Origin of the sequence: Levilinea saccharolytica (genome assembly GCF_001306035.1) — a bacterium.
Taxonomy (GTDB): Bacteria; Chloroflexota; Anaerolineae; order Anaerolineales; family Anaerolineaceae; genus Levilinea; species Levilinea saccharolytica.
The window spans coordinates 1-55,165 of the sequence record NZ_LGCM01000043.1; the positions used below are offsets into that span (position 1 = coordinate 1).

Sequence of the window (55,165 nt, forward strand, 5' to 3'; positions counted from 1 at the left end):
GATCGTCGTGATCTGAGTATCTTTCAAATTGGATTGCGTTATATTGATCGTCAACTTCTCAACTCGCTTCCATTTCGGATTTTGCTATGTTCTTACTGTTGATTTTTCAAACTGTCAGGTGGCTAGTCTTCGATATACAGTTCGATTTTGTACTTCTTGCCGCCGATATCAAGACCGCCAGCGTCATTAATTTCCTGGACGGCCATTTCTGCGGCGTTTTTGCAGGAAGCGCCCACAGCGGGGATATCGCCGGTCAACTCGGCGATGACACCCACGCGGACCACATCACCGCCGCCTCCACCGGTGCAGGCGGTGAGCACCAGGCTCAGGGCTACAAGGCAAGCGAGCCAAAAAGCAACTTTTTTCATTGCATCCTCCTTAGATGTCTTAACCACGCACGGAAAGAATCGAAAGGTTTCGTTTGGACGATAGCTGCGGACCGTTCAGGGTGGGGGGATACCTCCTTACTCGTTCGAATAGGGGCATGGATGGAGGCAGCACAAAACGACCCAGACGCTCGCGCGGGCGAGCATTCGGATTGCATTGTACGGTTCCAGTCAACGTCCTGATGAGCCATAAGTCGATGACAACCCAATTGCTAAGGTAGGCTAAAAGACGTTTGCAAACCCTAATGGTTATTCACGATGAACGGTAAGGTGGTAAATTGGGGGATGCTGCTGCGAAAAGAATGTTTTGCCCCATTGGTATCTATCAACTATGATAGCAGGTTTGAAAGAAAAAACAAGCGAAAAACCAGGGGGAATTGTGAAACTCTTCACATTTACCCGCAGGAGACCGCGGGGAGAAAAAAACGGGCCGGTGGACACCCACCGGCCCGTTACATGCTGTCGAAATTAGCTCATCTCACGCACATCTACCACGCGTTCGATGATCGGTTCCATGGCTTTGACCAGGGCATCTTTGGAGACCCCGGCCACTTTGATGGTGACGGTGCGGTTGCCGGGGGTTTCACCCATGAAGGTTCCCAGGGCGATGATGTTTCCGTCCAGTTCGTCAATGGCTTTGGTCATATCGTGAAGTTTGCCAGGGGCTTCTTGTACCAGCGCGGTCAGGCGAATGCCGGGGGTGCGCGCGCCGAGCAGCTCTAAAAAGATTTTAAACAGGTCTGTTTCGGTGATGATCCCGATCACCTCGCCGTTGCGGCAGACGGGCAGGCCGCCGATCTTGTTATCCGACATGATACGAGCGGCTTCTTCGATGGGGGTGTCTTCGGCGACGGTGATGACACGGGTGGTCATGACCTTTTCGATGGTGATTTTGCTGAGGAGGTAGTTAATTTCCCAAACGCTCAGGCTGGTAGCATCTGACGGAGAGGCGTTCAGCAGGTCCGATTCGGTGACAATGCCGATCAGCTTTCCGCGCTCATCCACAACGGGGAGGCGGCGGAATTTATCTCGCTTCATCATAGCCAGGGCTTCCTGGATGGGAACATCTTTGGTGACGGTGATCACCAGTTTTTTCATTCGTTCGCCGACAAGCATGGGATGGATTCTCCTTTCAACAGTTCCAGACCTGGATTAGGAATCAATGCATTACGATATGATTTTACACAAGAATTGTCAGAATGTGATTAACCCTAATGGGTGATTGTGGACAAAATTAAGCATACTTGCTTTCATAAAAAAAGCAAGCCCCTTCCCGTTGGCATTTTTAACAGGAAGGTCACTGGGGCGGCTGGTGGGAAGGCTGGGGGGATACAGCCGGAGCAGAAGCGTTTTGGCGGCGAGGCTCGATGACCCAAAAGCGCAGTAAAACCCAACCGACCAACCCCATCAGAATGGAGATCCAAAAGACGGGCAGGTAGCCAAAGGAGAGCGCCAACCACCCGCCGAGGAGGGGGGCCAGCGCACTGGCGATGCCGGAGACGGTATTGCTGAGACCGATATAGGTGGGGCGCACGCCCGCTGCGCTGAATTCCAGGACAAACATCATGATCAGCAGGACGACGGCCTGGTTAACGCCGCGCAGCCCAAAGGCCAGCCACAGCCAGCCTGGGCCAGGAGCGAACAGGGTGATCAAGAATGACCCTGCCAGCGCCAGCACACCAATTTCCAAGATGATCTTGTACCCTTTGCGGTCAGCCAGGGGGCCAAACGCCAGATTGGCCAGGGACTGGCCGATGAGGATGGCAGAGGTCAAGGCGCCGGTCTGGCTGTCAGGCAGGTTCCAACGTTGGGCGGCGAAGACCGCCTGGTAGCCCCAGCCCATTGCGGCGGTGCTCATGACCACCTGAGTGATGAGGAAGGCGCGGAAATTACCGTCGCGGCGCAGCAGCGCGGGCAGGCTGCCCCAGAACTTGCGGTGTGAAACGGGTTCTTCGTTATGAATGAGGGGAACTTCGCGGGTTTGGGCGATGAACAGCCAGGAGATAAAGATGAAAACGCCCGCCAGAGCGAAGGAATACACGTAGCCGGTGGGGAACACGTACCGGCCCAGCAGCCAGGCGGCGAAGGCCGCCCCCACCACGCCGGTGGCTGTGCCGCCGAAATTGGTCAGGCCCATGTAGAACCCGCGGCGGCGCACGGGGATGACCTTGGCGATCATATCTTGCCAGGCGACCCCGATGAGACCGGCGCCCAGAGAGTGCCATGCGTAGAGCAGCAAAAAGACAGCCAGAGCCACCTTGGGCGCGCGCGGAACCAGCACGGCCATGGCGATGGGCAGCAGGAAGATGGGCAGACGTTCGCTGAACAAACCCACCTTAATCGGCAGGTCTTTCTTGATGGCTAATTGCTGTACCCAGTTGACGGTGAAAAGCTGGGGAAGGAGGAAGCCCGCCGAATTGATGACCGCGACCAGGCCGATGAGGAGGGGATTATCGGTGAGGCGGCTGACAAAGAGGGGCAGAATGACGCCTGAGGCGATAAAACTGGCGCCCAGCCAGAAGAATGTGCCGTCCAGCACACCGATGACAAAATTGTGGCGGTAGTTCTTCTCAACGGCGGCATGGTAGGCGGGGGATTCTTCGGTGAAGGGTTTCATAGGGCTCCTGAATGGGAGCAAGTATACCATGAGCGCTGCTATAGCAACATGGGCGCAGAAAAATGACAGGCGATGTTATGAATATGGTGTGGGGGGCTTGATGGTACAATACCTTGAATATTCGAAGCATGAGGTGAGGGACGTTGACTGAAGCGGAACTGCTGGCTTTGATTCCAGCTTATAACGAGAGCGAACGGATCGCCAGGGTGGTGCAGGGGGCGCAAGAACACGTGCGCGTGTGCGTGGTGGATGACGGTTCGCGCGACAACACCCAGGAGGTGGCCCGGCGCAGCGGGGCGGAGGTGCTGCGGCAGGAGCCCAACCAGGGCAAAGGCACGGCCTTGCGGACGGGGTTTGCCCATGCGCTGGCGGCTGGGGCGGCGGGGGTGATTACCCTGGACGCGGACGGCCAGCATGACCCGGCGGAGATCCCTTTGTTTGTAGAAAATTTCCGGCGCACGCAGGCCGAGCTGATCATCGGCTGCCGCGACTTCTCTAAAATGCCCCCCATCCGGCGCCTGGCCAACACGACTGGGCGTTGGCTGCTGAGCTGGGCGATGGGGCAGCGGGTGGAGGACAATCAATCGGGATACCGCCTGATTGGGCGCAGGCTGATGCAGGCGATGTTGGACAGCGATGAGCACGGTTTTGAATTTGAAGTGGAAATGGTCGCGCGCTGTATCCGCATGGGGTGGGGAGTGGAATGGGTGCCCATTTCTACGATTTACGCAGGGGAAAAGAGCCATATCAAGCCTTTGCCCCATGCCAAGAATTTCATGCGCGTGGTGATGAAGATCCGGAAAGAACGTACCCAAGGGGGGTAAAACCAAGGCAGCGGAGGGATGATGGAAGCGGAAGGCAGCCGGCAGCACCCCATATTTGACGGGGTGCAGATTGGAACGGGCACCTGGGCGTGGGGGGACCGCATGGTGTGGGGTTTTGGGCAGGGCTATCAGGAAAATGACCTGAAAGCGGTGTTCGAGGCCAGCATGAAGGCGGGGATTCACCTGTTTGACACGGCAGAAGTGTATGGGCAGGGCAAATCTGAAACGTATTTGGGGCAGTTTCTGCGCGAGGCCGAGCAGCCCGCGGCGGTGGCCACCAAATTTATGCCCTACCCGTGGCGGCTGAGCCGCGCCAGTTTGCTGCGCGCGCTGCGCGGCAGTTTGCGGCGGCTGGGTGTGGAGCAGGTGGCTCTGTATCAGATTCACATGCCGCTGCCGCCGGTGACGGTGGAATCGTGGATGGAGGCTATGTTGGAGGCAGTTCACGCCGGGTTAACCCAGGCGGTGGGCGTGTCCAATTACGACCGGCGGCAGACCCAGCGGGCGGTGGATATCCTGGCTCACCAGGGGGTGAGGCTGGCCTCGAATCAGGTGGAATATCATCTGCTGAACCGCAAAGTGGAAACCAGCGGCCTGCTGAAGCAGTGTTTGGAGAGCGGTGTCAAGGTGATTGCTTACAGTCCGCTGGCGATGGGGCTGCTGACCGGCAAATATGGGCCGGACCGGCTGCCTTCGGGCTTTCGGGGCGGGCGTACCAACCGGAAAACGCTGGCGGCTATCCAGCCGTTGATTGCCCTGCTGCGCCGCATAGGAGCAGACCATGCTGGCAAGACCCCGGCGCAGGTGGCGTTGAACTGGGTGATCTGCAAGGGGGCACTGCCCATCCCTGGGGCGAAAACCCTGGAACAATTGGAACAGAACGCTGGCGCCGTGGGTTGGACGCTGAGCGAGGCCGAGGTGGCGGAACTGGACGAAATGAGCGCGCGGGTGAGCGCGGCCTAGCTCTGTATGCAACTTTTTACGCCCCGAGGCGTATATCTTGTAGACCTTCAGATCGGAAACAACAGAGTCGATGAAGGCTGACTGCAAGTAAAAGGAGCATACACGATGAACGAAGTGAGTCACGCGCTGCGCCGGTCCCGCCGCAACCGCGTTTTGGCGGGGGTCTGCGGTGGTTTGGGTGAGTTTTTTGGGATCAGTGCTTTCTGGTTCCGCCTGGCTTTCTTGTTGGCCTTCCTGCCGGGTGGGGTGCCGGGGATTTTGTTATATGTTTTGGCCTGGGTGATCATCCCGGGCGGGTAAGCCCAGCATGATTTGGTAATGCGCACCTGGGGTTGTGACCTGCACAACCCCAGGTTTCTTGTTATAATCGGCTCTATGAGCGAAAAACAAGCTAAGTTCCTCCCCTTTCACAGTATCAACGAGTTTATGCTGCCTGAATACCGGCAGACTGTGCTGACCGCGGTGTTTAACCATCTGGAGCAGCTTTCGGGCGCACGGCGCGGGACGATCAACGCGCTGGTGCGGCGCATGGTGAGCGTGCCGGGCTTTCGCAACAGCGCCCTGGCGCCCACACCGATGAAAATCAAGGGCAGCGCCCAGGGTTTTGAGCGCTACCCTGAGTTTGTGGCGCAAATTCTTCAGGCCTGGAGCGAGATCAACGCCCCCCTGGCGGCGCAGGTGTACGAGCTGCTGAAGGCGCGCGGCTGGGAAATTTTGCCGCCGGAAGCCGACCGCAGCAAGCTGCCCGGGTTTTTGACCGAATGGCCCGCGGCGGACACCTATGATGTACTCAATGAAACCTACCGCACGATGTATCCCGATTCGACCGCCAGCGAAGATGATGTGCGTTTGATGGCGGTGTGGATCGGCGGGCGGCTGCCGTACAGCGTGACGGAAGACCCGGACGAAGCCGAAGAAGAATAACCTGCGGGTTTTCTGGAAGATGGTTTGGTTTGCCCCTGAGAGCCGTTGAGGCCGCTTGGGGGCTTTTTTTGGCTATTCGCTGAAGTCCAGCTCGGCCACTTCGGCATCCTGCAGGGGGCCTTCCGCTTGCAGCTGAATTTCGCCGAATAAGCTTTCCTGTTGGGCGTGGATGATGTGGCGCTTGACCAGTTCCAACATGGCCAGGAAAGTGACCACAATTTCCACACGGCTGCGGGTGTTGAGCAGCTCGTGGAACTTGGCCCGGTCGGTGGCGTTGAGCTTATCCAGGATAATTTTGATCTTATCGCGGATGGTGATGCGGGGCATGTTGACCACCCGGTCGAGGTTGGTGAGGGAGGGCTGGCTGAGCAGAGATTCCTGGGCGGCCAGGAGAAGGTCGGCCAGGCTGACACCGGACAAGTCGAAGTGGGCATCCACTTTGATGGGCGGGGCAGCCAAACGCAGATAGGTGCGCAGACCTTGTGCGTCGCGCTGCTCCAGATGGACGGCCAATTCTTTGAAACGTTTGTAGAGGATGAGCTGGCGGGCCAGAGCTTCGCCGGGGTCTTCCTCTTCGGACAGTGCATTTTCGGGGTCGGGAGGGCGCGGCAGGAGTTTTTGGGATTTGATCAGCACCAGGCGGGTGGCGATCACCAGAAAGGCGGAGACCTGATCGGCGTCGCGGTCTGTAAGCTGCGAGAGGTAGGCCAGGTATTGGTCGGTCACCTGGGCCAAAGCCAGGCTGGTGATATCCAACTCAGCCCGCTCGATCAGATCGAGGAGCAGGTCCAGCGGGCCTTCATACACAGGCGTGCTGACGCGGTAGCCATCGGTTTGGTGTCCGGCAATATGTAGACTCACGCCCCCGATTATATCAGCCCAGTGGGGATCCTGGGATGGATTTTAAGACGCGGGAATGTGGCGGCGGCAGATGGGTAGAACATCTGCGGGCGATCGGATATAATCACCCTATGACTGATGAAAAATTGAGCCATCTTGATGAGGAAGGCCGCGCGCACATGGTGGACGTGGGCGCAAAGGCCGACACGGAGCGCAGCGCAACGGCGCGGGGTGAGGTGATCCTGCGCGCGGAGACGCTGGCGCTGATCCGGCAGGGTTTGATGAAGAAAGGGGATGTATTGACGGTGGCGCAGCTGGCGGGCATTATGGCGGCCAAGCGCACCAGCGAGCTGATCCCCTTGTGCCACCCCCTGGCTTTGACCCAGGTGGAAGTGTCTTTGGAGCTGGACGACCACCTGCCGGGGGTACAAATTTATGCCTCGGCGCGGCTGGTGGGCAAAACCGGCGTGGAGATGGAAGCCTTAACAGCGGTTTCTGTGGCGGCGCTGACCGTGTATGACATGGTGAAAGCGGTGGAGAAAACCGCGCGGATTCACAACATCCGCCTGGTGGAAAAACACGGCGGCCGCAGCGGCGACGTGATTAACGAATAAGGGCTGCGATGAAGATACGAGTGTTGCTATTTGCCACGTTAAAACAGCGCGCGGGCCGTGCGGAGCTGACCCTCGAACTGCCCGAAGGCGCGGCGGTGGGGGCGGCGCGGGCGGCTTTGGCCGAGAAGATCCCCACCCTGGACGCTGGGATTGTGGAGCGGGCTTTGGCAGCGGTGGATCAGGAATTTGCCGCGGACGAGGATGTGCTGCACGAAGGGGCGGAGCTGGCCTTCTTCCCGCCGGTGAGCGGCGGGGCGGGGAGCTTTCCGACCTTTGTAAAGATCACCTACGACCCGTTGGATTTGGACGAATTGACGGCGCTGATCACCCAGGAAACCACCGGGGCAATCTGCGTGTTCAGCGGAATTGTGCGCGGCAAAACGACGCGGGGCGAGGGGCACGATACGGCCTTCTTGGAATATGAAGCCTATGCGCCCATGGCCGAAGCCAAGATGACCCAGGTGGCCGAGGAAATCCGCGCACGCTGGCCGAGTGTGGAAGGTATTGTGGTGGTGCAGCGCATCGGGCGGCTGGATCCTGGAACGCCCACGGTGCTGATCGCCTGCGCCGCGGCGCACCGCGACACGGGTGTGTTTGAGGCGGCGCGCTACGGGATTGACCGGCTGAAAGAGATTGTGCCGGTGTGGAAAAAAGAGGTCGGCCCCCAGGGTGAAGCCTGGGTGGAAGGGGACTATTTCCCAAAGCCAGGAGAGTGAGAAAAGATGCCCACGATTCGCTGCGTTTCCTGCCGACAGGCTTACCCCGCTCAGGGGCTGCCGCACGTGTGCCCGACCTGCGGGGGCGTGTTTGATTTTGACGGCCCGCCGCTTTTTGACCCGGCGCAGGTAGACCCGCGCCAGCCGGGGATGTGGCGTTACCGGGCGGCTTTTGACCTGTTCAGCGGCGCGCCGGTGGTGACGCTGGGAGAAGGGCAGACGCCGCTGGTGTGGGTGCAGAGGGATGGACGTTCCATTGGTCTGAAACTGGAATCGCTGAACCCAACCGGCTCGTATAAAGACCGCGGTACGGCAGTGCTGATCAGCCAATTGCGGGCGCGGGGGGCAGAGAGCGCGGTGGAGGATTCATCGGGCAACGCGGGGGCTTCCTTCGCGGCGTATGCCGCGCGGGCGGGGATGAGGGGGCGGGTGTTCGTTCCGGCCAGCGCCTCGGGGCCCAAGCGCATTCAGATTGAAGCCTATGGGGCCGAGCTGGCGGCGGTGGCGGGGCCACGCAGCGCGGCGGCCGCGGCGGTGATGGAAGAGGTGCTGGCGGGGGCGGTGTATGCCAGCCACGCGTACTTGCCTTTTGGCTTAAGCGGGATCGCCACGATTGCTTATGAACTTTGGGAGACGCTGGGGGGTGCGCCGGGGACGGTGGTGGCCCCTGCGGGGCACGGCGGGCTGCTTTTGGGGCTGGTGCGCGGGTTTGCCGCCCTGGAGCAGGCCGGGCTGATCGCCCGCGCGCCGTTTTACGTGGGGGTGCAGGCAGCGGCCTGCGCGCCGATGGCCGAGGCCTTTTCGCAGGGTTTGCGCCAACCGGCGGCGGCAGCCGAAAACACTACCCTGGCTGAAGGCGTGCGCGTGACCCAGCCGGTGCGGGGTGCGGCGCTGCTGCATGAAATTCCGCCGGGCAAAGGGCTGTTTACAGCGGTTCCCGAAGCTGAAATTTTGCCCGCCGCGCAGGCGTTGAATCGCCAGGGTATTTATGTGGAGCCGACCTCGGCCCTGGTGTGGGCGGCGCTGTCACAGGTACGCGTGAATTTGCCTGAGCCTGTCATCTTGATTTTGACAGGTAACGGGTTAAAATATATTCCAACCGCTAAGTAACCCTGGAACTAATGGGCCGCCAGCCACCTGAACAGCTTGCCGAACAGGTGGTTGGCGAGCCGTGAGTTCATACTGGAGGACTCATGCAATCGAACAGTCAAGCGTCGGGGACTTTGGAAAGCCCCCAACAGCTCGCGCAGCGTCTTAACCTGCCGTTTACGGATTGGATGCTCCTGGGGCGAGCGCTGACCCACCGCTCCTATTTGAATGAACATCCCGAAGCCCTGGAAGACAACGAGCGCCTGGAGTTCCTGGGCGATGCCGTGTTGGATTTCGTGGTGGGGGCGTGGCTGTATAACCGCTACCCAGAGATGCCCGAAGGCGACCTGACGCGCATGCGTTCGGCCCTAGTGCACACGGAGCAGCTGGCTTATTTTGCCGGGCTGCTGAATTTGGGGCAGGCCATGCGCCTGGGGCGGGGCGAATCACAGGGGGGCGGGCGCGAGAGACCGGCGCTGCTGTGCGACACCTTTGAGGCGGTGATCGGCGCTTTGTACCTGCATGCGGGCGTGGATGCGGTGATTCAATTTATCTCACCGCTGTTGGAAGATGCGGCTGAGGATGTGCTGGCCAACCACAAGGCTGAGGATCCCAAATCGCAGTTCCAGGAATGGGCACAGGCGCAGGGCTATACCACACCTATTTATCAGACGCGCAGCGCCACCGGCCCGGATCATTCCAAGAAATTTGACGTGGACGTGCTGGTGAACGGCGAGATTTACGGCAGCGGCAGCGGGTCGAGCAAGCAGGCGGCAGCCAAGATGGCTGCGCAAAATGCCCTGGATCGTCTGGGCCTGACGGACTAACCGCGCTTTTGGGCGCGCATTTTCAATAGAAAGTAAATAACGAATGCCGCAGCGTTTAAAATCAATGGAGTTGCAGGGGTATAAAACGTTCGCCAGCCGGAACCTGTTTGAGTTCTCCGGCGCGATCACGACGATTGTCGGGCCGAACGGCGCGGGGAAATCCAATGTGGCCGATTCGCTGCGCTGGGTGTTGGGCGAACAGTCCTATTCCTTGCTGCGGGGACGAAAAACGGACGATATGATTTTCGCGGGATCCGAATCTCGTCCGCGGGCCAGCATGGCTTCGGCCACGATCACGTTTGACAACCAGGACGGCTGGCTGCCGATTGATTTCAGCGAAGTGTCCATCTCGCGGCGAGCCTATCGGGACGGGCAGAACGAATACCTGCTGAACGGTCAGCGGGTACGTTTGAAGGAAATCTCTGAGCTTTTGGCGAAATCGGGCCTGGCTGAGCGCACCTACACCATCATCGGGCAGGGGCTGGTGGATGCGGCCCTGTCGCTGAAGCCTGAGGAGCGGCGGCGCTTCTTTGAAGAGGCGGCGGGGATTGGTCTGTACCGCACACGGCGCGAAGAAGCGCTGAACCGCCTGGACACCACCAAACGCAATCTGGAACGGGTTCTGGATATTTTGAGCGAATTGGAGCCGCGGCTGCACAGCCTGGAAAAACAGGCGCGGCGGGTGCTTGAGTATGAACAGATCAAGGCCGACTTGAAGGTGCTGCTGCGCGACTGGTATGGGTACCATTGGCACCGCAGCCAGCAGGAACTGCTGCGCACACGCGAGACCTTTCATCAGCAAGAAGAGCGGTTGGGGCAGGCGCGTCTGCGCGTGAACGAGGTGGAACAGCGCGTGGGCGTTCTGCGGGGTAAGCTGCAAGGGGTGCGCGAACGGCTGAACCAGCTGCACGGCCAATCCGCCGAACTGCACCGCCAACGCGAAAAGATCAGCCGCGACCTGGCGGTGATGGATGAGCGTCAGCGGGCTTTGCAGGAACAGCAGAACACGTTAGGAGCTGATTTGGCGCGGCTGCAGGAGGCCGAGCAGGGCTGGAAGGCGCGCCTGGACACGCAGCAAGCTGAATTGCAGCGGCTGCAAGGGGAGGCGCAGGAAGCCCAGCGCCAGGTGGACGCGGCCCGCGAAAGTTTGAACCAACGCCGGCAGGAGCGCGACCGCAGCGAACGCGTTTTACGCGAGGCGCGCCAGCAGCTGACCCAGGCGGAAACGCGCCAGGTGCAGACCCGCGCGCATCAGGATGAACTGCGCCACCGGCTGGTGACCCTGCAAAAATCACGCGAGAGTCTATTGGCCGCCGCCAGCCAGGAAACCGAAGCCCTGCGGAAAGCCGAGCAGCGCTTTGAAGAGGCGCGCAAGAAAGCCGGACAGGCGGAAACGGTGCTGAACCTGGCGGAGGATGAGCTGCTGGAGGCGCGCCAGCATTTGGAAAAGCTGGAAGGGCAGCGCAAGACGATTCTGGATGAACGCGCTCATTTGGACGCGGAACGCACGCGGCTGCGCACGCAGCTGGATGTGCTGGAACAGGCCGAACGCTCGTTTTCGGGCCTGAACCAGGGGGCTAAGTTCCTGCTGGAGGCTGCGCAAAAAGGCCGCCTGCAAGGCCGTTTTCGCCCGTTCAGCGGCGTGTTGGATGTGCCGGCTGCCTACGAGGTGGCTGTGGCGGCGGTGCTGGGTGATTTTTTGGACGGCGTGCTGATGGGCGGCGAGAGCCAGAGCGATCAGGTTCTGGATCTGCTGGAAGGCGGCAAGGGACGGGCGGTTCTGTTCCCAGAACGGCTGAATTTGAGCGTGGAACGCCCGGATTTGCCCGCGGGGGAGGGCATTGTGGGCAACGCCGCCGATTTGGTGCGCACCACGGAAGATTTATCCCCCCTGGTGGAACAGCTGCTGGGGCAGGTGATTGTGGCCGAAAACCGCGGCGCGGCGCGCCGCGCTGCCCAAAAGCTGCCGGCTTCGGCGCGGGTGGTGACTTTGCGGGGCGAGGTCTTTTGGGGTTCGGGGGTGGTGGTGGCCGGGCAGGAGGCGCGGGCGGGGATGATTGCACGCCCACGGCAGATGCGCGAGCTGCAGGAAGCCCTGGATACGGCTGAGGAACAGCGCGCGCGGGTGCAGGCGCAGTTGGAGCGCCTGGAAAAAGAACTGAACGACCGCCGCGGGCGGCTTCAGGAGCAGGACAAGCAGGTGCGCTCTTATGCGCAGGCCCTGACCCAGGCCAATCAGGCCCAACAGCAGGCCAAAAATGAGGTGGAGCAGGCCCGCCAGCGGGGAGAATGGCAGCGCAAGCAGGTGAGCGGGGTGGAAACCCAAATTAATCAAGGCGAAGCCGAACTGCGGAAGATTCAGACCGACCTGGAAGGACTGACCACCCAGATCACAAGTTTGCAGGAAGGTGTGCGCGAGAAGGTACGGGCTTTGAACAGCCTGCCGATGGAAGAATTCCAGGCCCAGGTGGCGCATTGGAGCACCGGCGTGGCAGTGGCCTCGCGCGCGGTGGGGGACGCGGAAAAACGCCTGGAAGAATACCGCCAGTCGCTGGAAGCCAACGGGCGCGAACGGCGCTCGCTGGAACAGCGCAGTCAGGGCGCGGCGGAGAGCCTGAAAACCCTGGATGCTGAAAAGAACCAGCTGCGCGGACGGGAAGCCGAACTGACGGCGCAGATGGATGCGCTGCAGGAGGAAATCACCCCCGGCGAGGCAGAATTGGAAAGCCTGGAGGCCGATTACACCCGCCAGCAAGGGGATCAGGTTGCGGTGCAGCAGGCTTTATCGGTGGCTGAACGACATACTGCCCAGGCGCAGATCGAACTGACCCGCCAGCGTGAATCGTTGGATTCACTCCAGCGGAGGATTGAGGACGATTTTGGACTGGTGATGTACGAATACAACCAGAAGGTAAGCGGCCCCACGCCTTTGCCCCTGGGCGATATGGTGGCGGAGCTGCCGACCTTGACGGAGATCCCCACGGACCTGGAAGAGAACATCAACCGCCAGCGGTCGCTGCTGCGGCGCATGGGGGCAGTGAACCCGGATGCGGCCGCTGAGTATCAGTCGGTGAAGGAACGCTTTGATTTCCTGACCGCACAGGTGCAGGATTTGCACAAGGCGGATCAAGACCTGCGCAAAGTGATCGCGGAGCTGGATGAGCTGATGCACCGCGAATTTCACAAAACGTTTGATGCGGTGGCGGCGGAATTCAAGGTTTTGTTTACGCGGCTGTTTGGTGGGGGCAGCGCGCGGCTGGTGCTGACCGATGAGGACAACATCACCGAGACGGGCATTGACATTGAGGCGCGGCTGCCGGGGCGGCGCGAGCAGGGGCTTTCGCTGCTTTCGGGCGGCGAGCGCAGCCTGACGGCGGTGGCTTTGGTTTTCTCGCTGCTGAAGGTTTCGCCCACGCCGTTTTGCGTGATGGACGAGGTGGACGCCATGCTGGATGAGTCCAACGTGGGACGTTTCTGCGAACTTTTACAGGAACTGAGCGCCAACACGCAGTTTGTGCTCATCACCCACAACCGCAACACGGTGCAGACCGCGGATGTGATCTATGGGGTGACGATGGGGCGAGACTCGGCCAGCCAGGTGATCAGCCTGAAGCTGGACGAGGTGGGCGAAGATATGGTGCACTCCTAGGATCGAGAAGAAGTATAAAAAACACGCCTCTGGATCAAAAACCTCCGGAGGCGTGCTGTTTTTAAGCTGAGGACGAACTAGCTGAGCGGGACGCGGATTTCGGCGGGCAGGGTAGGCTCTACCGGCACATAATCCATCCAGCGGTCGAATTCTTCCACCAGATCGCTTGCGCGCTGCTCATCAAGCCAGGTTTGGAAGGCTTCCTGGCGGGCAGACATCCATTCAGCGGCGCTCAGGGGGCGGTCTTCGTGGCCCAGAACCTGGATGATGTGATACCCAAAGCTGGATTTGACCGGATCGCTGATGGCGCCGACTTCCAAACTGAAAGCGGCGTCTTCAAATTCTTTGACCATCGCGCCGCGGGCAAACCACCCCAGGTCTTCCATGCGTTTTTCACCGGTGGTATCCTGGGCGATTTCAGCGGCGATCACGTTCCATTCCACGCCGGATTTGAGCCGCTCACTGATGAGCTTGGCTTCGGTTTCATCCTGAACCAGGAAATGGTGGGCCCACACTTTCTCTTCCGCAGCGGGCTGATCGGCGGTGAAGGCTTCCATCACCTTTTCGCGCAGAATCTGCTTACGGATAAATTCGCGGAAGAAGGTCTCAGAGACGTTAGATTCGCCCAGAGTCTTGATGTAATTGGCCACCTCGGTTTGATACCCTTCGAAGGTGTAGGGGGTGGCGGTGGGCTCGGCTGTGGGAACGGGGGTGGCCGTGGCGTTGGGATCGACCGTAGGGGTGGGGGCTTCCACGGAGGGTTCTGCGGTGGGCTCAACCGTCGCGGCCGGATCCAGCGTGGCGGTGGCGGTGGGCTGGGCCGTGGCGGTGGGGGCCGAGAGGGTCAACTGCAGCGGCGACAGGGTGGAGGTGGGCGCCGTGGTGGGGGCCACCGTGGGGGTGGGGGTGCCGTCGGGGAAGAAGCCAAAACCGTTTTTCAAATAGGCTTCCACTTCGTCTGCGCTGACGGAAATACCCATTTCTTTGGCCTTATCAGCCACGAGCTGATCTTCCACCATCTTTTGCAGCACGGCAGTACCCACGCTGGAGGTGCTATCCAACTGGGTCTGGATCTGCACCAGATTTTGCTGGAAAGAGGCAGCAAAGTTGGGATCTTCGCCAAACATCTGGTAGATCTGGTAGGTATTCTGATACTGACCAATGAGCTGCCAGCGGTAGAAACGGGCTTCTTCCACAAATTGATTGACGGTCAAATTTGTGGAGCCCACGCGAGCGACCGGGCGCATTTTTTCAAAGACGTTGACATTGAGAACGCCAAAAACAATCACCAGAATTGCGATAGCAACGGTGACAATGGCTCCAATGAGCAGCAGGCGGCGCTGTCTGCGTTCGATCTCAGCGCGGGCCTCATGTTTTCGGTTTACGATTTTCGGGGCAGTAGACTTCGACATCGGGCAACCTTTGCATTAAATACAGGGCATAGAGTCAAGAAATTGCACTCCATGCCCTGTTGAGGATCATACTGGATTTAGCGCAGAGCGTCTTCCAGGGGTTCAGCCGCATACGGCAGTAAAGCAATGTGGCGAGCACGCTTGATAGCCATGGCTAATTCGCGCTGGTGGCGAGCGCAGGTTCCGGTCTGGCGGCGGGGGCGAATTTTGCCCTCTTCCGTCACGTAACGGCGCAGCAGTTCAACACTCTTGTAGTCAATTTTGATGTTGGCGTCCGCGCAGAACTGGCAGATCTTCGGGCGCGCGACATAGCGGCGACCAGAAGGAGCTCCACCTTCCATCATATTTTCATCACTCATGGTGTCCTTCTCCTAGAAGGGGAATTCATCTTCAATATCTTCGGTTTCCGAACTATCGCCGGCAGGGGCGTGATTTGAGTCGCGTCGGTCTCCCAAGATCATCATTTCACTGGCAACAATCTCGACGCTGGTATGTTTGACACCCTCGGAGTCGTCCCACCGGCGGGTCTGTAAACGCCCTTCGATATAGACTTGCTGACCTTTGGTGAGATACTGTTTGCAGATCTCGGCCAGGTTTCCCCAGGTGACCACATTAAACCATTCGGTCTCGGTATGGCGCTCGCCGTCCGCGGTGTTCCAGGTGCGGCTGGTGGCGACGGTGAAGGTGGTGACCGGTCGGCCGGAGGGCGTGTAGCGCATTTCTGGATCGCGCCCCAGGTGGCCAATGATCATGACTTTGTTCAATCCTCGACTCATACCCAACTCCTTGCCGTGCGACCTGACATGGCAGGAACGTCCGGCGATTACTCTGTTACCGTGATCATGTGTCGCAGCACAGGTTCCAAGAAGCGCAGGTTGCGATCGAGCTCGCTGGTGGCGCTGGGGGCCATTTCAGCTTCGATGAGCACAAAGTAACCTTCGCGCTGCTTGCGGATCGCGTAAGCCATCCGGCGCTTGCCCCAGCGATCCACTTTCACAACGCTGCCGCCCGGTTCGGTAATCCAACCGGAAACTTTCTCGATGGCAGTGTTCTGACTGGTTTCGTCCAGGTCAGCCTGCAAAATAAACATCACCTCATATTTACGCATTTCGGAATCCTCCTTTCCTCGGGATAGCCCCTGGACAGCGCCGTGAGCGCGCCAGAAGCGGAAAGTACGGGGGTTATGATTCCCGTTCGTACCGGCATGAAGTATATCACAAACAGGCGCATTTTCAAGGGCGCAAGTGAACCGGCTGCTGGGTGCGGGCGGATTCATACAGGGCCAGCAGAGCGGCGGTGTTCTGGCGGGTTTCAGCCAGGGAAAGGCGCGGGGATTTGCCCTCCAGGATGCAGTCTTCCATGTCGCGGATTTCGCCCAGGTAGAGGTGGGGCAGGGAGAAGGAACGGCGTTTTTGGCGGCCGTCCTGGGTGATGAACAGATCGGCGCGGCTGGAGAACAGGAAGGGTTTGGGAACCCACAGGGTGGCTTTGGAGCCGCGCACCTCGATGGTGGTGTAGGGCTGGGTGGCGAAACTGCTGTCGATCTGGGCCAGGATGTCGCCGGGGTAACGCAGCAGGGCGCTGAAGCTGGCGTCCACGCCGCTGGGAGCGGTGACCTGCCAGCCCTGGACGGTGAGGGGGGCACTGCCGGTGAGCATGCGGAAATAACTGACGGGGTAGCAGCCCACGTCCCACAGGCTGCCGCCGCCCGCGGCCGGGTCCCAGCGGTAATCATCGGGGCGGTTGAGGAAGAAGGAGAAAGCACCGCGCATCAGGCGAATCTCCCCCAGTTCACCGGAAGCGACGATCTCCTGCACGGCATGGGTGAGGGGATGGTGGCGGTACATGAAGGCTTCTGCGGCGACTTTGCCGCTGCTTTGGGCGGCCTCTTCCACCCGCTGCATCTCATCGAGGGTGAGCACGAGGGGCTTTTCACACAGGACGTGTTTCCCGGCCTGCAGGGCGCGCACGGTCCATTCGGCATGCAGATGGTTGGGCAGGGGGTTGTAGATCACGTCAATGTCTGGGTCGGCCAGCAGGTCTTCGTAGCGGGTGTACAGGCGGGGAATGCCCCAGGTGCGGGCAAACTCGCGGCCTTTGGCTTCATCCCGGCTGGCGGCGGCGGCCAGCACACTGCGGACGGATTTGCGCAGGGCGGGGTTGAACTGGTTGGCGGCGATGCGCGCCGCACCCAAAATACCCCAACGGATTTTGTCTGTCATCGGGAACCTCCTACGTACGGGCGGGTGAATGAGCGGTCAAAGCGGCAGGGGCCGCTTGCAGATAATAGGCGTGAAAGGCGGCCGTCTCCTGCAAAGCGGCGCGCAGGGCTGCTTCCAGGCGTTGGGCGAGGGCCGGGTCAGGATCGCCGCCCGAGGAAAAAACAACTTGATTTTCAGGCGAAATGTGCATGTGGATATGCCCGGCAGCAGCCAGCCATTCCAGCCCCAGGCGCACGTTGTGCGCTGGGTGGGCCATGGCAGCGGCCAGGCGGGTCAGAGATTCGGTGGGCTCGGGGCGCTTGAGCACGGCACGCACCAGTCCGCTGAGGCGGGTCAGGAAGGCCTGAGGCTCGTCGAGGCCGGGGTCAATGCCGAGGAGGATCACGGTTTGGGGCTGAACGGCCTGCAGGGCGGCGTTGAGGTCGCCGCGGCTGGGCGGCAGGGTGGCGACGGTCAGCACAGGGGCGGGACGCCAGCCCAACCGGTCTACTGAGCCAGGCAGGCGCGGGGTGAGACCCTCAGCCCAAATGAGCGCATCGGGGGGCAGGGGGGCAGGCAGGTCTTCCCAGGCGCGCACAGCGCGCCAATCGGTGAGGGTGACGGCGGCCTGGGCCACCGGAATGGGCGCACCCTCGCGGTCGCGGTAGGCTACCCATTCGCCTTGAACGCGGCGCTGACCCTGGAAGGTGCTGGCGCGCAGGCGGTAGGCCAGGTCAAATTCGCCCTGGGGGTAGGGCAGATCGGCGGACTGCCACCAGAGCATTTCCAGCAGCGTTTCGCTTTGGGGGTCGAGCACCTGCATACGGCGGTGTTCCTGACCGCGGCCAATTCCCACCGGTTCGCCGCGCAGTTTGACCCCGCGGGCCACGAAGGTGAGGGGGGGATTGCCGGGGCCGAAGGGGGCCAGGCGCTCCAGGCCGTCGACCAGATCTAAGTCAATGCGGCCGAGGGGCAGCTCAGCGTCAATGAGTAATTGGCCGACGGGGGCTTGCTGGGCGGTTTGGCGGCGGACGGCGCGGGCCAGCTCGCGGCGAAAGGCGCCCAATTTCTCGGCAGGCAGGGCCAGCCCCGCAGCCATGGGGTGGCCGCCGTAGCCGAGGAGCAGGGATTCGGTTTCGGCGATGGCCTGGGTGATGTGCACGCCCTCCACCGAGCGGGCCGAGCCGCGCAGCGGGCCGTCAGGATGACCGGTGAGCATCAGCACAGGGCGCTGGTACAGCTCCACCAGGCGGCTGGCGACGATGCCGATGACGCCGCCGGGCCAGAGGGGGTGGTGGAGGATGAGCACCGGGCTGCGCAGCAGGCCAGGATCCTGGCGGATCTGGTTTTGGGCGGCGGCGAAGACTTGATCACACAGCTGGCGGCGTTCCAGGTTATACCCTTCCAACTGGGCGGCAAAGACCGCGGTCTGGCTGGGGCTGGTGCTGAGCAGGAACTCGACGGCGGGGTTAGCGTCAGAGAGACGCCCCAGGGCGTTGAGGCGCGGAGCGAGGGTGAAGCTGATGTGTTCTTCCGTCAGCCAGGTTTCTTTGATGTTGGCGTTTTCCAGCATGGCCTGTACGGCCAGGCGAGGATTTTGGCGCAGTTGTTCCAGGCCGCGCCACACCAGGGGACGGTTTTCGCCGGTCAGCAGGGCCAAATCCGCCACGGTTCCCAAGGCGGCCAAATCCTGCCATTGGGCTTCTTCGCCGGGGCGGCCGAGGTGCGCGTAGAGGGCCTCGATGAATTTATAGGCGGTGCCGGCACCGCACAGCGGACGCAGGGGGTGGGCTTCGGGAAGGCGCTGGGGGTTGATGACCGCGGCGGCGGGGGGCAGGGTGGGGGGCAGGCCGTGATGATCGGTGATGATGGTGTCCACGCCTTGCTGGGCGGCGAACTCCACCGCGGCGTGGGCGGTAACGCCCGTGTCGCAGGTGAGCAGGAGCTGTACGCCCTGCTGCAAGAAGGCGCTGAGCGAGGCGACATGCACGCCGTGGGATTCCTTCTCGCGGATGGGGATGTAATAACAGACGTCGCTGCCCAGGCTGCGCAGTGCGCCCACCAGCAGGGCGGTGGAGGTCTGGCCGTCCACGTCAAAATCCCCCCACACGCCGATGCGTTGGCCGAGTTTCAAGGCGCGGGCGGTGCGCTCTACACCCAGGTCGAGATCGGGCAGATCAGAAGGGGAATGGGCAGGCTGACCGGCGGGGTTGAGCAGGGCCAGAATGTCAGCGGGAGCAGTCACCCCGCGGCGGGCGAGCACACAGGCCAGCAGATCGCTGCCGGCGGCCTCGCGGGCCTGCGGAGAAGGCTCTACCGCGGCGGGTTCGATCCATTCCAGGGCGGGCAGGCTCAAAATTCGATCTCCCCAATCTGGTCAAAATCCACCGAGAGCGGCGCGGCGCTGGGCTGCGGTTCTTCGGCGTCCAGCTCCTCTTCCCAGGGGCCGGCGCTGACCCCGCGGTCGCACAGGGAGCGGTACACGCAGAACTGGCAGGCGCGGGTATCCACCGTCATGGGGAACTGGCCGGGGGGGCGGGTTTGCAAGTCGGCGATGTGGACACGCAGGGCGGCCTGGTCGCGTTCAAAATCCTCGGCGGAGTAGCGCCAACGCTCCGGCTCGTTGGGAAAATCGGCGAACCAGTAGATCATTTCCACCTGATCGGGCTGAAGAGGCTGCCCGCCGTTGAGATGAGCCCCGGCCAACACCAGCAGCAGCGGATACAGCCGGCTTTGCCAGCGGCGGCGCAGCAGCTTGCCGGGGGTGCGGCGGCGGGAGGTCTTCCAATCCACGATCACAGCGCGCTGACCCGGCTCTACAGCCAGGATGTCGTACTTGGCGGTCAGTCGAATCCCAGCGAAGGGCGCGTTGAGGGTATATTCCGGCCAGCGGCGGGCGGGCAGGGCAGACAGAGGGTCGGCCTGCAAGAAATTCTGCCACCAGCGGGCCAGGGCCGCGTCTGCGGCGGGCACGGGCTGCTGATGGACGGGCAGTCCGGCGATCCATTGGTGAATGCGGTGGTGAAAGCGCTCACCTTGCAGCCGGTGGGCTTCCTGTTCCAGGACGGGTTCGCTTTCCAGAGCGGGCCATTGAACTTTCAGGAGGTAGCGCAGCTCAAAACGGCGCGGGCAGTCTTCGTAATCCTGCAGGCTGCTTTGCGACAGGGCAAATTCACGCGGAAGGGGCATGGGGGTCCTCCTCCATTTGGCTTCTCCAATAGGACTCCAGGGCGGCCAGGGGCAAGGCCTGCAGGCAGTTCTTGCGGCGGCCCGTGTTCCAAAAGATGAGCAGCTCGCGGCGAGCGCGGGTGATGCCCACGTAAAGCAGGCGCAGGCGTTCCCCGCTGATGCTGTAGCGGGCTTCCTGAGTGGCGGGGCCTTCTTCCATGAACAAGGCGGCCAGGTCGTTTTGAGCGACGGCATCCAGACGCTGTAGGGCTTCGGCTACCCAATTCAGCCGCGGCTCGGTGAAATAGGACTCGGACTGGTATTCGTCAAAGGACTGCGCCGAGGGGAAGTCGTAATTGTTCACGCCGGTCAGGTACACACGGTCCCATTCCAGGCCCTTGGCCTTGTGGTAGGTGGTGACGAGTACTTTGCCGGGGTACTGGTCGGGGTCAAAGCCGGTATCCTGCTCGCTCAGGCCCAGGAACTTCTGGCGCTGCATGGCGATATTTTGCAGGAAGGCGGCGTAGTCGCGCAAATCCCATTCGGGGTTAAAGCGCCCCTGGGCTTGCAGGGCCTGGGCAATTTTATGGGTGAGGGCCAGCTCTGCGGGGTCGCTGAACAGGTCCTGCGCCAGGGTGAGCACCAATTGATCCACCGGCAGGGAAACGGCCTGGGCCCAATGGGCCAGCCGCTCGCGGAAGAGGGCCAGGTCGGTGAGGACGGGAGGCGGGAGGTGAGGCTCCTGGTCATGGAGCCAATCGTCAAAGGCCGCGGGCTGAATGTACCGTTCTGGACGGTTACAGGCGGCAAGAGCTTTGGCGGCCGCCTGACGAATTTCGGGCGGGACGGGCAGGTTTTGGTTGAGTTCAGCTTGCTGGTCGAGAAATTTTCCCCAGGCGGTGTACAGGCTGACCAGCTTTTTGATGTTGGTTGGCTCCACCAAAAAGGTGAGGATGTGGTGGAGCAGCACGGCGGTGTCGCGCGTAGCAGCGGAAGATTGCAGCAGTTCGACGCAGGGGATATCGGCCTGAACCAGATTTTGGAAGAATTCGAAGGCGCGGCTGTTGGAGGTGAACAGCACCGCCACGGTCTGATGGGGGTGATCCGCCAGCCATTTCTGCACGTTGTTTTGAATGCCGGTCAGTTCTTCGTCTGAGGTGCGCTTTCTTGAGATGTAAATATTGTTGGGCGTGTCCGGCGGGTTTGGCTGGGGATCGCCGGGAGGGGTGGGGAAGATGTAAGGAGGGGCGAGTGCCTCGCGCAGTTCAGGCACCGGGTGCTCCTCCAGTGTCCATTCGATGAGGTGGTTGGCCAGATCGAGGATGCGGCGAGCGGAGCGCCCTGAATTGGGCAGGGTGAGGGCGCGCACATGGGGGTCACGCAGGAAATTGCGCAGATACTGGGGGTTGGCGGTGGTGAAAGTCTCGTAGATGGCCTGGTTGGGGTCGCCCACGCGCACCCAGTTGCCGTTCGGGCCGGAGAGCAGGCGCAGGATCTCTTCCTGCAAGCGGCTGGAATCCTGGGCTTCATCTTCCAGAATATAGGGCCAGCGGTGACGCAGGCGGGCGAGGAATTCGGGGTCGCGCTGAATGGCCTCCAGCGCCAGCTGGATGAGGTCGTCAAAATCCAGCTCGCCGCGCATGCGCAAGGCGCGCTCGAAATCGGCGTACATTTTGCAGCCCAGGTCCACCACCCAGGGGCGTTCGGGGAGGGCGCTGAGAGCCTCTTCAATTTGGGCGGGGCTGAGTTGGAGGTCTTTGGCTTTGCGGATCCAGGCGCTGCCGACCTCCACGACCAGTTTATTCCAGCGCTCTTCCTGTTTAAAGCGCGGGGTAGAGGCGTCGGTCTCTGCGCGGGTCAGGCTCTGAATGAGTTCAATGTTGGCGCGGATCCAGGCATTGGCGGAGCTCATCAGCAGGCGGCTGCGCTCGCGTTCTTCAATGACCCCGAACTGCGTGCCCAACCCCACCAGGTCGGGACGTTCGCGGATGATATCGTAGGCCAGGCCGTGCAGGGTGCGCACGCGGTAGCCCATGCCGGGGATAAGGTTGACGCCGCGCAGGAAGCTGGCGATGCGGCTGGAAAAGTTATCCACCGCGGAATTGACCAGGGTGACGATGAGAATCTCTTGCTCCTCGGCCAGGCGGTCTTCGGCGATGAGGCGGGCGGCCAGGGAGCTGAGGGTGTGGGTTTTGCCGCTGCCGGGGACGGCGGAAACGCCCATCCAGCCGGATTCGTAGTTGAGGACTTCGACTTGGGAGGGACGGGGGTTAAACACGGCCGCCCCCTTCTGCTTCTGCCTGACGGCGGAAGATCCGCTGGAAGGCAAACAGCAGCGGCCCGCGCTGCTCGCTGCCCTGTTCGTTGATGGCGTTGACCGATAGGGCGATGCGTTCACGGCAGCGCAGAAGCAGGCCGTTGGTCAGGCGGGCGAGGGTTTGGCGGTTGTTGATCTCTTCGTCGGCGTCCGTCCATACCTTGCCGGGGGTCCAGCGGCGGCTGAGCACCAGGGGGTGGGTGAGGGGTTGGTAGAGGCGTTCAAACCAGCCGCGGCTGCCCACATCCACCCAGAACTGAAAGCGCACGGGGCGGTTCATCATCAGGAAGGTGAAGGCGGGGGCCAGCAAGACCGCGCCGGCCGAGTCATCCTGCCATTCCTGGGTGTACTGAGCGGCGATGAGCCCCTGGGCGACCATTTCCACATACTCCTGACCAACGCTGCGGCCGCTGTCCTGCAAGGCGGCCCCGGCGGCCAGGCGGAATTTGCGGATGGATTCGATCAGGCGGGCGGTGACGGCGGCGTTGTCGAAGCTGTTGTGAAAGCCAAAGCCGGGCTGAGAGAGCACTTCGCCAAACAGGCGGCTGATGAACACATCCAGTTCCACGGGCGGGCCGCCCAGGTAATTCATCAGCCAGCCGCGCAGATGCTCAAATCGGCGGCCGACCTCAAAGGTGATGCGCTCCTGCATTTCGGGCTGAATTTTTTCAAAGGAGGTAAAGCCCGGGCCGTTCCAGGCGTTTTTTCGAAAGGTGATGGAATAGAGCAGGTGGGCGCGGGGCAGATCCAGGCCTTCGACGGCCTGCTGCAGGGCGCTGCGCACTTCCAGTTCGCGCGGGGTCAGGCCCCAGGCGGGGTGGGCCAACACAGCCAGGGTGAGCAGACATTGGGTGGCGTTTTCGGCGCGCAGGGAGCGCGAAGGGCGGTGAGAGCGCACGGGGATGCCGGCGGCTTGCAGCCTTTGGGAGAGGGCAAAGCGCAGCCCATCGGACAGGAAGGGAGCCAGGACGACGATTTCCTCCGGGGGCACATCCTGTTCCTGCACCAGCGCGCGAATCTGCTCGGCGATCCAATCAGCGGATTGAGGCATGAAGCGGCTGAAATTGAACTCCAGGGCTTCAGGGATGAGAGGTGAGGCGCTGAAATCCTGCTGGCGCACCGAGGCTTCCAGGGTGGCGCGCAGGGCCTCGACGGCAGGGGAAACCACCCAGGAGTCGTTGAAGAAGATTTCCTGATCGCAGGCGGGGTTCAACTGCTCGGCGCTGAGGGGATCGGCCCCCAGAAAGGCGCGGTATCCGCCGCCGCGGTCATAGACCAGGAGGGCGGACTCAAATTCACCCAGCCAACTGCTGACGATGTCGTGCACCACGGGGGCATCCTCTTCCACATTTTCATAGAAGAGGTGGCGGTATTGGGCGCTGAGGTGGGCGCGCACGGCGGGATGGGGCCAGAGCAGTTTTTGGAAGATCTCCATCTGGAGGGAGAAGTCCAATAGATTGTTTTCCAGGCAGTATTGGCGAAAACGCAGGGCACATTCCTGGGCCTGTTCGTAGAGGTGCAGCTCGGCGGGTTTGCCCAGCGAGGCGCTTTTCAGTCGCTCGGCGATGGTGTTCACCTCAAAGCCGACCAGGGCAGCCTTGTTGAGATTATCCAGCACCTGACTGTACAGGCGGTTGGTATCCAGACGGATGGAATCGAAGAAATTCTCTTCCAGGAGCGGTTGAATGACATGCGCCAGGTAATATTGGGCGGTTTCCAGGGTGAGAAAGGTCGGCGGCAGCTCGGGGTGGGAAAAGCCGGCGGATTCGGCCACATAGGGCCAGAACAGGTCGATATTCCGCTGGGCGAGACCGCCCAGGGTGACGATGGTGACGGGGCTGCCGGAGGGCAAGGCTGGGTCGCGGACGGCGGTGGTGTAGGGCTGGGCCAGAGTGCGCAGGGGGGCCAGCACCAGGATGGAATCGCCGGGGATGCCGTTTTCCAGGGCGGCGCGCAGACGAGCCACGGCGGCGGTGGTTTTGCCCGTTCCCGGCGGGCCTTCCAGCCAGATTCGCTGTGAAAACGGCTGATCTACCAGGGCCTGCTGGGCGGGGCTAAGGTTGAACATGCGCGGTCACCTTTGGGTGCGGTTACACATTGGCTTCTTGGGCGGCGATATACTGCAGCAGAGCGCGGGTCAGACGGGTGTCATCCTGGGCGCGGTGCGAATTGGGGATGGAGATGCCCGCAGAACGGCCGGCTTCTTCCAACGAGAAAAAACGGTAGGTGCGCCGGCGCGGGTCAAAGATGCCGCGGAATTGGGCGTAGAGCTTCATGACGCAGATGCTCTTGAAGCGCTCTTGCCAGGGCATACGGTGTACCTGATGGGACTGCTGCATGAGGCGCAGATCGTATTCTTCGTTGTAAATGGCAATCACGCGCCGATCGAGGTGCGCGCGCACGCTGGGCCACACCTCCGCCCAGGTGGGGGCGGACTTCACCATTTCGTCGGTGATGTGGTGCACGCGGGATGAATCCGGCGGGATGGGGCGGGTGGGGCGCACCAAGCTTTCAAAAAGCAAGGTGTCGTCGTGATCCACGATAGAAATCTCCACAATTTCGGCCTTGCTGTCCAGGCCGGTGGTTTCGGTGTCCAGATAGACGGGCTTGGCTTGCAGCACTTTCTGGGCAATTTGAACGGCTTGCAGGCTGGGGTTTAAAATGGGTGCGGGCATGGCAGGCCTTTGTGCGGACTCAGGGTAAATTCCAGTAGGCGATCTCATCCAGATTGACGCTGAGGCTGCCGGAGCTGCCCGCCACGTACAGGCCGTAATAACCGGCGTCGCTCAAACCCGCGCCGTTGACCTCGGTGATGAGTTTGTCGTTAATGTAGAGGGTGATGCGGTCGTTTTCCACCTTGACCCCCAGGCGGTTGGTTTGACCGGTGCCGCCCAGAACGGCCGGGTCGCCGCTGGAGGAAGCCAGGGAGGTGGTGCCGGTGGAATCCCAGCGCGACAGGCTGTATCCGCCGCCGCAGGTGATGCCGAAGTAGAAGCCGTGGCCGGAGTCGTAATTGGGAGCGCGGAAGACCAGGCCGTAACCGTCGCTGACCCCGCAGGTGTTGGCGTTGAAACTGCCTTCGAGGTAGAAATTCTTGATAGCCGGAGGACGCAGCCGCCAGGAACGCCAGCCGTTGGTCATTTTGCTGGCTGCGGTGAGGAAGCCGCCGCTGACGCGGAAGCTTGAGTAGTCATCCTCGTAGGGCGATTTGAGGCCGAAACCGCCGCCGCCGTCGAGGGTGTCTTTGCCAGTGGGTGCGCCCAGGGCCGCTTTCCAATCCTGCGGGGTGGGTGTGGGGGGCGGGGTGAGGGTGGGGATGGGGGTCTGGGTGGGTTCCGGCGTGGCGCTGGGCAGCATCTCCACCGGGGTGGCCGTGAGGGCCAGGGTGGGCAGGATGACGGCCGCGGAGGGCTGGGCAGCGAGAGTTTCAGCGACGGCTGTGGCCACGGGGGCGTTTTCGGTGGGGGCTGGGGCGGCGGTTTGGCCGGGCAAGTTGCAAGCCGCGGCGGCCAGAGCCAGAACCGCGGCGCCCAAGGTCAGTTTCCAATGTGTTTTTGTCATCTCTTACCTCCTAACAATCCCGAATCGCGCGGGGTGCGTTCACCTGGTTGTGGGGTTATTATAGCCCAGGAAGGGAGCATTGCCAAACCGCATGGCTTTGGCTACAATCACATACGATGACAGCCAAAACACCCACCCTGGCGTTTTATAAGCCTTATGACGTTCTATCCTCGTTCACGGATCCCGAAGGACGGGCGACGCTGAAGGATTACATTGACCTGCCGGGGGTGTACGCCGCCGGAAGACTGGACCGCGACAGCGAAGGGCTGCTGATTCTGAGCGGGGATGGGGCTTTGATCCACCATCTGACCGACCCGCGCCACCACCTGCCCAAGACGTATTGGGTGCTGGTCGAGGGTGTGCCCACGCCCGCGGCCTTGGGGCAACTGGCCAGCGGGGTGCAGCTGGGTGATTACCGCACGCGGCGCTGTCAGGTGATGGAGATGCCGGCGCCTGACTTGCCGCCTCGCAGTAAGCCGGTGACGCCCCACGGCCCAACAGCCTGGCTGCGGCTGGTGATCCATGAGGGCAAGAAGCGTCAGATCCGCCACATGACGGCGGCGGTGGGGCTGCCGACCCTGCGGCTGGTTCGGGTGGCGATTGGGCCGGTGACCCTGGAGGGTTTGCAGCCGGGGATGTGGCGTGAACTGCGGCCGGAGGAAGTCTCGGCGCTGCGCCGGGGCAGATGAACCGTTTGGCGGTGGCGGTAAGGTTTTTCTGATTTGATTGTATAATTCTCTCGCACCCATGAAAACTTGCGTGATCCAGCTTGAACGGCATGACGATATCATCTCCACCCAGGATAAGATGGCCTGGGCGAAAACCCCGCGCGTGGTGTTGGTATGGCCGCCTAAGGGCAGCCCGCTACGGCGCCCGATTGACTTGATCATTCTGGCTCGCTATGCCCAGCAGCTGGGGGTGCAGGTGGGGTTGGTGACGGGGGATTACCATACGCGCCAACATGCCGCTCAGGCAGGGATTCCGGTGTTTGATTCGGCGCGCGAAGCCCAGCGCCGGCCCTGGCGGCGCAAGGGGCGGCGAAAGATCAGCCCGCCCGCGGGAGCAGACAGCCTGGCCCGGCGGGAAAAGCTGAGCGAAACTCGCCCGCAGCGCCGCCATGTGAACGAATTGCCGTCCTGGGGACGGCTGGCGGCTTTCTCCGTGGGTGTTTTGGCGGTGGCGGCCTTGCTGATCCTGTTTTTGCCGGGGGCAGAGGTGCGGCTGCCGCTGGCCGAGCGCCCTCAGCAGCTGACCCTGGATTTATTGGCACACCCCGATATTCAAGCTCCCAATTTGTCCGGCGGCGTGCCAGCCCAGGTGCTGACCGTGACGGTGGAAGGACAGCGCGACGCCCTGAGCAGCGGCGAAATTTGGGTGGGCGACAGCGCGGCGCGCGGCGAGGTGCTGTTTACCAATTTGACCGACCAAACGGTGATCGTGCCGGAGGGGACGGTGGTGCGCAATTTGGGCGAGCCGGTGGTGCGCTTCCGCACGCTGGAGGAACGCAGCCTGCCAGGGACTGGCGAAAAGAGCGCGGCGGTTCCTGTGGCGGCGGTGCAGCCAGGAGCGGTGGGAAACCTGGAGGCGGGGCAGATCACCGCCATCGAGGGGGCCGTGGGGGCACATCTGAGCGTGACCCAGGTCCAGCCCACCAGCGGCGGACGGGATCGGCGTGTGCCCAGCCCTTCCGAAGAGGACTACGCGGCTTTGCGTACAGAGCTGCTGGCCAATCTGCGGCAGACGGCTTTGAACGAGCTGAAAATGCAGCAGCCGGACGGGTTTTGGATTGAAGAATCGCTGGCGGTGGAACAAACTTTGGTTGAAAAACGTGAACCGGAGACCGGCAGCCCGGGCGATCAGCTGCGGCTGACCCTGCAAGTGGAGTTTGGGGCCTGGGTGGTGCGGGCGGCGGATGTGGAGCAGGTGGCACGCACGGCGCTGGACGCTAATTTGCCGCCAGGGCGGACGGCAGCGGACGGCCCACTGGGCATCAGCCCGGTGGGGGCGGTGAAATGGGACGAGACGGGTGCGCGCTGGCAGGCGGCGGCGGTACGCAATGAGCGCCAGGATTTGCGCTCGCTGGATGTATCCCGGCGGCTGGTGGGGCTGCGGCCGGAGCAGGCAGCGGACGAGCTGAGTGCGCATTTAGATTTGGCAGGTGCACCAGAAATAACCCTGCGGCCCGCCTGGTGGCCGTGGATGCCCTTCCTGGCCGGGCGCATTGAGGTGGTGTCGCCGTGAAAGGGCGAGTTTTGGCGGTGGATCCCGGGGAAAAACGCCTGGGGATCGCGATCAGCGATCCGACCGGGACAATTGCCAACCCATTGACGGTGCTGAAGCACGTCTCGCGGCGGGTGGATGCGGCGGCGGTGGCGCAGTTGGCACAAGAACAGGGGGCGGTGCGGATTGTGGTGGGGCAGGCGCTGGATTCGGAAGGTGAAATTGGCCCGGCGGCGCGGCATGCTTTGCGTGTAGCCGAAGAAATTCGCGGGCAGACCGATTTGCCGGTGGAGCTGTGGGACGAAAGCTTTTCCACGCAGACGGCGCGCGAGACGCGCGTGGCGATGGGCGTGCGGCGCAGCCAGCGCAGCGGGCATCTGGATGATCTAGCGGCGGTGATTGTGCTGCAGTCCTATCTGGATGCGCATTGGATGGGGGGTGAGGAGCAGGCGAATGGCGCGTAGCGCGGGCGGCACGACCCGCCTTTTGATGGTGTTCCTGTTGATCTTGAGCTGTGCGGCGCTGCTTTTGGGCATCTGGCTGGTGGAAAGCGTGCCCAGCCAGGCGGCAGAGGTGTTTGGCCCGCCAGCGCCCCACCTGGGGCTGATGCAGCGCTGGAATTTGTCCCTGCGGCTGCTGCTGGCGCAGGATGCACTTACCCGACCCGCCGACCCGGACGGGGTGGAACGGAAATTTACCGTGGAGCTGGGCGAGGCGGTGGATGCGGTGGCTTTTCGTATGGAAGATGAGGGCCTGATCCGCAGCAGTGAGGCCTTTCGCAATTTTTTGATCTATGCGGGTTTGGACACGGGCTTGCAGGCGGGGGAATATCAGCTCAGCCCGGCCTGGTCGGCGGTGGAGCTGGCCTACCGGCTGCAGGACGCCACGCCGATGCAGATTCCGTTTGTAGTGTTGGCGGGTTGGCGCGCTGAAGAGATTGCCGCGGCGCTGCCGACCTCGGGATTGACGATTGCGCCGGATGCCTTTTTGCGGGCGGTGAAACGGCCTGCACAAGTGGACTTGCCGGAGGAACTGCGCGGAGTGAAGCGGCTGGAGGGCTTTTTATACCCGGGCACGTATGAGCTAAAACGGGACACGGACGTGAACAGCTTGCTGGCCCTGCTGACGGCGGAATTCGCTGCGCAGATGGACGCGGATTGGCTAGCCGCGGTGGAGGCGCACGGGCTGACGCTGGAGGAGGCCGTGATTCTGGCTTCCATCATCGAGCGTGAAGCTGTGGTGGACGAAGAAGCGCCTTTGATCGCCTCAGTATTTCATAACCGTCTGCAGGCCGGGATGCGTTTGGAGAGCGACCCCACGGTTCAATACGCGTTGGGATGGCAGGAGACAGCCGGAACCTGGTGGAAAAACCCGCTGACGTTGGATGACTTGCGGGCAGAATCTTTGTATAATACCTACAGGAACACCGGCTTGCCCCCCGGGCCAATCTGCAACCCCGGCCAAGCTGCTCTGCAGGCGGCAGCGTATCCGGCGGAGTCACCCTATTATTATTTCCGCGCGCGCTGCGACGGCTCTGGGAGGCATGCCTTTGCGGTGACCTTTGATGAGCATTTGCAGAACGCCTGTCCATGACCGGCGGTTTTGAGAATTTTAGGTCAGGAGGAAGCCATGCAGGTCGTTGGGATTGATATCGGCGGATCGGGGATCAAAGGTGCGTTGGTGGATACGGACACGGGCGAACTGGTGACCGAGCGTTTTCGGCTGCCGACTCCGGAGGGGGCGCTGCCCAAAGATGTGGCTGAGGTCACCCGTCAGGTGGTGGACCTCATTCCCTCCGAGGGACCGATTGGGGTGGGGTTCCCTGCGGTGGTGCTGCACGGTATCACCAGTACAGCGGCGAATGTGGACAGCGGATGGATTGGGCTGGACGCCCAGGCGCTGCTGCGCCAGGCGGTGGAACGGGATGTGTATGTGGTCAACGACGCCGACGCCGCCGGACTGGCTGAAATGCGCTTTGGGGCGGGGCGCCAGCAGCGCGGGGTGGTGATTTTGCTGACGATCGGCACGGGGATCGGCTCGGCCATCTTTGTGGACGGCCAGTTGGTTCCCAACACGGAATTTGGCCACATGACCATCCGCGGCAAAGACGCCGAATGGCGAGCGTCTGACGCTGCCCGTCAACGCAAAGATATGTCCTGGGAAAAATACGCCCGGCGGATGCAGGAGCTTTTGAGTGAGATGGAAAAGCTGTTCTGGCCGGATCTGTTCATCATCGGCGGCGGGATCAGCAAGAACGCGCACAAGTTCTTCCCGTTGTTGGAAACGCGCGCGCCTGTTGTCCCGGCGCAGCTGCTGAACCAGGCCGGCATTGTGGGCGCGGCCATGTACGCGCATGAATGCAGTTTAGCCGCCGCCTCCGCCGCCAAAGATACCGCCCTCGGTGAGGGCGCGTAGGTCGGAGAGCGCAGCCACAATTTCCGTTTCCGTTACAGGTTGGCCCGTGTCGCGGTGCAGCAGCTGCCCGGCGCGGGCTTTTTCTACGGCGACTTCACGCACGGTGAGGTCGCGTTGAAGGGATTCCTTCACCAGGGCGGCCCCGGCGGCGTAGCCGATGACGGGGTTGAGGGCGGTGACCAGGATGGCGTTACGCTCCAACCACAGGGCAGCTTTGTCAGGATTAGCTTGCAGACCGCGGACGCATTTATCCGTGAAGGCACGCACCGCGCCGATCATCACCTGCATGGCTTCGAAGAGGTTGTGGGCGATGATGGGCATCATCACGTTCAATTCCAACTGTCCGGCCTGGGCGGCCAGACTGACCGTCAGGTCGCAGCCCTGCACGTGGAACATGGCCATATTGAGCATTTCAGCCAGAACGGGGTTGACCTTGCCGGGCATGATGGAAGAGCCGGGCTGCACGGGGGGCAGGCGGATTTCATCCAGGCCGGTGGACGGGCCGGAGGAGAGCAGGCGGAAGTCGTTGGCCACGCGGGTGAGGGTGACAGCCAGGGTGCGCAGGGCGGCGGAAAAATCCGCGGCGTCGGCCATAGACTGCATGGATTCAAACAGGTTATCTGACGGTTCCAGCTCCAACCCGCAGATCTGGCTGAGGCGCTGCACCATACGCTGGTGATACTCGGGGTGGGCGTTCAGGCCGCTGCCGGTGGCCGTGCCGCCGATGCCCAGACGGCGCAGACCCTGGGCGGCGCGCTGGATGCGCTGGCGGTCGCGTTCCACGGCGCAGGCGTAGGCGGCGAATTCCTGTCCCAGGCGCACGGGCACGGCATCCTGCAAATGGGTGCGGCCGGATTTGACGATGGGGTCAAACACGATGGCTTTTTCGCGCAAGGCAGCAGCCAGTTGATCCACGCTGTCCAGAAGCTCATCTAAACGCCACAGGCAGCCCAGGCGCAGCGCGGTGGGGATGGTGTCGTTGGTGGACTGCGACATGTTGACGTGGTCGTTGGGATTCACCCGATATTCGCCCAGGGTTCCGCCCAGCAGTTGGGTGGCGCGGTTGGCGATGACCTCGTTGGCGTTCATGTTGTGGCTGGTGCCGGCCCCGGCCTGGAAGGGATCCACCACAAATTGATCGTCCCAGCGGCCCTGCATGATCTCCGCAGCAGCCTGAGCGATGGCCTGGGCGCGGGGGGCATCCAGCAGGCCCAACTCAGCGTTCACCTCGGCGGCGGCGCGCTTGACGGCGGCCAGAGACCAGATGAAGGCCTGCCAGGGGCGCAGGCCGGAGATGGGGAAGTTGAGCACGGCGCGCTGGGTCTGCACGCCGTAGAGGGCCTGGGAAGGAACCTCCAGCGTGCCGAGGGAGTCTTTTTCCAAACGATATTCCTGGCTCATGCTGCCTCCACCAAGGGTTTAGCAAAGAGGGGAGCTTCTGTAGAAAGAGAATGAAAAGAGGAAGGCCGGGTTGGACTTCCTCTTTCAAATGATCCATACAGAATGGGTTAGCTGTTCATGGCGCTGTAGCCGGGGCCTTCTTTGAAGAAGGCGCCGTTGACAGGGATGTCGGGGGTGAGATCCACCACCTCACCGGCAGCCAGGATGCGCGTGCCTTCCAGATGCACGGCGTCACCATCGTGGTTTGTGCCGTCATAAACCGCGGTGAAACCAGCGGTTCCCACCGGCTGAGACAGGCGCTCGCCGCCTTTGGCGGTGTAGGCCGCGGGGACTTCGTCTTCGGGGAAGATGGCTTCGAAGGGGCACTCCGGCACGCAGGCGCCGCAGTCAATGCAGGTGTCCGGATCAATGTAGTACCACGGCCATTGGTCTTCGGGTTTCCCGGGGACGATGCACTCGACTGGGCACACGGTGGCGCAGCCGCCATCGCGCAGGCACAGGCTGGTGATTACATGGGTCATAGGTTCCTCCGACTGGTATTCAGATAGATGGGTGAGATGGATTTGTTGTTATAATCACAAACGCTTAGTATTAGTGTACCGTTGAATGGTGTAATTTGCAAGTGCCTATACATTATCTACCTGAAAAGTCTAGTTCAAGGCTGCGGTGTGATGACAAGCGATAAACCGGTGATTTCCCCTATTCTGGGTCTGGGATTGGCTATTCTGGCGGTTTCGGCGGCGTCCATCCTGATTCGCATGGCGCAGCAGGAGGCACCTTCGCTGGTGATCGCGGCCTACCGGCTGGGGTTTGCCACAGTGCTGCTGGCTCCGGCGGCGTTGGGCCGCCGTTGGGGGGAAATCCGCGCTTTGAGTTGGAAAGCGCTGGGGGGGCTGGCGTTGGCGGGAGCATTCTTGGCGCTGCATTTTGCTGCCTGGATCACCTCGCTGGAGCATACAAGTGTGGCGATTTCTTCGGTGCTGGTGACGACCACACCCTTATGGGTGGCGCTGCTTTCCACCCTGGCGCTGGGTGAACGCCTGCCGCGCGGGGTGGTGCTGGGGTTGGGGGCGGCCCTGGCGGGCGGGGTGATCGTGGCGCTGAGCCAGACCTGCGCCTGGGACGGTGTGCGCCTGGCCTGCGACTGGCAGGCGAGCTGGCGCGGGCAGGGTTTGTGGGGCAGCCTCTTGGCACTGCTGGGGGCGGTGTTCGCCTCGGGGTATCTGTTGATCGGCCGACGCATGCGGGCTTCCCTGTCGCTGACGGCCTACACTTTTGTGGTGTACGGATCGGCGGCGGTGTGCCTGTGGGCGGCGGTGCTGTTTGCGGGGCTTCCGGCGGGGGGCTATCCGCTGAACACCTACGCATGGATGTTGGCGCTGGCCGTATTTCCACAGCTCATCGGCCATTCCACCTACAACTGGGCGCTGCGCTATGTGTCTGCCACGGTGGTGTCCGTCTCGCTGCTGGGCGAGCCGATTGGGGCTTCGCTGCTGGCGGTGCTGCTGCTGGGTGAGGTTCCCGGGGCGGTGGAGCTGGTGGGCGGGGCGCTGATCCTGGTGGGCATTTTCCTGGCGGCGCGCAGCGAGCCGGTTTGAACTGAACCATGAAAAAAACCGCCCCCCGCTTCATATGGATTGGGGGGCGGTTGATTTTAAATATCCGGGGGAATCACTCCTCCAGCCGGCTGTAGAGGGTGTTCAGCTCGCGCAGGCGGGCCGCCAGGGCGGGGGATAAATCGCTGGGGCGGCAGCGCCAGGTCCAGTTTCCACTGGCACGGCCGGGGAAGTTCATGCGCCCGTCGCCGCCCAGGCTGAGCAAATCCTGCAGGGGGGCCAGGGCCATGACCGCCACGGATGACCACACGGCGCGGATCATGTCCCAGGAGATATCCTCACCAGAGCGGGCCAGATAACGGCGGCAGAAATCAGTTTCGACATCGGGGGCGGTTTGATACCAGCCCAGGGCCGTGTCGTTATCATGGGTGCCGGTGTAGGCCACGCAGTTGGCAGGGTAATTGTGCGGCAGGAAGGGATCATTGGCATCGCTGGAGAAGGCGAATTGAAAGATTTTCATGCCGGGGAGCTGGAAGCGGTCGCGCAGCTCGATCACATCCGGGGTGATTTCGCCCAAATCTTCGGCGATGATGGGCAGGCCGCCCAGGGCCTGGGTGAGCGCCTCAAACAACGCTGCCCCAGGGCCGGGAACCCATTGGCCAATTTCGGCGGTGGGCATTTTGGCGGGGACTTCCCAATAGCCCGCGAAGCCGCGGAAATGATCCATGCGGATGATGTCCACCGTTTTCAGGGTGGCGCGCACGCGCTGGATCCACCAGGCATAGCCGCTTTTGGCGTGGGCATCCCAACGATAGAGCGGGTTGCCCCACAACTGACCGGTGGGCGAGAAATAATCCGGCGGTACGCCCGCTACCACGGTGGGAAGGCCTTCTTCGTCCAGATAGAACAGGTCGGGGTTTGCCCAGGCGTCGGAACTGTCGTAGGCCACGAAGATGGGGATATCGCCGATGATTTGGATGCCTTGCTGGTTGGCGTAGTCTTTCACCTGTTTCCATTGACGGAAGAACAGGAACTGGCGGAAGCTGTGGCGCAGAATATCCTTTTGGAACTGCTGGCGGAAGGAATTCAGCGCGGCTTTTTGACGGGTGCGCAGACCTTTGGGCCAATTATTCCAGGAACTGCCCTGGTTGGCCTCTTTGATGGCCATGAAGAGGGAAAAATCCTCCAGCCAGCCGGCATTTTCGGCCTGGAAGGCGGCGAATTCCGCCTGGAAGGCCGGGATGGGGGTCTGCAGGAAGCGGTTGAAGGCGCGATCTAAGAGGGTCAGTTTCCACTGGATGACGGGGCCAAAATCCACCGATCCTTCAGGGAACTCCGGTCGGTCGGCCAGATCGGTGCGGACGAGCAGGCCCTCTTCCAGCAGCAGGGTGGGGCTGACCAGATAGGGGTTGCCTGCGAAGGCAGAAAAACACTGATAGGGCGAATCGCCGTAACCGGTGGGGCCGAGGGGTAAAAGCTGCCACAGGCCGCAGCCGGTCTCTTTGAGAAAATCCACCCAGCGGTAAGCCTCGGGGCCAAGATCACCAATGCCATCCGGCCCGGGGAAGCTGGTCGGGTGCATTAAAATGCCGGACGCACGTTTAAAGCTCATTCGGGAGTCTCCTGGTTTGAATGTACTGCCCCGATTGTACAACAGATACGGTGTAATCGGGAGGGATGACATCGGTGCCCACGACGGCCCCTGGCTGGATAACCGTGCCAGGGGGGACGACGGAATTTTTGCCGACCAGGGCAATGGCAGGCTCGCCGTCTGGATCACCGCCGATGACGGCTTTTTCACCGATGGTGGAGCGTTTATCCACAATGGCATATTTGATCACGGCGCCGGGCTGCACCTGGGTATCGGTGAGCAGAATCGAATGGTGCACGACCGCGCCGGAACGGACAATGACCCCTGGGGAGAGCACGCTGCGGTAAACACAGGCCCCATCTTCGATGATACAGCCGTCGCAGACCAGGCTGTCTTCGACGCGCGCGCCTTTTTGAATATTGGCGGGGGGGCGCTCTTCGGAGCGGGTGTGGATGACCCAGCCGCGGGTGTGCAGGTCCAGCGTGGGGGGCACACACAGCAGGTCCATGTGGGCCTGCCAGTAGGAATTGACCGTGCCCACATCCACCCAGTAGCCGCTGAAGGGATAGGCGTAGATGTCATCGCGTTCAGCCACCATTTTGGGGAGGATGTCTTTGCCGAAATCGTGGCTGGAGTCTTTTTGCAGATGATCCTTCCATAATTCGTCGTCCAGCACCTGGCGGGTAAAGAGATATACGCCCATGTTCACCAGGTTGGAGGTGGGGTCGGCGGGCTTTTCCACAAAGGAGGTGACGCGCTGATTCTCGTCCACGCTGACGATGCCGAAGCGGGAGGCTTCTTCCAGGGGCACCTGAATGGTACACAGGGTGACTGCGGCCTTTTTCTCCAGATGGTAGCGGATGAGGGCGTCGTAATCCATCTTATAGACGTGGTCGCCCGAGAGGATCAGAATCAGGTCGGGGTCGCTGCGCTTGATAAACGCAAAGTTTTGCTGAACGGCGTCGGCGGTGCCGATGAACCAGCCCGCACCGCGCGCCTTGTAGGGGGTGAAGATCTTGAGACCGCCGGTGAACTCCCGATCCAAATCCCAGGGGCCGCCCGCGCCGATGTGTTCGATCAGGGATTGGGGACGGTATTGGGCGATGATGACCACATCGAAGATATTGGAGTTGACGCAGTTGGAGAGGGGGAAATCAATGATGCGGTATTTTCCGGCAAAGGGCACGGCCGGCTTGGTGCGCTTGAAAGTCAAAACGCTTAGCCGTGTGCCTTCTCCACCCGCCAGGATGATGGCGCGGGTTTTCATGACCGCGATTCCACCAGCTTTTGATAGAGGGCCAGATATTCACGCGCCGAACGGTTCCAGGAGAAATCCAGAGACATGCCGTTGCGCTGCAAGGCCTGCCAATGAACGGGGTCGGCAAAGGCTTTTTGGGCGCGCTGCAAGGCAGCTGTCAGAGCGGGCACGGAGGCCTGCTCAAACAGGAAGCCGGTGGCGGTGGCAGGATCGGGCGAATCGAGGATGGTATCTTTGAGGCCGCCGGTGGCGCGAGCGAGGGGGACGCAGCCGTAGCGCATAGCGATCATCTGGGCCATGCCGCAGGGCTCGTAACGCGAGGGCATGAGGATGACATCCCCACCGGCGTACATGCGGCGCGCCAAACGGGCATCAAAGCGCACGGCAGCGCGCACCTGGTCGGGGTAGGCTTTTTCCATCTGGCGGGCGTTTTCTTCCAAAATTTCGTCGCCGGTACCCAGGAGGATCAACTGCCAATGCGGATCGGGCAGCTCACGCAAGGCCTGGAGGGCCAGATCAATGCCTTTTTGCTGATCCATGCGGCTGATGATGATGTATAGGGGCCAGTTTTGGGCAGGATCGAGGGCAAACTCTTTCAAGAGGGCCTGTTTGTTGGCCTGCCGCGCAGACAGGGTCTCCAGGCTGAAGGGCGAAACCAGGGCATCCGTGGCGGGGTTCCACAAATCCAAATCCAGGCCGTTGAGAATGCCGGAGAGATTGGCTTCGCGCGTTTTCAGGAAAGTTTCCAGCGTGCAGCCAAATTCGGGGGTTAAAATTTCGCGGGCGTAGGTGGGCGAAACGGCCACAATGTGATCGGCGGAAAGCAGCCCCAGGGGCAGAGGCATGCGCCGCGCCCAATCGGGCAGGCGGGGGTCGCTGGCGGCGGGCAGGCCGTACGCCGCGGTGGCTTCTTCGGCACCGGCGCCCATGAAGGGCAGGTTGTGTACAGCCAGCAGGGCGCGGGTGCGGCGGAAGAAATCATCGCCCGCTCGGTTGAGGTTCAGCCAGTAGCAAGACAGGGCGGTGTGCCAGTCGTTGGCATGCACCACGTCTGGGGCCCAGCCGATTTGGCGCATGGCTTCCAGCACGGCCAGGGAGAAGTAGGTGTAACGCTCGCCGTCGAGGTGCGGATCGCTGCCGTATACGGGGTCGCCTTCGCGGAAGGGCGGGCCGTCCACCAGATAGACGGGCAGGCCGGCGTTTTCGATCAAAAAGACCTGGCCGGTGAGGGTTTCGCTGCCGCGGCGGACGGTGAGACGGGAGAGCAGCTTGGGGTTTTTGGCTTTCTGGCGGATCATGGAGTGATAGGGGATGGCCAGGCGCACATCCAACTGCACCCCACCGGTTTCCTCAGGCGTGAGGGCGCGCAGGGCACGGGGCAGTGAGCCGGTGACATCCCCCAGGCCGCCAACTTTAACCCACGGGTCGGCTTCCGAGGCGATAAAGAGCACACGCAATTTTTTGGTTGAAGACGAGGGCGGCATCATCGGTTTCCCTCCGAATGGATCAAAAGACGGCTTATGGTTTTAACAGCTCGACATAATCGCGGGAGATGGTGTTGTTGGGCGACGCGCCCAGCAAGGAAATCAGTTCCGCGGCCAGGGTGGATTTTTGTTCGGCGTCTTTGCGCGACCAGGTGCGGCTTTTGACTTCCAGGAATTTGCCGGTGCTGGGCTGGATGAGGGTGTCAATATTGATAAAGAACTCCGTGTCCTGGAAACGCACCAGATAGCGCAGACGGTCTTTTTCGATTTCCATGACCTCGTCAGGGCGGAAGTATTCGCGGTAGAAGCGGATGCTCTGGGTGGCGGGGGCCAAGAAGCGGCTGCGGGAGAGGAGCACACCGCTGGGGAAGTTAAATTCGCTGGACACGCCCACGTGGGTCAGGCGAGAACGGACGTGGTCAATTTTCCCCTGATCGTCCACGAAATGATCTTCGCGGATGCGCAGACGGCCTTGCTCAACGTCATTGAAGAGGAAATAGGTGTCGTATTCGCGGTAATGGCGCTTGCGAAGAATTTCGATCTGGGGGTTGTGCAGCAGAGCCTGGAGGATGGGCTGCTCATTGCTGATGGGCACTTTAGCCTGCACCTCGAAGCTTTCTTCCTCGGTGGCGCCGCCGATGGCGATGAGCTTGGCCAAAACCGACTGCTCGCGAGCGGTGAGGAAGGCGTCAATCTGGCGGGCATATTCCATGCTGGCGGCCAGGATCTCTTCTTCGTTGAGGGTGAGCAGTTCGCGGCCGCGCATGACCCATTGGCCGTTGATCATCACGTCGGATACGTCGGTGGCTTTGGATGCGTAGACGATCTGCGCATAGGCAGCGTTGGGATCGCGGCGGAAGAAGGGGGCGTTGTGAATGCGGCGGTTGTCCACCAGGATCAAGTCGGCGCGCTTGCCCGGCTCTAAAGAACCGGTGATGTCATCCATGTGCATGGCCTGGGCGCCCTGGCGGGTGGCCATGAGCAGGGCGGTTTGGGCGGGCAGAGCGGTGGGGTCATTGGTGACGCATTTGGCCACAAAGGCGGCCAGACGCACTTCTTCGAACATATCCAGGTCATTGTTGGAGGCCGGGCCGTCGGTGCCGATGCCCACATTCAGGCCCAGTTCCAACATGCGCTGAACCGGCGCAAAGCCGGAGGCCAGCTTGAGGTTGGAAGAAGGGTTGTGGGCCACGCCCGCGCCCAGGTGCTGCATGGTGCGGATTTCCCCTTCGTCCACATGAACGCAGTGGGCGGCCAGGACTTTGGCCTCGAACAGGCCGCATTTCTTCATGTAGGGCACCACGGGCATGCCGTTTTCCTCGCGCATGTTGGCCACTTCACCGGCGGTTTCGGAAATGTGTGTGTGGAGGGGCACATCAAACTCGGCGGCCAGCTCGGCCGCGGCGCGCAGGATCTCGGGCGTGCAGGTGTAGGCAGCGTGGGGGGCAATGGACGGCACGATGAGGGGATGGCCTTTCCAGCGCTGGATGAAATCACGGGCGATGGCCAGGCCTTCTTCATAGGAATCGGCGTCGGGGCTGGGGAACTTGAGCACGGATTCGGCGCAGAGGGCGCGCATGCCGGCATCGGCGGTGGCTTTGGCGACATCCTCTTCAAAGTAATACATATCGGCAAAGCAGGTGACGCCGCTGCGGATCATCTCCGCGCAGGCCATCTGCGTGCCCAGACGCACAAATTCAGGTGAGACGAATTCGCGTTCGACCGGCATCATGTAGCCCATCAGCCACACATCCAGGCGCAGATCGTCCGCCAGGCCGCGCAGGAGGGTCATGGGAACGTGGGTGTGGGCGTTGATCAGGCCGGGCATCAGAGTTTTTCCGCCGCAGTCAATCACCTGACTGGCGGTGTATTGGGCCTGGAGGGTTTCTTGGGGGCCGACAGCGACGATGGAATCGCCCCGGACGGCCACGGCGCCCGATTCATATTGGCTGAGGGCCTGATCCATGGTGAGGACCAGGGCGTTCGTCAATAAAACATCTACCTTTTCCATAAAATTCGCTTCCCTTTCTATTTATGTTTTTGAAGAAGATGGCGCCGCAGGAAATCGAGGGCCATGTTGGAGGCCCATTGAGGGGCGTTTTCTGGCGACCCTCCATAGGCGCGCTGCTGGTCTACGGTGAGGGTGGGGGTCATGAGGCATAACGTCAGCACGTAGCGCGGGCCTTCGGGCAGGAGAACGGCCCCCAGGGCCACCTGCGCGCTGCGTTGATACCGTTCAGTTTCCAGAAGATGGCGCAGTTCGGGCAGCCCGCAAGGCTGGCTGCTGAGATCGGTGAGGGTGGAGATATTGGGTAGGGAGTTAATGCGGCGGTAGAGCTCGCCCTGGAGGCCGCATTCAATGGCCAGAGCGTACCATTGGCGGGCGGCCAGCAGAGACTGCACCACGCTGTCGAGGGTCTGGTCATCCTGACCGTAGATGTGGTCGCCCAGGCGCTTGTGCAAAGTGGCCAGGATGGGCTGCATCATGGTGTGGGCTTGATCGACGTCGTGGGCTTTGGCGGTGACGCGGATGTCCACAATCCCCGGATGCGCCAGCAGACCGACCGTGGGATTGCTCTCGGTTTCCAGATCAGCCACCCATTCATCCACCTGCGATTCGCCTACCCCGGCGGTGTGGAGGACGACAGCCTGGATGGTGCCGGATTCGGGCAGGCGGTCGCGCAGCAAGGGCAGCACTGTGTTGGCCAGCAGATATTCCATCTCGCGGGGGACGCCTGGCAGACAGACGATGAGAGCCGGGCCGTTTTCGGCATAGAAGGCGGGGGCTGTGCCAACGGGGTTTTCAATGGCTTGGGCCCCTTGGGGAACCCAGGCCTGACGGCGGTTGTTTTCGGTGGCCTGGCGGTTAAAGCGCTTAAAGCGGTCTTGAATCTGCTGCCACAGGTCGGGGCGGAATTCCAGGGGGACATTCAAACAATCAGCGACGGCCTGGCGGGTGGGGTCATCTACGGTGGGGCCGAGGCCGCCGGTGGTGATGATCACATCGGCGCGCTGGCAGGCTTCGCGCAGGGCATCGGCAATGCGGGAGACATTATCGCCGATGATGGTCGTGCGGTAGAGGTCAATGCCGAGTTCGCGCAGCGATCGGGCCAAAAAGCGGGTGTTGGTGTCTTGGATTTCTCCAAGGAGCAATTCGGTGCCGATGGCGATAATTTCAGCGGCCGGCATGGGTCAACCTCCACATTACGGGGTGGCGGGGTCATGTGCCCCGGGTTTTTGATAGAGCAGAACCTCGCGGATTTTCAAATCGGCGCTGCGGATCTTCTGAGATAGGTCGAGGGCCAGGTTAAACATCACCCGGTGGCCCATTTCGGGGTCGGCGCTGCACAGATCGAGGAATTTTTGGCGCGAAATTTTGAGCACGCGCGTGTCGGGGGCTGCGGCGCGGGCGCTGGCCGAACGCACACCCTCATCCACCAGGGCGATTTCGCCGAAGGATTGGCCGCGCCACAGGCTGGCGATGGAAATGGGTTCGTGGCCCGCGTTTTCGGGAGAGACCAGGGCCGGGTTGAGCAAAATTTCCACGCGTCCGTTCAAGATCAGGTACAATTCAGTGCTGCGGGAGTTCTCTTCAAAAATGGTTTCGCCGGGCTGGTACACCCGCTCTTCACACAATTCTTCAATGCGTTCTAATTGGCTGACGGTCAGTTTGTAGAACAGGTCGCTTTCTTTGATAAATGTGTGATATTTACCCATACTGGCAGCCTCCGAGGTTGAAAATTAGTTTAGCACGTTTCGAGAAATTGTCAATTTTTATGGGCGGCGCTGACTCTACAAGGGCAGTTTGGGCGCTGAGCGGGCTGCGCAGAAGGGTGAGGACGGCATGAGAGCGAGAAAGGACAGCCGGCAGCAGGTGGGACGTTGGGGTGAAGAGGTGGCGCTGCGGACACTGGAGCAGAAAGGGCTGCAGTTGGTGGGGCGCAATGTGCGCACACCCTACGGCGAAATTGACTTGATCCTGCAAGATGTGGACGAGATGGTTTTTGTAGAGGTGAAGGCGCGCACCACGGGCAGCTTTGGGCTGCCGGAGACGGCTGTGGACGGGCGCAAGCAAGGCCGGATAGTGCGTTCGGCCTTGTATTGGCTGCAAAATCACCCCGAATGGACAGGCGGCTGGCGGGTGGACGTCGTGGCGGTGTGCGGCAGGCCGGAATTGGCCGCCGCTGCGGAAGTCGCCTGGTTCCCCAACGCGGTTCAGGCGGGAATGGACGAGGACATGGGATGATTGAGGGTACCAGTGATGCACATTCCTGAGCGGGCGATTCTGGCGGTGGTGGGACCGACGGCCGTGGGCAAGACGGAGACGGCACTGCGCATGGCTGAGGCGTTGAACGCGGAGGTCATTTCGGTGGATTCACGCCTGTTTTACCGCAGCATGGATATCGGCACGGCCAAACCGACCGTTGAAGAGCGTGCGCGCGTCCCTCACCATTTAATCGACGTGGCTGAGCCAGATGAGGTGTGGAGCCTGGCGGTGTTCCAGCAGGCGGCCCAGCAAGCCATCGCCGAGGTGCACGCCCGCGGACATTTGCCGCTGTTGGTGGGGGGCACGGGCCAGTATTTGCGGGCGGTGATGGAGGGCTGGGAACCGCCGACCACCCAGCCGGATGCGCGGCTGCGGGCGGCCCTGGAAGCCTGGGGGCAGCAGATTGGGGCGCAGGCGCTGCACGAGCGCCTGGCGGTGGTGGACCCGGCGGCGGCGGCGGGGATTGACTTCACCAATGTGCGCCGCACGGTGCGGGCGCTGGAGGTGGTGTTTCAGAGCGGGAGGCGTTTTTCGGAACAGCGCGGCCGAGGCCCTTCGCCCTATACGCGTCTGACCATCGGCCTGCGCCGTCCGCGGGCGGAGCTGTACGCGCGCATTGACCAGCGCATTGAGCAAATGGTGGCGGATGGGCTGCTGGAAGAAGTACGCGGCCTGCTGAGCCGCGGCTATGGGGCGGATTTGCCGACGCTGTCGGCGATTGGCTACCGTGAGATGGCTGCGGTGGTGCGGGGGGAGATCTCATTGGATGAGGCGGTGGCACAGATGAAGCGGCAGACGCGGGTGTTTGTGCGCCGTCAGGCCAACTGGTTTAAAGAAAGCGACCCCAACATTCACTGGTTCACGGCGCAGCCGGGGGTGGAAAACGAGATCCTCGCCTGGCTGGCGGCAGACCCGCCCTGGCTGGCGGCTGGAGAAACCGTAGAAACATAAAAAAAGCTGCCGGGGGTTAGCCGGCAGCTCGGGATCCTGAAACCAGAAGGGGGATTAATTGTTGCCCGCCAGCATCACGGGGGTGCCGCTGTGCTTGGGTTGAGGGGTGGGGAAGACCGCTTCAAACTCTTCGCGGGTGATGGTTTCTTTTTCCAACAGCAGTTCCGCCACACCGTCCAACTCGGCGCGGTACTGGGTGAGCAGGGCTTTGGCCTGTTGGTGCGCTTCGCTGACCAGGGCGCGTACCTGGGCGTCAATTTTTTGGGCGACAGCTTCGGAGTAGTCGCGCTGTTCCGAGATCTCGCGGCCCAAGAAGATCAATTCCTCTTTCTGACCGTAAACCATCGGGCCCATTTCATCGCTCATACCCAGGCGGGTGACCATGGTGCGGGCCATCTGGGTGACGCGTTCGATGTCGTTGGATGCGCCGGAGGTGATGTCATCGAAGACCAGTTCTTCGGCGGCACGCCCGCCCAAGAGGCTAATCATCTCAGCGATGAGCTTCTTGCGGGACATGAGGATGCGGTCTTCTGCGGGGCGGGAGAGGGTGTAGCCGCCCGCCATGCCGCGCGAGACGATGGTGATCTTCTGCACCGGATCGGCTTCGGGCAGGGCGTTCATGACCACGGCGTGACCGGCTTCGTGATAGGCAATGATGCGTTTTTCTTCGGCGCTGATCAGGCGGCTCTTGCGTTCCGGGCCGGCGATGACGCGCTCGATGGATTCCTCAAACTCTTCCTGGGTGATGACTTTCTTGTTACGGCGGGCGGCCAGGATGGCAGCTTCGTTGACCAGGTTTTCAATGTCCGCGCCGACGAAGCCAGGGGTCGAGCGGGCAATGGAGGCCAGATCCACATTGGGTTCGAGGGGCTTGCCCTTGACATGCACTTTGAGAATGGCTTCCCGTCCGCGCACATCGGGGCGGTCGAGCACCACGCGGCGGTCAAAACGACCAGGGCGCAGCAGAGCGGGATCGAGAATGTCGGGCCGGTTGGTGGCGGCCATGATGATGATGTTGGTGTCGGTATCGAAACCGTCCATCTCTACCAACATCTGGTTGAGGGTTTGTTCGCGCTCGTCGTGCGAACCACCCAGCCCCGCACCGCGTTGGCGGCCGACGGCGTCAATTTCATCTACGAAGATGATGCAGGGGGAGTGGCGCTTGGCCTGATCAAACAGGTCGCGCACACGGCTGGCGCCCACACCCACGAACATTTCCACAAATTCGGAACCGGAAATGGAGAAGAAGGGCACACCGGCCTCGCCAGAGACGGCTTTGGCCAGGAGGGTTTTCCCGGTGCCGGGAGGGCCCACCAGGAGGACACCTTTGGGGATGCGCGCACCGAGGGCGATGAATTTCTGCGGCTCGCGCAAAAATTCCACCACCTCGCGCAGCTCTTCTTTGGATTCTTCCACGCCAGCCACATCCGCAAAGGTGACGGTGGGTTGGTCGCCCGCGAACATGCGCGCGCGGGACTTGCCAAAGGACATGGCGGCATTGTTACTGCCCTGCGCCTGGCGGAAGATGAAGAAGAACGCACCCGCCAGGATGAGGAAGGGCAGCACATAACTGGCAAAGGTCATCACGTTCAGCCAGGGGCTGGGCGGTTTGATCTCTAATTGGATGGCAGCGGGAGAAAGCTGATCCGCGGTGACGCCCAATTGGAGAAACTGCTCGACCATGCTGGCGTTCGCATCCATATTGGATGTATTTTGCGTGCCGTCCGTTTTGGTAATACGCAGGCGGGTTTCATCCTGCACAATTTTGGCAATCTGCCCGCGTTTGATTTCATCGGCAACCTGGTTGATCGTCATGGCTTCCTGGCCGCTGTTTTGCGAGCTCCAGGAATAAACCACCAGGGCAATAATTGCCATGAAGAGCAGAATGTAGATGGCGTAAGATTGATTTCTTGAGTTCACGTATCCTCCGAAACAATTCGGGATGCGATGTCCGGCTTGGTTTACCGGTGATTCACCACAGGAGGCAAGGTATGCGCCTTCCAATGGAAACGGTCTAATGGGTCTTACTGTGAGGGATTATACCAATCTCTAGGGGAGGTTTCCATAGTTTGTCTCATGAATCTATGAAAATCTAAGAAATCTCTTATAAAAATTCACGCCCCGCGGCGGGCGCAGCGAGGCGTGAATGTGGGTTTGGGTTGGCACAGACGGCTCAGGAGCGGATCTGGCGCAGGGTATCGGTGATTTGCTGAAGGTGCGAACGGTCGTGGGTGATGATAAAACGTACCAACTCCTGCAAAGTAGTGGGACCAAAAATGGCATGGCGGGCGGTTTGCTGCCAGGCTTCGGCGGGCAAATTTGTGAGGTGTTGGATGAGCTGGATGCGCGCCTGCACGAATTGAAGCAGGCCTTCGGGGCCGTGCTGCTGCCGGTAGCCGCGCTGTTCGGCCCAGGAATCAGTGTCCACACCGGGGAGGAAGGGGTTGCTTTCGGCGGCCAATTTTTGGAAACGTGGCAGGTTGACATCCTGATCCACGTCGCGCAAGTGGGCGAGAATCTCAGTCAACGACCATTCTTCGGCGGCGGGGCGCTGAGACCAGATATCCGCATTCAGGGACCGGGTCAGAGCCGCGACAGCAGCAGGCGCAGCGCGCAGCCAGGCCAACAGGGCCTGAGGAGTGTCGAGCTGGGGGGTGAATGTTTCGGCGGAGCGGGCCTCTAACCAGGGGATGATGCCTGCCAGGGAACCGGCGGCGCTTCCGGCGGGGAGCTCGGCTGGGACGGGGGAGCCGTCATCTGTGACCCAGTAGCCGGGGATGCCCAGAACCGCCGCAGGAAGCAGATCATCTTCCAGGCTGTTGCCCACCATGACCACCGGCCCTTCGGGGCAGCCCAATTGTCCCAGGATCTCGGCGCAATAGGCGGGGTTGGGCTTGGCAAAATGGAAGGTCTCGTAGGTGGTGATGAGGGCAAAGGGGTATTCTGCAGCGGGCAGCCCAGCCCATTCCAGACGCTGGTAGGTAGCAGTTTGGGGGAAGAGGGGGTTGGTGGCCACAACCACCTGCCAGCCGCGCTCGAAGGCGTGCTGCACGGCAGCGACCGCCTGAGGGCGGGGCTGGGTGACGGCGCGCAGCGCAGGGTAACGGTCGCGGTAAAAAGCGTTCAGATCCTCATTGATCTCTGCGCGGGGGATGCCGATGCCGGGGTAAAAATGCTGGTCAAAGACTTCCTCCAGGGCAAGGGCGGGGTTCATGTTTTCCGTCATTTTTTGGCTGGCGAAGAGCAGAGTTTGAATGAACTGACCCTGGGGGACGGCGGGAATGGATGCGCTTAGCGCTTTCAGATAGGCGGAAAGGAACGTATCCATGTTGTTGGTGAGGAGGGTGTCATCCAGATCAAACAAGACGGTCAGTTTCATGATTGGGGTTCCTTGAGATCAAAGGGGAGCTGATGGCAGGCGCCGCAGCCCACGTGCGGTTCCTGGACAACCTGGCTGGTTTTTCGGCAGTAGGCGGTCACCTGTACCCGGCGCCGGAAGCCCAGGATGCTGGTGATTTGGGGGCGCAGGCTCATGTGCTGGCAGGCGTTGGCGCGTTGGATGCCGGGGACGGGGCAGGTGCGGCACAAATCGGCTGTCCAGCGCAGGGGTGGGTTGGCGCCAGACAACAGGCGGCACTCTTCCTGCGACTTTCCGCGGAAGTAGTTGCCGTAAAAATAGGGACATTCAATGCCGGCTGGCGTGCGCATACTTTTCCCTTTCGTAGGCTCGTTTCACCCGATGGGTGCGTTTTTTTACCGATAAAAAACTGTCCCCGTCAGGGGACAGATCCCCAGAGATGAAACAAGACTGGGGCATAATAAGATCAGGGTGAGGCCGCGGCTAAACGCGGGTGACGTAGGCGCCGGTGCGGGTATCCACGCGGATGGTATCGCCTTCGTTGACGAAGTAGGGGACATCCACGGTGGCGCCGGTTTCGACGGTGATGCGTTTGGTCACGCCGGTGGCGGTGTCACCTTTGACGGCGGTCTCGGCCTGGGTGACAAGGAGATCCACCGAGGTGGGCAGTTCGATATCAATGACCTCGTCTTTATAGAAGGTCAATTTGACTTCGAGGTTTTCTTTCATGTAACCAGCGGTTTCAGTCAAAATGGCTTTGCCGACGGTGATCTGCTCGAAGGTTTCGGTGTTCATGAAATAATAAAAATCGCCGTCGTTGTACAGGTACTGCATGTTGACATAATCCAGGCGAACATCCTGGACGCGGTTGCCGGAGTTAAAAGTGCGCTCGATGGTGGAGCCGGAACGCATGTTGCGGGCTTTAATGCGGATGCTGGCGTTGCCGCGGCCGCTTTTGTTGTGTTCGTAATCCAACACTTTATACAGCTGGCCGTCCATTTCAAAAGTGACGCCTTTGCGAAGTTCATTTACGTCGATCATAGATGCTTGCCTCTTAATCTAATTGGGAGCAGGAGATAGCTGCTCATGGGATGTGCATGTTGTCAAACCTTTTTATTATAGCGCAGGGCGGGATGGGTGACAAGATTAAAAAAACACCGGCGGGGCTGCCCCGCCGGTGTTGGCTGTAAAAGATGAGGCTGGTTTAGCCGAGCTTGGGCTCGATCAAGCCATAGGTTCCGTCGCGGCGCATGTACAGGACGTTAATGGCATTGGAATTGACGTTATAGAAGACGAAGAAGTTTTCGTGACCCAAAAGCGCCATTTGCTCGATGGCTTCCATCTCATCCATGGGCACCAGGGTAAACTCTTTGCGGCGGGCAATGATGGGGGTCTCTTCCAACTCCTCGATCTCGGGGATGTTGGGAACCACTTCGGAAGCCGGGGTACCGTCGCCGCGGCCGTGAGCGCGCTTACCCTTAAAGCGCTCGATCTGGCGCTGAATCTTTTCCACGGCGATGTCAATGGAGGTGAAAAGATCGTCGGAGCGTTCTTCGGTGCGCAGGATGTAACCGCGCCCGCGGATGGTGATCTGAGCCACCTGGCGGTCGGCGGCGGAGCGCGCCGATTTGACGTACGCTAAATCTACCCGAGCTTCTTCAATGTCGCTCAAAAACCGGTCGAGTTTGGACACTTTCTTTTCGACGTAATCCTTAATGCGATCGGTAACTTCCATGTTTTTGACGAACAGTTCCACTTTTATAGCCATTTCATCCTCCTGTTGTGTATTTGTGGGGCAGACTTGTCTGCCGCCATGTGGGGAATGCGGTGAGGCCGTCTCATGGCTGTTGATCTCCGTCGGGGGACGGATGGGCTGCCCGAGCCAGGGTCAACCCATAAACACTGCGCGCGCCAGCGTCTCGTAGGGCCTGAGCGCAGGCTTGCATGGTCGCACCGGTTGTGGTGACATCATCCAAGATGAGGATGGATTTGCCAGCCACATCGCGCGGGTCGGCCATAAAAGCCCGGCTTACGTTTTCGCGGCGTTCCTGCGCATTCAGCCCGACCTGTGCCTGGGTGATGCGTGTGCGGCGGAGGGCACGGGGTCTGAGCGGAATGCGCAGGTGGAGGGCAAGAGGGCGGGCCAGGAGAGTGGATTGGTTATATCCGCGCTCCCAGGCATGGTCTGCGCTGAGGGGCACCGGCACCAATAGATCCACCGGCCAATTGACTTGTTGGTAAAGTTCAATTAACGATTGGGCGAAGATTTCGCCCAACCCCACATCTTGATGATATTTTAATCGAAGAATCGCTAAACGCAATGGCCCTGTATAGATTGCCCAGGAACGCAGGGCATCAAAAGCGGGGGGCTGGGCGGCACATTCGGCGCACACAGAGCTAAGCGAAGCTTCTGGCCGGCCGCAGCGGGGACACCCAGAAATAATTCGGCGGCAGTCAGATTGGCATTGCGAACACCAACGTGTTCCCAAGGTCTGACAGCCGCCGCACTGAGGGGGGTACAACCAATCCAACGCGCCCCAGAACAGGTGGTGGAGCCATTCGGCAGGGTATTTGAGACGATACCTGCCAGCAATCTGCATACCGCTCCCTTCGATAGGGTCAGGCTATTTGAACATCCCTCCCAGGGCAGACTTGAAAATGCGCAAGGCTGCCGGAGTTAACAGAACGATCATCAACGACGGGAAGATCAACAAACCCATCGGGATAAGCATTTTAATGGGGGCTTTGTGGGCCTCTTCTTCGGCCAACTGGCGGCGCTTGACGCGCATTTGATCCGATTGGATGCGCAGCACCTTGGCCAGGCTGACGCCCAGCTGCTCGCTTTGGATCACCGCGGCCACAAAGCTGGTCATTTCGGCCAGGCCGATGCGGTCGGCCATATCGCGCAGGGCCTCGCGGCGCAGCTTGCCCAGCTGAATTTCCTGGATGACGCGGGCAAAGGCCAGGGAAAGATCGGTTTCCCATTTTTCCGACACTTTCGACATGGCGGCGTCAAAGCCCAGGCCGGCTTCCACGCAGATGGTGAGCAAATCCAGGGCGTCTGGCATGGCTTTACGGATGTCTTTTTGGCGTTTGGCAATTTTACTGGACAGCCAGAGCTGGGGGAAGAAGAAGCCTAAAAGGCCGAAAGCCAGGGAGGCCAGAATGATGCGGCCCAGGGGCCATTTGGTGGCGCCAACGGTGAAGACCAGGGCCACCAGACCGCCGAAGATGGCCATGGCAATGAACTGCATGGCCAGGATCATGGTGGGGTCCAGGCGGGCCGGGCTGCCGGCCAGCTCTAGCTTGCGCGCCAGAGACTGCAGGGCGTTTTGTGGGGTGAAGCGGATGGCAATTTCACCCAGACGGCGGGCGACCGGGAAGATGACACGCTCGGAGAAAGGCTGTGAAAGCTCAATTTTCTCCAGGTTAATGGTCTCGCCGCTCTTGTTAAATTCTTCCAGGCGGGCGGCCAAAGCGCGCTCGTTGGCGGTTTGGGGGTTGCGAATGCCGATGTAAACCAGCGCGGCGGCACCGATGAGAATGACTGCTCCTACAATCAAAATGATCGTCATGCTCTCACCTTCCCTTGGCTAAATCTCGATATCGCCAAGTTTGTTCATGGCGAAGTAACCCAATACAATCAATAAACCGGAGAGGCCCAGGGCGATGTAACCGCAGGGGACGTTTTCGGGGTTCAGGAATTCCATCATATACGGGCGGTTGAGCAGGTACAGGATGGCAATCACGAAGAGGGGCATCATGGCCAGGAAGCGGCCGGAATACATCACCTGGGTGGTGAGGACGCGGATTTCGCCTTTGATGCGCACGCGTTCGCGAATGGTGTAGGAGATGGTATCGAGAATTTCGGCCAGATTACCACCTACCTCGCGCTGAACGTTGATGGCGGTGATGACCAGGTCGAGGTCGTCGGACGGGATGCGGCGGTGGAGGTTATCCAGGGCTTTTTCCATGGGGACGCCTAACTGCATTTCCTGCACCACACGGCGGAACTCGTCACTGATGGGTGGGGGAAGCTCTTTGGAGACGGCTTCCATGGCCTGGGTGGTGGAGTAACCAGCGCGCAGGCCGTTGACCATCAGGTTGAGCATGTCGGCTAACTGTTCGTTAAAGCGAATCAGGCGCTTGCCCTGCATCCGTTTGACGTACATGCCGGGGAGGAAAAAGCCGCCGATGGCGCCGAGAAGGCCGATGGGCAGGTTTTGACCGGTGATGAACCATACCACCACGCCCACACCAAAGGCTGAGATCATCTGCAGGGCGATATATTCGCCCGCTTTCATTTTGATGTCGGCGCGGGCCAGATCGCGGGCAATTTTGTCGCCAAAGTTTGAGCCTTCGACGCGCTTATTGAGCCAGTCCACCATCGGGGTGGCTTTCTGGCGAGCTACGGCGGTCTGGCGCTGATCTACATACCGGCCCAGGCGTTCCTCAACCAGGCTGCGCTCGCTGGAGACGGTGACAACAATCCCCACGATCAGGAGGATGACTGCCAGCCCACCGCCGAGGCCGAGGATCAGAATTGGAAGAGACATACTTCACCAACCTTTTCTGCGTAACCGATACAGAGTTTGCAGGGGTAAGAAACCATGCATCTCCTACCGTCTGCGGTCGCCGACGCCAAAAATGGAAGGGGGCAGGCTGATACCGGAGGTTTCGATCTTTTCCATAAAGCGCGGGCGCAAACCGGTGGGGCGCAGCCGTCCAATCACTTTGCCGTTTTCATAGCCGACCTGTTCAAAGACGAAAAGGTCGGTGAGGGTGATGATTTCACCTTCCATGCCGGTGACTTCGGTGATGTGGGTTACTTTACGCGTGCCGTCGCGCATACGTTCCTGATGGACGATTAAATCCACGGCAGAGGAGATCTGCTCACGGATGGCGCGCACTGGCAGGTCCATGCCGGCCATGAGGGTCATGGTTTCCAGACGGGCCAGGGTGTCGCGGGGGCTGTTGGAGTGGGCAGTGGTCATGGAACCATCGTGGCCGGTGTTCATGGCCTGGAGCATGTCGATGGCGGCGGCGTCGCGAATTTCACCTACGACGATGCGGTCGGGACGCATACGAAGGGCATTCACCACCAGATCGCGGATGGTGACTTCACCGCGACCTTCAATGTTGGCCGGGCGGGATTCCAGAGTGACCACATGTTCCTGGCGAAGCTGAAGTTCCGCGGCGTTTTCCACGGTGAGAATGCGCTCATCCGCGGGGATGAAGCCGGAAAGCACGTTGAGCAGGGTTGTTTTTCCGGAGCCAGTACCACCAGAAATGACCACGTTCAGGCGGGCTTCCACGCAGGCTTTGAGGAATTCCACCGCTTCGGGGGTGAGGGAGCCAAAGCTGATGAGCTGTTCGACCGTGATGGGGTTGCGGGAAAATTTACGAATGGTGATGACCGGGCCCACCAATGAAATGGGGGGGATGACGGCATTCACACGGGAGCCGTCAGGAAGACGGGCGTCCACATACGGGCTGGATTCATCAATACGGCGGCCGAGCGGGGCGACGATGCGGTCGATGATGCGCATGACGTGCTCATTGCTCTCGAAGGAGATGGGCACGCGGGTGATCTTTCCGCGGCGCTCGACATAGATATTGCGGGCGCCGTTGACCATGATTTCTGTGATGGTGTCATCCTGCAGCAGCGGTTCCAACGGCCCAAAGCCCAGAATTTCTGCGGCGATTTGCTCGAACAGGCGAGCGCGCTCTGGGCGAGAGAGGACGATGTTTTCTTCATTCAGAATCTGCTCGAACATCTCCTGAATGGTGCGGCGAACTTCGGCCACGCGGGTGACATCCGCGTTGGGATCCAGGCTGGCCAGCAGCTTGTTCTGGACGCGGTTTTTCAGGTCCTGATAGGTGTTTTGCGCGGGCGAAGTGGGCGGCGCGACAATACGCCGGGCCTGAACCCCCTGGTTTTGAGTGCCGGTGGGCTGGGTGTTCTGATTATTGTCACCACCTTGCAGCCGTTTTAAGATTGACATACGATAAATTTACCTCCGACCAACCCGTGCTATTTCTTACCAGCGGCTTCTGGCTGGCCTTCAGGGTTGGTGAGCCGTTCGCGGACGAGATCAGCCAGTTGGAAGACGGCTTTGCTCGTCGGTTGGGCTTTGTTATCAATAACAAATGGGACGCCGCGGTTGATGGAACCGCTGACGATGCGGTCGTCCAGGGGGATAGCGATGGGGATGGGTTGACGCAGGCTTTCTCCGACACGTTCGGGGGTGATGCTGATGCGTTTATCGAAGCGGTTCATGGTGAAGATGATTTTTTCGCGCTTAATGCCCGATGCATCTGTGAGAGTCAGGAAAGAGTTGGCGTTCTTGATGGCGGGGATATCCTGAGTGGTGATGAGCACGATCAAATCCGCCGCTTCGATGGACACCTGCACCACATCGGTCAGGTACGAAGAGGTGTCCAGGAGAACATAGGCATACATCTGACGCAGGTATTGCAGCATTTTGCCAAACTGATCGGCGTTGACTTTTTCCGCCATTTCGGGGCGGGGCGGGGCGGCCAGAATATCAATGCCGGACGCGGAGTGATGAATGGCCACATCTTTGACCACGTCGGGATCCAATTCTTCGGCGCGCGGGACCAGCTCTAAGAGAGAATTTTTGACCTGTTCATTGAGGAACACGGCCACATCCCCAAACTGGAGCGAGGCGTCAATCAGGATGGCGTGGTTTTCTTCGCTGTGCAAGGCAATGGCCAGGTTAGTGACGATGGTGGTGGTTCCGGAGCCGCCTTTGGGGCTGTAGGCCATGATGATTTTGCCCAAAGGTTTGCCCGCCATGCCGGGGGAGGATGTGCCGCCGGTGGTGCTGGCGGTGGGAAAACTGGAGGCGAGCTTGGATCGCTCATCAATGGCCATTTCACCTGCACGGTGAATGGCCGCGGTCAGGTCATCAATGGAGGGCGGCTTGGTAAGAAAATCGCGCGCGCCTGCCAACATGGCACGGCGCATGTAGCCTGGGTCGCTTTGAACCGACAGGATCACAATTTGGGTGTAGGGGACTTTGCGGCGAATGGCTTCGGTGGCCGTGATGCCGTCCATATCCGGCATGTTGATATCCATGATGACCACATCGGGCTTGAGGCTTTGGGATAAATTGATCGCCTCTTGCCCGCCGCGGGCCATGCCCACAACTTCCACAGCGTTATCAAACTGGAGCAAACGTCGGACGTTTTCTCGTGTTTCGCTGATGTCATCAACGATGAGCACGCGAATTTTTTCAGTGATTGGCATACAGCTCTCCAGCGCTACCTTTACGATCCAACCGGACGAAGCGGCCGGTTTTTCTTTCCGTTTGGTACTTCAGTAAGCCGGCCTCAGGCTGGGGCGGCCAGGTTTACGGCCAAAGCATCTCATCCGTTCGCGGTTCTAGGCCCACGGGCAGCTTGACCGGATTGGGGATGCGGTATTGATCCAGAATGAACTGGAGGGTGGCGGCCTGGGTGTCAATGCGCTGGTCGTCACCGTAGCTGCGCATGGCCAGGCTGAGCTTGCCGCCGGCCAGGATGAGGTAGTTGAGGGTGACCGCATCCTGCGGGGAGACGATGAGGGTGATGATGTCGGGGCGGGGGGCCGGCGCTTCGGGGGCGGCCTGCTGACCTTCGGGGGCAGGGGTGGGGGTGGGCTTGGGGCCTTCCTCAATCTTGCCGTCCTCAGGAAATTCGCCCACCCACAGAACGGTGGCGTCTTGCACCAGGGTTTGGCTGACGATCCGCCCGCGCTGTTCTTCAGAAGGCAGGACGTAGACGGCCTGGTTGAGGGTGGTATCCAATTCGGCGCGCCCCTGAACAGAGCCAGGGCCGCCGGAGACCACTGAGATGGTGGCAGTCGTCCCGCCGGTTTCAGCGCTGCCAGGGCCGGGGGCGATGATGGAAGCGGCCAGGTTGGGCAGGCGGCTTTGGAACTGGGTGTCGACATCCACCAACATGAGTGAAGCGATGATATTGACATGATCGCCGGACTGCAGGGCATAAGAAACCGAGGTCAGGCGGTTGATGGGGATGGAGACGGCCACTTGCCCGCGGGGGATGCGCACGGCGGCATAGGAGCCGGTGGGCTTATCGGTGAGCAGGCTGGGGGTCAGGGGTGTGCCCTGATCCAGGTCGTAGCGGGTGCGCTGACCGATGACCAGGTTGATATCGGTGAAGAACAAGCCTTCGACCATTTGAGCCTGGGGGTAGCTGACGCGGGCCAACACGCCTTCGGATAAGACGGTGCCCCGCGCAACAGGCTGAGCCAGGATGACAATTTCCACCAGGTTCTGCTGCGGAGTGGGCGTGGCCAGGTCTTGTGCTGTGCTGCCGCCGCCTCCCCCCAATAATTGACCCCGCAGTAAGAACGCGGCAACGCCTAAGACCGAGATCAAAACGATCGCGATTAGGATAAAAACTAAGAACCTATCCCAAAAAAGAAAAGGGTTGAAAGAAGAGACGCTTCCTGTTAAAACTTAGTTCGCCAAAACACAAGTTAGACAGGAGAACGTCTCTATGAACAAGAATAACACAAAATCCAAAACC

The 55,165-nt window shown here is 61.0% G+C and carries 51 protein-coding genes and 1 pseudogene; 17 read left to right on the top strand and 35 right to left on the bottom strand.

Going from position 1 to position 55,165, the window contains the following annotated elements; genetic code table 11:
- Positions 1-122: 122 nt before the first annotated feature.
- The 3 genes from ADN01_RS12615 to ADN01_RS12625 form a co-directional block, all read right to left on the bottom strand.
- Positions 123-368 carry an ABC transporter substrate-binding protein gene (locus tag ADN01_RS12615; RefSeq protein WP_062418110.1) on the bottom strand — a complete coding sequence of 82 codons (246 nt, stop codon included), beginning with the start codon at positions 366-368 and terminating at the stop codon, positions 123-125.
- 486 nt (positions 369-854) lie between these two features.
- On the bottom strand, positions 855-1,484 hold the full coding sequence (locus tag ADN01_RS12620; RefSeq protein WP_236691015.1) for a CBS domain-containing protein: 630 nt from the start codon (positions 1,482-1,484) through the stop codon (positions 855-857).
- Between the two features lie 199 nt (positions 1,485-1,683).
- Positions 1,684-3,003 carry an MFS transporter gene (locus ADN01_RS12625; protein WP_062418112.1) on the bottom strand — a complete coding sequence of 440 codons (1,320 nt, stop codon included), beginning with the start codon at positions 3,001-3,003 and terminating at the stop codon, positions 1,684-1,686.
- A 143-nt stretch (positions 3,004-3,146) separates the two neighbouring features.
- On the opposite strand from ADN01_RS12625, the gene ADN01_RS12630 reads away from it, so the two are divergent.
- The 4 genes from ADN01_RS12630 to ADN01_RS12645 all read left to right on the top strand — a co-directional run bounded on the left by ADN01_RS12630 (position 3,147) and on the right by ADN01_RS12645 (position 5,714).
- Positions 3,147-3,827, top strand: coding sequence for a glycosyltransferase family 2 protein (locus tag ADN01_RS12630; RefSeq protein ID WP_062418113.1), 681 nt, complete (start codon positions 3,147-3,149; stop codon positions 3,825-3,827).
- Between the two features lie 18 nt (positions 3,828-3,845).
- Positions 3,846-4,790, top strand: coding sequence for an aldo/keto reductase (locus ADN01_RS12635; RefSeq protein WP_201778680.1), 945 nt, complete (start codon positions 3,846-3,848; stop codon positions 4,788-4,790).
- Positions 4,791-4,895: 105 nt separating this feature from the next.
- Positions 4,896-5,090: a PspC domain-containing protein gene (locus tag ADN01_RS12640; protein WP_062418115.1), complete on the top strand. Its 195-nt coding sequence runs from the start codon at positions 4,896-4,898 to the stop codon at positions 5,088-5,090.
- Positions 5,091-5,165: 75 nt separating this feature from the next.
- Positions 5,166-5,714, top strand: coding sequence for a hypothetical protein (locus ADN01_RS12645; RefSeq protein ID WP_062418116.1), 549 nt, complete (start codon positions 5,166-5,168; stop codon positions 5,712-5,714).
- Positions 5,715-5,786: 72 nt separating this feature from the next.
- Here the strand turns inward: ADN01_RS12645 and ADN01_RS12650 are convergent, their stop codons facing one another.
- A complete protein-coding gene (locus tag ADN01_RS12650) occupies positions 5,787-6,575 on the bottom strand; it encodes a segregation and condensation protein A (protein WP_062418117.1) in 789 nt (262 codons plus the stop codon).
- A 110-nt stretch (positions 6,576-6,685) separates the two neighbouring features.
- Here ADN01_RS12650 and moaC point away from each other — a divergent pair, with 110 nt between their 5' ends.
- The 5 genes from moaC (at position 6,686) to smc (ending at position 13,449) form a co-directional block, all read left to right on the top strand.
- Entirely contained in the window at positions 6,686-7,168 is a 483-nt protein-coding gene (gene moaC / locus ADN01_RS12655) for a cyclic pyranopterin monophosphate synthase MoaC (RefSeq protein WP_062418118.1), read from the top strand.
- An 8-nt stretch (positions 7,169-7,176) separates the two neighbouring features.
- Positions 7,177-7,884 carry a molybdenum cofactor biosynthesis protein gene (locus ADN01_RS12660; RefSeq protein WP_075071177.1) on the top strand — a complete coding sequence of 236 codons (708 nt, stop codon included), beginning with the start codon at positions 7,177-7,179 and terminating at the stop codon, positions 7,882-7,884.
- A 6-nt stretch (positions 7,885-7,890) separates the two neighbouring features.
- Positions 7,891-8,994: a pyridoxal-phosphate dependent enzyme gene (locus tag ADN01_RS12665; RefSeq protein WP_075071178.1), complete on the top strand. Its 1,104-nt coding sequence runs from the start codon at positions 7,891-7,893 to the stop codon at positions 8,992-8,994.
- 83 nt (positions 8,995-9,077) lie between these two features.
- Positions 9,078-9,800 carry a ribonuclease III gene (gene rnc, locus ADN01_RS12670; protein ID WP_075071179.1) on the top strand — a complete coding sequence of 241 codons (723 nt, stop codon included), beginning with the start codon at positions 9,078-9,080 and terminating at the stop codon, positions 9,798-9,800.
- Between the two features lie 64 nt (positions 9,801-9,864).
- On the top strand, positions 9,865-13,449 hold the full coding sequence (gene smc, locus ADN01_RS12675; protein WP_062418120.1) for a chromosome segregation protein SMC: 3,585 nt from the start codon (positions 9,865-9,867) through the stop codon (positions 13,447-13,449).
- Positions 13,450-13,526: 77 nt separating this feature from the next.
- Here smc and ADN01_RS12680 read toward each other — a convergent pair whose 3' ends face one another.
- From ADN01_RS12680 to ADN01_RS20230, 11 genes are all read right to left on the bottom strand, one after another.
- Positions 13,527-14,861, bottom strand: coding sequence for a peptidylprolyl isomerase (locus ADN01_RS12680; protein WP_075071181.1), 1,335 nt, complete (start codon positions 14,859-14,861; stop codon positions 13,527-13,529).
- A gap of 77 nt (positions 14,862-14,938) precedes the next feature.
- Positions 14,939-15,220: a 30S ribosomal protein S18 gene (rpsR, locus tag ADN01_RS12685; protein WP_062418122.1), complete on the bottom strand. Its 282-nt coding sequence runs from the start codon at positions 15,218-15,220 to the stop codon at positions 14,939-14,941.
- Positions 15,221-15,232: 12 nt separating this feature from the next.
- Positions 15,233-15,637 (bottom strand): single-stranded DNA-binding protein, encoded by a 405-nt coding sequence (locus ADN01_RS12690; protein WP_062418123.1) that lies wholly within the window; start codon positions 15,635-15,637, stop codon positions 15,233-15,235.
- Positions 15,638-15,684: 47 nt separating this feature from the next.
- On the bottom strand, positions 15,685-15,969 hold the full coding sequence (gene rpsF, locus ADN01_RS12695; RefSeq protein ID WP_062418124.1) for a 30S ribosomal protein S6: 285 nt from the start codon (positions 15,967-15,969) through the stop codon (positions 15,685-15,687).
- 124 nt (positions 15,970-16,093) lie between these two features.
- A complete protein-coding gene (locus ADN01_RS12700) occupies positions 16,094-17,083 on the bottom strand; it encodes a Gfo/Idh/MocA family protein (RefSeq protein ID WP_062418125.1) in 990 nt (329 codons plus the stop codon).
- Between the two features lie 10 nt (positions 17,084-17,093).
- Positions 17,094-19,418 (bottom strand): single-stranded-DNA-specific exonuclease RecJ, encoded by a 2,325-nt coding sequence (gene recJ / locus ADN01_RS12705; RefSeq protein WP_160318425.1) that lies wholly within the window; start codon positions 19,416-19,418, stop codon positions 17,094-17,096.
- A complete protein-coding gene (locus tag ADN01_RS12710) occupies positions 19,415-20,251 on the bottom strand; it encodes a PD-(D/E)XK nuclease family protein (RefSeq protein ID WP_062418127.1) in 837 nt (278 codons plus the stop codon). The genes recJ and ADN01_RS12710 overlap by 4 nt, the downstream gene beginning before the upstream one ends.
- The gene (locus ADN01_RS12715) at positions 20,235-22,508 is read right to left on the bottom strand and encodes an ATP-dependent helicase (RefSeq protein WP_062418128.1); all 2,274 of its coding nucleotides are present in this window, start codon (positions 22,506-22,508) and stop codon (positions 20,235-20,237) included. Before ADN01_RS12715 ends, ADN01_RS12710 begins: the two co-directional genes overlap by 17 nt.
- Positions 22,501-24,615 carry a UvrD-helicase domain-containing protein gene (locus tag ADN01_RS12720; protein ID WP_062418129.1) on the bottom strand — a complete coding sequence of 705 codons (2,115 nt, stop codon included), beginning with the start codon at positions 24,613-24,615 and terminating at the stop codon, positions 22,501-22,503. The genes ADN01_RS12715 and ADN01_RS12720 overlap by 8 nt, the downstream gene beginning before the upstream one ends.
- 22 nt (positions 24,616-24,637) lie before the next feature.
- Positions 24,638-25,222: a 3'-5' exonuclease gene (locus ADN01_RS12725; protein WP_062418130.1), complete on the bottom strand. Its 585-nt coding sequence runs from the start codon at positions 25,220-25,222 to the stop codon at positions 24,638-24,640.
- Between the two features lie 19 nt (positions 25,223-25,241).
- A complete protein-coding gene (locus ADN01_RS20230; RefSeq protein ID WP_075071182.1) occupies positions 25,242-26,108 on the bottom strand; it encodes a hypothetical protein in 867 nt (288 codons plus the stop codon).
- 116 nt (positions 26,109-26,224) lie between these two features.
- On the opposite strand from ADN01_RS20230, the gene ADN01_RS12735 reads away from it, so the two are divergent.
- From ADN01_RS12735 to ppgK, 5 genes are read left to right on the top strand one after another with little or no spacing between them, the layout of a single operon-like run.
- Complete coding sequence (locus ADN01_RS12735; protein ID WP_062418131.1) at positions 26,225-26,797, top strand: pseudouridine synthase; 573 nt, start codon at positions 26,225-26,227, stop codon at positions 26,795-26,797.
- 58 nt (positions 26,798-26,855) lie between these two features.
- A complete protein-coding gene (locus tag ADN01_RS12740) occupies positions 26,856-28,349 on the top strand; it encodes a baseplate J/gp47 family protein (protein WP_082142756.1) in 1,494 nt (497 codons plus the stop codon).
- Positions 28,346-28,792: a Holliday junction resolvase RuvX gene (gene ruvX / locus ADN01_RS12745; protein ID WP_062418133.1), complete on the top strand. Its 447-nt coding sequence runs from the start codon at positions 28,346-28,348 to the stop codon at positions 28,790-28,792. Before ADN01_RS12740 ends, ruvX begins: the two co-directional genes overlap by 4 nt.
- Positions 28,782-29,921: an endolytic transglycosylase MltG gene (mltG, locus tag ADN01_RS12750; protein ID WP_062418134.1), complete on the top strand. Its 1,140-nt coding sequence runs from the start codon at positions 28,782-28,784 to the stop codon at positions 29,919-29,921. Before ruvX ends, mltG begins: the two co-directional genes overlap by 11 nt.
- A 36-nt stretch (positions 29,922-29,957) precedes the next feature.
- Complete coding sequence (gene ppgK, locus ADN01_RS12755; protein WP_062418135.1) at positions 29,958-30,743, top strand: polyphosphate--glucose phosphotransferase; 786 nt, start codon at positions 29,958-29,960, stop codon at positions 30,741-30,743.
- Here ppgK and ADN01_RS12760 read toward each other — a convergent pair.
- Both ADN01_RS12760 and ADN01_RS19915 read right to left on the bottom strand, forming a co-directional pair.
- Positions 30,693-32,144 carry an aspartate ammonia-lyase gene (locus ADN01_RS12760; RefSeq protein WP_062418136.1) on the bottom strand — a complete coding sequence of 484 codons (1,452 nt, stop codon included), beginning with the start codon at positions 32,142-32,144 and terminating at the stop codon, positions 30,693-30,695. The genes ppgK and ADN01_RS12760 overlap by 51 nt on opposite strands.
- 107 nt (positions 32,145-32,251) lie before the next feature.
- The gene (locus ADN01_RS19915) at positions 32,252-32,665 is read right to left on the bottom strand and encodes a 4Fe-4S dicluster domain-containing protein (protein WP_201778681.1); all 414 of its coding nucleotides are present in this window, start codon (positions 32,663-32,665) and stop codon (positions 32,252-32,254) included.
- Positions 32,666-32,815: 150 nt separating this feature from the next.
- Here ADN01_RS19915 and ADN01_RS12770 point away from each other — a divergent pair, with 150 nt between their 5' ends.
- Positions 32,816-33,742 carry a DMT family transporter gene (locus tag ADN01_RS12770; RefSeq protein WP_062418137.1) on the top strand — a complete coding sequence of 309 codons (927 nt, stop codon included), beginning with the start codon at positions 32,816-32,818 and terminating at the stop codon, positions 33,740-33,742.
- 73 nt (positions 33,743-33,815) lie between these two features.
- Here ADN01_RS12770 and malQ read toward each other — a convergent pair whose 3' ends face one another.
- From malQ to ADN01_RS12800, 6 genes are read right to left on the bottom strand one after another with little or no spacing between them, the layout of a single operon-like run.
- Positions 33,816-35,312 carry a 4-alpha-glucanotransferase gene (gene malQ / locus ADN01_RS12775; protein ID WP_062418138.1) on the bottom strand — a complete coding sequence of 499 codons (1,497 nt, stop codon included), beginning with the start codon at positions 35,310-35,312 and terminating at the stop codon, positions 33,816-33,818.
- Positions 35,302-36,558 carry a glucose-1-phosphate adenylyltransferase family protein gene (locus ADN01_RS12780; RefSeq protein WP_062418139.1) on the bottom strand — a complete coding sequence of 419 codons (1,257 nt, stop codon included), beginning with the start codon at positions 36,556-36,558 and terminating at the stop codon, positions 35,302-35,304. Before ADN01_RS12780 ends, malQ begins: the two co-directional genes overlap by 11 nt.
- Positions 36,555-38,036: a glycogen synthase gene (locus ADN01_RS12785; protein ID WP_062418140.1), complete on the bottom strand. Its 1,482-nt coding sequence runs from the start codon at positions 38,034-38,036 to the stop codon at positions 36,555-36,557. Before ADN01_RS12785 ends, ADN01_RS12780 begins: the two co-directional genes overlap by 4 nt.
- Before the next feature lie 31 nt (positions 38,037-38,067).
- Positions 38,068-40,044, bottom strand: a complete 1,977-nt coding sequence (locus ADN01_RS12790) for an amidohydrolase family protein (protein WP_062418141.1) — start codon at positions 40,042-40,044, stop codon at positions 38,068-38,070.
- A gap of 17 nt (positions 40,045-40,061) precedes the next feature.
- Positions 40,062-41,222 (bottom strand): competence/damage-inducible protein A, encoded by a 1,161-nt coding sequence (locus ADN01_RS12795; protein ID WP_062418142.1) that lies wholly within the window; start codon positions 41,220-41,222, stop codon positions 40,062-40,064.
- A gap of 15 nt (positions 41,223-41,237) precedes the next feature.
- A complete protein-coding gene (locus ADN01_RS12800) occupies positions 41,238-41,750 on the bottom strand; it encodes a cyclic nucleotide-binding domain-containing protein (RefSeq protein WP_062418143.1) in 513 nt (170 codons plus the stop codon).
- Positions 41,751-41,877: 127 nt separating this feature from the next.
- Here ADN01_RS12800 and ADN01_RS12805 point away from each other — a divergent pair, with 127 nt between their 5' ends.
- Both ADN01_RS12805 and miaA read left to right on the top strand, forming a co-directional pair.
- Positions 41,878-42,279, top strand: coding sequence for a YraN family protein (locus ADN01_RS12805; RefSeq protein ID WP_075071183.1), 402 nt, complete (start codon positions 41,878-41,880; stop codon positions 42,277-42,279).
- A 15-nt stretch (positions 42,280-42,294) separates the two neighbouring features.
- Positions 42,295-43,251, top strand: coding sequence for a tRNA (adenosine(37)-N6)-dimethylallyltransferase MiaA (gene miaA, locus ADN01_RS12810; protein ID WP_062418145.1), 957 nt, complete (start codon positions 42,295-42,297; stop codon positions 43,249-43,251).
- Positions 43,252-43,305: 54 nt separating this feature from the next.
- On the opposite strand, the gene ftsH is transcribed toward miaA, so the two are convergent.
- The 12 genes and pseudogenes from ftsH to cpaB form a co-directional block, all read right to left on the bottom strand.
- Positions 43,306-45,171: an ATP-dependent zinc metalloprotease FtsH gene (gene ftsH, locus ADN01_RS12815; RefSeq protein WP_062418146.1), complete on the bottom strand. Its 1,866-nt coding sequence runs from the start codon at positions 45,169-45,171 to the stop codon at positions 43,306-43,308.
- Positions 45,172-45,424: 253 nt separating this feature from the next.
- Entirely contained in the window at positions 45,425-46,630 is a 1,206-nt protein-coding gene (locus ADN01_RS12820) for a DinB family protein (protein WP_062418147.1), read from the bottom strand.
- A complete protein-coding gene (locus ADN01_RS12825) occupies positions 46,627-46,959 on the bottom strand; it encodes a hypothetical protein (RefSeq protein WP_062418148.1) in 333 nt (110 codons plus the stop codon). Before ADN01_RS12825 ends, ADN01_RS12820 begins: the two co-directional genes overlap by 4 nt.
- A gap of 133 nt (positions 46,960-47,092) precedes the next feature.
- Positions 47,093-47,650: an elongation factor P gene (gene efp / locus ADN01_RS12830; protein WP_062418149.1), complete on the bottom strand. Its 558-nt coding sequence runs from the start codon at positions 47,648-47,650 to the stop codon at positions 47,093-47,095.
- A gap of 163 nt (positions 47,651-47,813) precedes the next feature.
- Positions 47,814-48,377, bottom strand: coding sequence for a ribosome hibernation-promoting factor, HPF/YfiA family (gene hpf, locus ADN01_RS12835; protein ID WP_062418150.1), 564 nt, complete (start codon positions 48,375-48,377; stop codon positions 47,814-47,816).
- A gap of 70 nt (positions 48,378-48,447) precedes the next feature.
- Positions 48,448-48,891, bottom strand: a complete 444-nt coding sequence (locus ADN01_RS19675; RefSeq protein WP_160318426.1) for a ComF family protein — start codon at positions 48,889-48,891, stop codon at positions 48,448-48,450.
- A gap of 105 nt (positions 48,892-48,996) precedes the next feature.
- Positions 48,997-49,209, bottom strand: a pseudogene (locus ADN01_RS20355) (double zinc ribbon domain-containing protein); the annotation flags it as partial.
- 24 nt (positions 49,210-49,233) lie between these two features.
- Positions 49,234-50,184: a type II secretion system F family protein gene (locus tag ADN01_RS12845; protein ID WP_062418152.1), complete on the bottom strand. Its 951-nt coding sequence runs from the start codon at positions 50,182-50,184 to the stop codon at positions 49,234-49,236.
- Between the two features lie 18 nt (positions 50,185-50,202).
- On the bottom strand, positions 50,203-51,165 hold the full coding sequence (locus tag ADN01_RS12850; protein ID WP_062418153.1) for a type II secretion system F family protein: 963 nt from the start codon (positions 51,163-51,165) through the stop codon (positions 50,203-50,205).
- Between the two features lie 63 nt (positions 51,166-51,228).
- Positions 51,229-52,614: a CpaF family protein gene (locus ADN01_RS12855; protein WP_062418154.1), complete on the bottom strand. Its 1,386-nt coding sequence runs from the start codon at positions 52,612-52,614 to the stop codon at positions 51,229-51,231.
- Positions 52,615-52,643: 29 nt separating this feature from the next.
- Entirely contained in the window at positions 52,644-53,882 is a 1,239-nt protein-coding gene (locus ADN01_RS12860) for a response regulator (protein WP_062418155.1), read from the bottom strand.
- A 103-nt stretch (positions 53,883-53,985) separates the two neighbouring features.
- A complete protein-coding gene (gene cpaB, locus ADN01_RS12865) occupies positions 53,986-55,014 on the bottom strand; it encodes a Flp pilus assembly protein CpaB (RefSeq protein WP_075071184.1) in 1,029 nt (342 codons plus the stop codon).
- Between the last annotated feature and the right edge of the window lie 151 nt (positions 55,015-55,165).

Excerpts from the sequence above, each read along its gene's own strand:
- ADN01_RS12615 (WP_062418110.1), bottom strand. The coding sequence starts at position 368 with ATGAAAAAAGTTGCTTTTTGGCTCGCTTGCCTTGTAGCCCTGAGCCTG.
- ADN01_RS12620 (WP_236691015.1), bottom strand. The coding sequence starts at position 1,484 with ATGAAAAAACTGGTGATCACCGTCACCAAAGATGTTCCCATCCAGGAA.
- ADN01_RS12625 (WP_062418112.1), bottom strand. The coding sequence starts at position 3,003 with ATGAAACCCTTCACCGAAGAATCCCCCGCCTACCATGCCGCCGTTGAG.
- ADN01_RS12635 (WP_201778680.1), top strand. The coding sequence starts at position 3,846 with ATGATGGAAGCGGAAGGCAGCCGGCAGCACCCCATATTTGACGGGGTG.
- ADN01_RS12640 (WP_062418115.1), top strand. The coding sequence starts at position 4,896 with ATGAACGAAGTGAGTCACGCGCTGCGCCGGTCCCGCCGCAACCGCGTT.
- ADN01_RS12645 (WP_062418116.1), top strand. The coding sequence starts at position 5,166 with ATGAGCGAAAAACAAGCTAAGTTCCTCCCCTTTCACAGTATCAACGAG.
- moaC (WP_062418118.1), top strand. The coding sequence starts at position 6,686 with ATGACTGATGAAAAATTGAGCCATCTTGATGAGGAAGGCCGCGCGCAC.
- ADN01_RS12660 (WP_075071177.1), top strand. The coding sequence starts at position 7,177 with ATGAAGATACGAGTGTTGCTATTTGCCACGTTAAAACAGCGCGCGGGC.
- ADN01_RS12665 (WP_075071178.1), top strand. The coding sequence starts at position 7,891 with ATGCCCACGATTCGCTGCGTTTCCTGCCGACAGGCTTACCCCGCTCAG.
- rnc (WP_075071179.1), top strand. The coding sequence starts at position 9,078 with ATGCAATCGAACAGTCAAGCGTCGGGGACTTTGGAAAGCCCCCAACAG.
- smc (WP_062418120.1), top strand. The coding sequence starts at position 9,865 with ATGGAGTTGCAGGGGTATAAAACGTTCGCCAGCCGGAACCTGTTTGAG.
- ADN01_RS12680 (WP_075071181.1), bottom strand. The coding sequence starts at position 14,861 with ATGTCGAAGTCTACTGCCCCGAAAATCGTAAACCGAAAACATGAGGCC.
- rpsR (WP_062418122.1), bottom strand. The coding sequence starts at position 15,220 with ATGAGTGATGAAAATATGATGGAAGGTGGAGCTCCTTCTGGTCGCCGC.
- ADN01_RS12690 (WP_062418123.1), bottom strand. The coding sequence starts at position 15,637 with ATGAGTCGAGGATTGAACAAAGTCATGATCATTGGCCACCTGGGGCGC.
- rpsF (WP_062418124.1), bottom strand. The coding sequence starts at position 15,969 with ATGCGTAAATATGAGGTGATGTTTATTTTGCAGGCTGACCTGGACGAA.
- ADN01_RS12700 (WP_062418125.1), bottom strand. The coding sequence starts at position 17,083 with ATGACAGACAAAATCCGTTGGGGTATTTTGGGTGCGGCGCGCATCGCC.
- ADN01_RS12710 (WP_062418127.1), bottom strand. The coding sequence starts at position 20,251 with ATGCCCCTTCCGCGTGAATTTGCCCTGTCGCAAAGCAGCCTGCAGGAT.
- ADN01_RS12720 (WP_062418129.1), bottom strand. The coding sequence starts at position 24,615 with ATGTTCAACCTTAGCCCCGCCCAGCAGGCCCTGGTAGATCAGCCGTTT.
- ADN01_RS12725 (WP_062418130.1), bottom strand. The coding sequence starts at position 25,222 with ATGCCCGCACCCATTTTAAACCCCAGCCTGCAAGCCGTTCAAATTGCC.
- ADN01_RS20230 (WP_075071182.1), bottom strand. The coding sequence starts at position 26,108 with ATGACAAAAACACATTGGAAACTGACCTTGGGCGCCGCGGTTCTGGCT.
- ADN01_RS12735 (WP_062418131.1), top strand. The coding sequence starts at position 26,225 with ATGACAGCCAAAACACCCACCCTGGCGTTTTATAAGCCTTATGACGTT.
- ADN01_RS12740 (WP_082142756.1), top strand. The coding sequence starts at position 26,856 with ATGAAAACTTGCGTGATCCAGCTTGAACGGCATGACGATATCATCTCC.
- mltG (WP_062418134.1), top strand. The coding sequence starts at position 28,782 with ATGGCGCGTAGCGCGGGCGGCACGACCCGCCTTTTGATGGTGTTCCTG.
- ppgK (WP_062418135.1), top strand. The coding sequence starts at position 29,958 with ATGCAGGTCGTTGGGATTGATATCGGCGGATCGGGGATCAAAGGTGCG.
- ADN01_RS12760 (WP_062418136.1), bottom strand. The coding sequence starts at position 32,144 with ATGAGCCAGGAATATCGTTTGGAAAAAGACTCCCTCGGCACGCTGGAG.
- ADN01_RS19915 (WP_201778681.1), bottom strand. The coding sequence starts at position 32,665 with ATGACCCATGTAATCACCAGCCTGTGCCTGCGCGATGGCGGCTGCGCC.
- ADN01_RS12770 (WP_062418137.1), top strand. The coding sequence starts at position 32,816 with ATGACAAGCGATAAACCGGTGATTTCCCCTATTCTGGGTCTGGGATTG.
- malQ (WP_062418138.1), bottom strand. The coding sequence starts at position 35,312 with ATGAGCTTTAAACGTGCGTCCGGCATTTTAATGCACCCGACCAGCTTC.
- ADN01_RS12780 (WP_062418139.1), bottom strand. The coding sequence starts at position 36,558 with ATGAAAACCCGCGCCATCATCCTGGCGGGTGGAGAAGGCACACGGCTA.
- ADN01_RS12785 (WP_062418140.1), bottom strand. The coding sequence starts at position 38,036 with ATGATGCCGCCCTCGTCTTCAACCAAAAAATTGCGTGTGCTCTTTATC.
- ADN01_RS12790 (WP_062418141.1), bottom strand. The coding sequence starts at position 40,044 with ATGGAAAAGGTAGATGTTTTATTGACGAACGCCCTGGTCCTCACCATG.
- ADN01_RS12795 (WP_062418142.1), bottom strand. The coding sequence starts at position 41,222 with ATGCCGGCCGCTGAAATTATCGCCATCGGCACCGAATTGCTCCTTGGA.
- ADN01_RS12800 (WP_062418143.1), bottom strand. The coding sequence starts at position 41,750 with ATGGGTAAATATCACACATTTATCAAAGAAAGCGACCTGTTCTACAAA.
- ADN01_RS12805 (WP_075071183.1), top strand. The coding sequence starts at position 41,878 with ATGAGAGCGAGAAAGGACAGCCGGCAGCAGGTGGGACGTTGGGGTGAA.
- miaA (WP_062418145.1), top strand. The coding sequence starts at position 42,295 with ATGCACATTCCTGAGCGGGCGATTCTGGCGGTGGTGGGACCGACGGCC.
- ADN01_RS12820 (WP_062418147.1), bottom strand. The coding sequence starts at position 46,630 with ATGAAACTGACCGTCTTGTTTGATCTGGATGACACCCTCCTCACCAAC.
- ADN01_RS12825 (WP_062418148.1), bottom strand. The coding sequence starts at position 46,959 with ATGCGCACGCCAGCCGGCATTGAATGTCCCTATTTTTACGGCAACTAC.
- efp (WP_062418149.1), bottom strand. The coding sequence starts at position 47,650 with ATGATCGACGTAAATGAACTTCGCAAAGGCGTCACTTTTGAAATGGAC.
- hpf (WP_062418150.1), bottom strand. The coding sequence starts at position 48,377 with ATGGCTATAAAAGTGGAACTGTTCGTCAAAAACATGGAAGTTACCGAT.
- ADN01_RS12845 (WP_062418152.1), bottom strand. The coding sequence starts at position 50,184 with ATGACGATCATTTTGATTGTAGGAGCAGTCATTCTCATCGGTGCCGCC.
- ADN01_RS12850 (WP_062418153.1), bottom strand. The coding sequence starts at position 51,165 with ATGTCTCTTCCAATTCTGATCCTCGGCCTCGGCGGTGGGCTGGCAGTC.
- ADN01_RS12855 (WP_062418154.1), bottom strand. The coding sequence starts at position 52,614 with ATGTCAATCTTAAAACGGCTGCAAGGTGGTGACAATAATCAGAACACC.
- ADN01_RS12860 (WP_062418155.1), bottom strand. The coding sequence starts at position 53,882 with ATGCCAATCACTGAAAAAATTCGCGTGCTCATCGTTGATGACATCAGC.